This window comes from Rathayibacter sp. Leaf185 (assembly GCF_001423885.1).
In the GTDB taxonomy this organism is placed as follows: Bacteria; Actinomycetota; Actinomycetes; order Actinomycetales; family Microbacteriaceae; genus Rathayibacter.
The window spans coordinates 1,458,361-1,513,301 of the sequence record NZ_LMPP01000001.1 but is presented as its reverse complement, the minus strand read 5'-3'; the positions used below and the strand labels follow the sequence as shown (position 1 = coordinate 1,513,301).

The window sequence follows — 54,941 nt, the reverse complement described above, 5'->3', positions numbered from 1 at the left end:
GCGGGATGCGCGGTACTAGCGCAGGGCGCGGGGTCGCGGTGCGGCCTGCAGAGGTGTGTGCGATCTGCAGAGGTGTGTGATCTGCAGAGGTGTGCTATCTGCAGGACGAAGGGCGGAATACGGGGATCTCGACTTGATCGCGGACCGTTCCGGCCCTGATCGCCTGCAGACCGCACCATCTCCTGCAAATCGCACGCGAGCCTCCTGCAGACCGCACCATCACCTCCGGATCGCGCCTCGAGCACCCCGGGAGGTGCGCCAGCATCAGGCGACAGGGCCCTCGACCAGGGTGACCTGCGCCGAGTGCGAGGCGCCGGTGGTGTCGATCCAGGTGAGAGTCACCGACTCGCCGGGCTCGCGCTGCGCGAGATCGGCCGAGAGCTCGTCGGAGGAGGCGACGACCGTGCCATTGACGGAGGTGATGGTGTCACCGGCCGCGAGGCCCGCCTCCGCAGCGGGTCCGTCGGTGACGACTCCGGAGACCACTGCACCCTCGGTGGCCGAGACCGCCGAGCGGTAGGGCGAGGCCGACGCGGTCGACGAGAGCGCGACTCCGAGGAACGCCGGGTAGCCGATCTCGACGGTGGCGGTGTCGGCTCCGGCCTCGATCGTCGCGACGATGTCGAGAGCCGTCGAGATCGGGATGGCGAAACCGGTGATGTCGGCGGATCCGCTCGAGGCTGCCGTGTCGATCCCGACGACCTGTCCGTCGGAGTCGAGGAGGGGCCCGCCGGAGTCGCCCGAGACGATGTCGGCGTCGACCTGGATGAGGCCCGAGAGGGTCTCCCCCGAAATGCCGGTCTCGGACTGGGTCGTGATGCTCTGCGCGAGCGCCGTCACGGAACCGGACGCGGCGACGAGGTTCCCTGTCCCCTCCGCGTTGCCGACGGCGGTGACGGCATCGCCCGCGGCGACCCCGTCGGTGTCGAGCGTCGCGGGGGTCAGGCCCGAGGCGTTCTCGAGCTGGAGGACGGCGATGTCGTTCGTCTTGTCGGTTCCGACGACGCGGGCGGTGTAGGTCTCGCCGGTCGACTCGACCGTGACCTGGATGCTCGTCGCGCCCTCGACGACGTGGTTGTTGGTCAGGATCATGCCGTCGGAGGTGAGGATGATGCCGGTCCCGGCCGAGGTGGCGCTCTCGTAGGTGAGGTCGGAGGTGATCGTGACGACGCCCGCGGTCTGCGCGGCACTCGCGGCGACGGCGTCGGTCGCGGTGCTCGTCGAGGAGCTACCGGAGGAGGAGCCGTAGCCCGAGCCGCCGGGGTAGGGCGAGAGCGTGATGCCACCGGAGTAGGGCGAGACGGTGGTGCCGCCTCCGAATCCGCCGCGTGAGCCGCCGGGGTAGACGATGGTGCTCGCGCTCGAGCCGCCGGACGACGCGGCGACCTCGGTGCGGCCGGCGGAGGAGATGCCTCCCGCGGCGAGCCCGATCAGGACGGCGAGGCCGGCGCCGCCGGCCAGGAGGGCGCGACGGCGACGGCGGCGGTCGTCGGTGCGCAGGGCCAGGCGCTGGTCGGCGGTGGTCGGCTCGGCGGTGGTGGGCTCGGCGGTGGTGGGCTCGTCGCCCTGGGATGCGTGCTGCTCGTTCATGGTGTCGTCCTCGTGGCCGGGGCCGCCCCGTATCGGCGACCGGAGTCCATTCGACGACCGTGCGCATCGCGGCGGCTGGACGAATCCTATGGACGGCTTATGAAGGCAAAGTTCATCGGCGCAAGGAAATACTTGTGGCTACAACTGAGTTGGCTCTAGCGTGAAAGAGATGAACGCCACTGCCCCCGATCTGCTCGCGCCCGACACGACGATGGGCGCGGTCACCCTGCGCGTCGCCGACCTCGACGGGATGATCGCCTACTACCGCGACGCCGTCACCCTCGACCTGCTCTCGCACGACGGACCGGTCGCGGTGCTCGGCCGCGGCGGTGTCGCCTCCGTGATCCTGCAGCACGCGCCCGAGCTGCGGCACGCGGGGCCGCGCAGCGCGGGGCTGTTCCACACGGCGATCCTCTTCGAGTCGGAGGCGGCGCTCGCCGCGGCGGTCTACAGCGTCGCGACCCGGCACCCCGGCTCGTTCACCGGCAGCTCCGACCACCTCGTGAGCAAGGCCTTCTACTTCGACGACCCCGAGCACAACGGAGTCGAGCTCTACTGGGACCGCGACCGGACCGAGTGGTCGTGGACGCACGGGCGGATCGAGATGTCGACGCTGTTCCTCGACCCGAACACCTTCCTCCAGGAGCACCTGACCGACGAGGCGATCGCGCAGCCTCGACTGGGCGGCGCCACCGTCGGCCACGTCCACCTGAGCGTGGGCGACGTCGCGACCGCGAAGGAGTTCTACGTCGACCGGCTCGGCTTCGAGACGACGATCGCGTACGGCGGGCAGGCGCTCTTCGTGTCGGCCGGCGGGTATCACCACCACATGGCGATGAACACGTGGAACTCGCTCGGCGCCGGGCGGCGCCAGCTCGCACTCGGGCTCGGCCAGGTCGAGATCGTGGTTCCGGGAGCGGACGACGTCGGCGCGCTCGGCGAGCGCCTCCGCCACGCGCGGGTCACGACCGCGGACGACGGGCGGACGCTGGCGTTCGAGGACCCGTGGTCGAACGCGATCAGGGTGACGCCGGCGGGCGACTGAGCCCGCTCCGCCGGATTGCGGGCCGGGTACGATGGGGGCGCGGAATTCGCACTCCCCCGAGACTCCGGAGTACACGGTGCCCACGATCGTCGTTGAAGTCATGCCCAAGGCCGAGCTGCTCGATCCGCAGGGGAAGGCCGTCGCCGGGGCGCTCTCGCGACTCGGCCACTCGACGGTGAGGGGCGTGCGCGTGGGCAAGCGCTTCGAGATCACCGTCGACGAGGTCACCGACGAGGTGCGCGCGAGCGTCGAGGCGATCGCCGACGACATGCTGTCGAACTCGGTGATCGAGGACGTCGTCGGCATCCACTACCCCGAGACCGCCTGATGCGCATCGGAGTCATCACCTTCCCGGGGTCCCTCGACGACCGCGACGCCCAGCGCGCCGTGCGCCGCGCCGGTGCCGAGGCCGTCGCGCTCTGGCACGGCGACCACGACCTCGACGACGTCGACGCGATCGTGCTGCCCGGTGGCTTCTCCTACGGCGACTACCTGCGCTGCGGAGCCATCGCCTCGCACTCCCCGATCATGCGCGAGGTCATCGCCGCGGCGAACGCGGGCACCCCTGTGCTCGGCATCTGCAACGGCTTCCAGATGCTGACCGAGGCGCACCTGCTGCCCGGCGGACTGATCCGCAACGACATCGGCTCGTTCGTCTGCCGCGACCAGCGACTCCTCGTCGCGAACACGTCGTCGGTCTGGACGCGCGAGTTCGAGCCCGGCCAGGAGATCACGATCCCGCTGAAGAACGGTGAGGGCGGCTACATCGCCTCGACGGAGACGCTCGCGGAACTCGAGGGCGAGGGCCGCGTCGTGGTCCGCTACCTCGGCGAGAACCCGAACGGCTCGATGAACGACATCGCCGGCATCAGCAACGCGCGCGGCAACGTCGTCGGCCTGATGCCGCACCCCGAGCACGCGATCGAGCCCGGCTTCGGCCCCGACACCCCCGCCGCGATGCGGTCGGGCATCGACGGCCTCGCGTTCTTCACGTCCGCGATGAGGGCGCTGGTCGCCTCCGTCTGACGGGCGACGCCGTCCTGCTGCGGGAGCTCCGCGGCAGGACGGCGTCGTTCGGTCGGGTCGCTCTGCGCTAGTGGCCGTAGACGCGCAGCTCTCCGACGAAGAGCGGGCCGAAGTCGCCCGCGGCGTTCGCGACCTTGGTGATCTTCACGTACCGCCAGGTCCCCGTGCCGAGCACGGGGCACTCGAGCGGCTCCCGCTTGCCGAGGGTGTTCTTGCCGACCGAGCACACGAGCGTCTTGGCCGGATCTCCGGGAGTGTTGAAGACCTCGACCACGAAGGAACGGCGCGTGGCGTCCTGATCGTTGTCTCCCGCTCGGGTGACCATCCGGATGTCGCTCAGGCTGTACTGCGCTCCGAGGTCGACCCGGAGGTAGGCGCCCGGGTCGTCGACCGTGGATGCCCAGCCGCCGACGTTCACTCCGTCGACCGCCGCGGCGGCGGGATTGGTCGACGCATCCTTCAGGGAGGAGACGACGACCGCCTTGCCCTGGGCGAGATTGCCGTCGGTGACGACGTCGGGGCGAGGAGTGAGGAGCACCGCGTTGTCCTTGATCGCTTGAGCCGCAGCCGGCAGCGGAGCGGTCACGTTGAAGTGGTTGTTCGTGACCACGTTCGTCGGTTCGGCAGGGACGGTGTGGACATCGGGGCCGCCGACCCAGTTCTCGGTCGCCGTGTTGTGGTTCGTCAGCTGGAAGGCCGTGTCACCCGAGCCGGTCTGCATGCCGAGCCACGAGACGTTGGAGCCGGTGACGAGGTTGTTCGCCACGGTCCAGTAGCTGGATCCGGCATCGAGGTAGAGGGCGTGCGCCTGCTGCCCCCCCACCCGGCTGACGTGGTTGTTCGAGATCACCGAAGAGGTCTCGGCCGATGCACCCGGCGCGTTGGCACCGTTGACGTAGATGCCTCCGCCGTCCCTGAGGGAGGAGGTCATCACGTCGTGCACGTAGTTGTAGGTGATGCGGTTGTTCGCCTGGCCCTTGTCCGGACGTCCGAATCCCCACCCGAGCTCGATGCCGATGTACGGGCTGTGGCCGACCTCGTTGTGCCTGACCGTCATGTCCTTGACGTAGCCGAGGTTGATCCCGGCCGCACTCGTCCAGCGGTTGCCGAAGTCGTAGACCAGGTTGTCCTCGATCGTGTGCGCCTGATCGAGGTAGGAGACCAAGTTGGGGACCTTCGAGGTTTCGTTACGTCCGTGGGCGGTCTGGCCGACGGCGATGCCGTCACCGGCGACATCGGTCACCGTGTTCCGCAGGATCATCGAGTTGGCGGAGCCCTTGTCGAAGTTGATGCCGTTTCCTCCGACATGCCGCACGGTGTTGCCGGTCAACTCGATCTGACCGCCGGCGTGCACCTCGACCGCGGCGTCGGGGCGGCGGACGAGGAACGGAGGAACGTCCGGCCCGCTGAGCGGGTTCTTCGAGAGAAGGTTGTTGGTCTGCTGCGTGACGACCCCCTCGCTCTCCGACGGATTCCAACCGGCGTGCTCGAAGGTGATGCCCTCGATCGAGAGGAACTTGGCGCGGTCGTGACCGTTCGTGGCGACCGGCAGACCGGCCGTCCCGGGATAGCCGCTGATCTCGAGCAGAGTCGTCTGCACAGGAGCCACCACCGAGGCGGTGGACAGATCCTCGCCCGGGCGGGGGATGTAGTAGATCCTCCCGCTGGTCGCCGTCGCCGTCGGGTCGATGTAGAACTGCCCGGCGGTCTTCAGCAGCTCGCGCGCGTTCTCGACGAAGGTCGGCTTGCTGACCGTGATCTGCGCCCTCTGATCTCGAGCCACCTCGAAGCACGACTCCGTCATCGTCATCCCGGCCGAGGTGACGGAATCGACGTCGCAGGTCACGTCGGTGAAGTAGCTCACCGGGGAGCCGGGGTTGTCCCCGCCGCCGATCCACCCGAGCCGCATCCCCGCAGCGTCGGGCCAGGACGATGCGGGAGAACCGGCGTTCTCGAAGGCGTAGCCGGTGGGGTTGTCGTCGACATCGACCTTGACCGTGCCGAGATTCAGGACGGCCGCCGCCTGCCGAGCGAGCTGCGCGACCTGCCCGTCGACCCAGATCTGACGGGAGGTGAAGTCCCGCGGGACCGTCGTCGAGTACACCTGCGCGCCACCGTCGGGCGTGACCGCTCCCGACGTGTCCACCGTCCAACCGGTCAGCGGCATGCCCCCGTCGAAGACCGGAGTGGCGCCCGCTGCGTTCTTGTAGATCACCCGCTTGTCGGCGCCCGCACCCTGGTCACTGCGATCGAGCGACAGGATCGGGGTCCCGTCGACCGGGCTCGGCGACCGGTAGGTGCCGCCGGCGAGCTCCACGGTCACGCTGCCCGTCAGGCCGGCCGCGACGAGCGTGCGCACCTGTCCCTGAGCGACGGGCAGGCTGCAGGGCGCTGCCGCTGTGGAGCAGTCGCCGACTCCGTTCGGTGAGGCGTGCAGGACGAGGTCGGCCGCCTCCGCCGGCGAGGCGACCAGCACCGACATCAGCACCGCCCCTGCGGCCACCCCTGAGATTCGAGTCCGCCATCGGCGGCCATCGTGATTGTTCATCAGCCCTCTCCTTCGAGACGCGGGTTCGGGGCCGCGCAGCTGCGGCCGATCGGTCACCCGTCCCGAGCAATATCGCTGATGGCCTCGCGACGGACCGAAGCTGGCGCGAGGCCGTCGAGCATCGTCGCGCCGTCAATACAGGTGTGGTTGCGGCATGGACAGCTCCTCGGCGTGCAGTGATCGCTCTCGAGCAACTGCGGATAGCGCTCCTCCCCCTGTCCGTGGCTCGCGACGAACCGGGTGGGATCCCACCATGAGGATGATTCACATCCCTCGAGAAAGCTGAGACAGCATGGCTCCCCACACCTTCCCTGCGCCCGAGAACGAGAACATCCAGCGGCGGACGATCGTCGCGGGTGCCGCCTGGACGATCCCCGTCATCGCCACCGCCCTCGCCGCGCCAAGCGCTGCCGCCTCACCCAACGCCCCGACGCTGGCATTCACGCAGTCGAGCTACACGGCGACCGGCTGCGGCACGCTCACCGGCGTGCAGGTGCGGCGGACGACGGACGGGTCGACCGCGGATGCCGGCGAGAGCGTGACGGTCACGCTGCCCGCCGGCTACACGATCAACGGGTCGTCCACCTACACCGGCACGACCGATGCGGCCGGGCTGATCACGCTCCCGCCGATCTCGGTACCCGCGACGGGCGGAACCGCCACCTTCACCGCGAGCTCCGATGCGCTGAACGCGAGCGCCTCTGTCACCTCCACCGTCGCCGACGGCCTGGCGTTCCAGACGAGCTCGGCGAACGGCTACGTCGTCGGAGCGAGCGGAGTGCCCTCGGGGTCGACCCCCATCGGCTGGAACTCGTACCTCACCTCGAACGGCGAGGTCTGGATCAACGGTGCCAAGCGCTCCGGCAACGGAGTCGTGACGCAGGCCGTCGGCGAGCTCGACGGCGGGAACACCTACGTCGGCTACGTCAACTCCACCGGCAACACCGTCAAGGTCTCCTCGGCGAACGGCTACGCACTCACCGGCGGCGGTGCCCCCGTCGGCTCGACCGCGCTCGGCTGGAACGCGTTCCTCTCTCCCGCAGGCGAGGTGTGGATCAACGGCACGAAGGTCTCGGGCAGCCACGTCGTGTCCCAGGCCGTCGCAGAGACCGACGGCGGCAACACCTACGTCTCGTGGGTCGACACCGATGGCAAAGCGTTCGGGACGAACTCTGCGAACGGCTACGTCATCGGCGCGAGCGGCGTCCCCGACGGCTCGACCGCGATCGGCTGGAACGCCTATCTCACCTCGGACGGCGAGGTCTGGATCAACGGCGCCAAGCGCTCCGGCGCCGGAGTCGTCACCCAGGCCGTCGGCGAGCTGGACGGCGGCAACACCTACGTCAGCTACGTCAACTCCACCGGCGACACCGTCAAGGTCACCTCGGCGAACGGCTACGCGCTCACCGGCGGCGGTGCCCCCGTCGGCTCCACCGCGCTCGGCTGGAACGCCTTCCTCTCTCTCGCAGGCGAGGTGTGGGTCAACGGCACCAAGGTCTCGGGGAACCACGTCGTCTCCCAGGCCGTCGCGGAGACCGACGGCGGCAACACCTACGTCTCGTGGGTCGACGTCGCCGACTGCGACTGACGGCTCGGCGGTGGCGTCGCGCGATCCTGCGCGACGCCACCGCGACGGCGGGGCCTCAGGCCGAGCGGCTCCGCTGCTGCCGCGCGAGCGCGTCGGACAGCGCCCTCGCGCTGGAGAAGCCGGACATCGTCGCGATCTCGGCCCTCGTCCTCCGCGGCGAACCGGTCGCCGCGAGGTGCCGCTGCGCGATCGCCAGACGGGCCTGCTCGATCGCCTCCGAGGGGCGGGAGCCGTGCGCGGCGAAGACCTTGCGCAGGTACCCGCTCGAGAGATTGACCGCCTCGGCGAGCTCGGCCACGCCGAAGCGCTGATCCCGAGCGCGCCCGAGGATGACACCGAGCGCCCTCGAGTACGACTCCGGCGCCCGGGCGGGCTCCTTCCGCGAGCGCGCTGAGACGGCATCGACCAGCAGTCCTGAGACCAGTGAGGCGACGGCGGAGGACAGCGGCCCTGCCGCGGTGGCGTGATCCGCGTCCGAGTTCAGGACGGTGTTCGTGAGCGCCATGATCATCGCGCGGCACGGGGACGCGTCGGGATGCAGCGCGACGCCCTCTCCGATCCCCCGCAGGACGCCCGCCGGGACCTCGAGAACGGAGACGTCGATCTCGTAGCGGGCGACCGCCTCGAGCGCCCGGTACTCGCCGCTGGCGGGACCGACGACGACGAAGGAGTCACCGGGGCCGACGTCCGCTGCGGCACGCGCGTCCGACGCAGCGATCCGCGCATCGCCCTCGACGACGAGGACGACCCGGACGATCCCGGGCGGAATCCTGACGCGGGCGTGGAGCGGGGAGTGCCGGAGCCGGGCGAGACGAAAGGCTCCGAACCGGATCTCGTCGCCGAAGATCCGCAGGTCGTCGGCCGACTGCGGCTCCTGCCCGCGTTCGCGCAGCCACTCCGCGGCAGCGTCGCCGCGGAGCGCCACGGTGCGACCCGCGTGCGCCGCGATCTGGTCGCTCATGTTCGACCCGCCTCCCCGGTGCTGCGCCGTGCGCGAGAGCCTGGCGAGAACGACGCCCGCCTCGACCGGCAGCGGCAGCGTAACCGTCCGCGGAAAGGTCGAGGCGCGACTGTCGCGTGGTCGCCCTGCGCAGGCACGATAGAAAGCGCGACGCTCTCAGGGCGCGACGCCGAGGGCGCTGGACGCACCTCCGCTCGCCAGGGGACGGGAGACGCGTCAGGGTCCGGTGAGCACCTCGGGCTCGGGGGTCATCGAGATCGTGGGGATGGAGGCGGTGATCACCGTGCCGTCGGAGCGGCGGGTCCCCTCGATGTCGGACGTGGTCGGTGCGCCGATCAGGCGCGGACCCTGGTGGCCGAGCCCGACGCGCACGGGGTTGCCCGCCTCGACGTGCACCCGCTCGTCGCGGACCGAGATCGCGGCGGCGTCGCCGGTCTCGATGGTGAGGAGCACCGACTCCTGCGTCACCTCGACCCGGACCCGGGTGCCGTGCAGGGTGATCCGGAAGGTCAGACGGTCCCAGCCGTCGGGGAGGCGGGGGTCGAGCGTGATGCGCCCGCCGTGGTCGCGCATCCCGCCGAAGCCGTAGACCAGGGCGCTCCACACGCCGCCGGTCGACGCGACGTGGATGCCGTCGGCCGTGTTGCGGTGCAGATCGGCGAGGTCGACGAACAGCGCCGACAGGAAGTAGTCGCGGGACAGCTCGTGGTAGCCCACCTCGGCCGCGATGATCGACTGCACGACGGCCGAGAGCGTCGAGTCGCCGGTGGTCAGCGCGTCGTAGTACTCGAAGTCGGCGCGCTTCTGCTCGGCGGTGAACTCGTTGCCCTGCAGCAGCAGCGCGAGCACGACGTCGGCCTGCTTCAGCACCTGGAAGCGGTAGATCACCAGCGGGTGGAAGTGCAGCAGCAGAGGGCGCTTGCTCGCGGGCGTGTTCTCGAGGTCCCACAGCTCCTTCTCGAGGAACGCGGCGTCCTGCGGGTGGATTCCGGCCCGCTGGTCGAAGGGGATGTGCATCTTGTCGGCCGCGCGGGCCCACTCGATGACCTCGTCCTCGACGACGTGGAGGCGCGCGACCATCCGCTCGTAGGCGGCCGGCTCGACGGCCTTCAGCAGCTCGACGGCCCGAGCCGCGGCTCGGAGGTTCGAGCGCGCCATGACGTTCGTGTACAGGTTGTCGTTGACGACGGTCGTGTACTCATCGGGTCCGGTCACTCCGTGGATGTGGAAGTGGTCGTCGCCGTTGCTGCGCCAGAAGCCCAGGTCGGCCCACATCCGCGCGGTCTCGACGAGGATGTCGATCGCGCCGCGGGCGAGGAAGTCGTCGTCGCCGGTCGCACCGACGTACTGCATCAGCGCGTACGAGATGTCGGCGTCGATGTGGTACTGAGCGGTGCCGGCGGCGTAGTACGCCGACGACTCCTGACCGTTGATCGTGCGCCAGGGGAACAGCGCGCCGCGCTGGTTGAGCTCGGTGGCGCGGGCGCGAGCAGCCTCGAGCATGTTCTGGCGGAAGCGCAGCGCGTTCCGTGCGACCAGCGGCGCGGTGTAGCTGAGGAAGGGGAGGACGTAGACCTCGGTGTCCCAGAAGTAGTGGCCGCCGTATCCGGAGCCCGACACGCCCTTGGCCGCGACGCCGCCGCCGTCGGTGCGGGCGGTCGACTGCGCCAGCTGGAAGAGGTTCCAGCGCGTGGCCTGCTGGATCGCGGGCTGGCCGTCGATCTGGACGTCGGAGCGCTGCCAGAAGTCGTCGAGCCACTCGCGCTGCTTGGTGAACTGCTCTTCGACCGGCGTCTCGCGGGCACGATCGAGGGTGCGGTCGCAGCGGTCGGCGAGCTCGCGCACGGGCACGCCGCGGGAGGTGTGGTAGGTCAGCGTCTTGACGAGGCGGACCGGAACGCCCGCCTTCGCCTTCACCCGGTAGACGTGCTTGGCGAGGTCGTCGTCGATCTGCGAGGTCTGGTCCCACTCGTTCTCGGTCTCGAGCACGTGCTCGGCGCCGCAGGCGATGGTCATCCCGGAGTTGGTGGTGCGGTAGCCGAGCAGGTAACGGGTGCCGTTGACCCGCTTGAGGCGCGGCTGGAGCACGCGGTCCTCGAAGGACTCCGCCTTGCGCGGGTCGAAGGCGGCACCCTCGCTTCCCGAGGGCGCGTGGTACTCGTCGATGCCGTCCTGGCGGTTCAGGATCTGACTCGAGATGAGCACGGAGGCGTCGGCGTCGATCATCTCGACCTCGTAGTCGAGGATCGCGAGATGCCGATCGGTGAACGACACGAGACGGCGGGCGCGGATGAGGACGCCCTTGCCCGACGGGGTGCGCCACTCGATCTCGCGGGTGAGCACGCCGTTGGCGAAGTCGAGGCGGCGCGTGTAGGCGAGGACGTCGGCCTCGCTCAGCACGAACGGCTCGTCGTCGACGTAGAGGCGGATGATCTTGGCGTCGGGGACGTTGACGATGGTCTGTCCCACGCGGGCGAAGCCGAACGCCTCCTCGGCGTGCCGGATCGGCCACGTCTCGTGGAAGCCGTTGATGAAGGTCCCGTAGGCGTATCCGTCGCGGCCCTCCTCGACGTTGCCGCGGAGGCCGAGGTAGCCGTTGCCGGTGGCGAAGAGCGTCTCGGTGCGGCCCTGGAGCTCGGTCGCGAACTCGGTCTCGACGAGGGCCCACTCGTCGACCGGGAAGCGGTTGCGGTCGAGCGGGTCGGAGGTGATGGGGTTCATGCGGCGTCCTCGGGAACGGGGGCTGTGGGGAGGAAGGGGAGCAGCTCGGCGAGATCGTCGACGACGATGTCGGCGCCGTGCTCGAGCAGGGTCTCGGCGCCCACCCCGCGGTCGACTCCGACGACGAGGCCGAACGCGCCCGCTCGGCCGGCGGCGACTCCTGAGTGCGCGTCCTCGACGACGACGCACTCGGCCGCGGTCAGGCCGAGCAGCTCGGCGGCGTAGAGGTAGGTGTCGGGCGCGGGCTTGCCGGCGATGCCGCGGTCGGCGGCGAGCAGTCCGTCGACGACGACCTCGAAGCGGTCGCGGAGACCCGCGGCCTCGAGCACGGGGACGCCGTTGCGGGAGGAGGTGACGACGGCCACCTCTACACCCGCGGCGATCGCGGCGTCGAGGAAGGCCAGCGAACCGGGGTAGGGGGCGACCCCCTCCTCGTCGAGCGTGGCGTTGAAGGCCGCGTTCTTGCGGTTGCCGAGCCCGCAGACCGTCTCGAGCGCGGGATCGTCGGCGGGCGAGCCCTCGGGCAGGGTCAGGCCGCGGGAGGCGAGCAGCGCGCGGACGCCGTCGTAGCGCGGGCGTCCGTCGATGTACCGGAAGTAGTCGGCGTCGGAGTAGCCGCCCTCGATGCCCTTCGACTCGAGGTAGGGCGTGAACAGCCGCGACCAGGCGTGCATGTGCACATCGGCGGTCGGCGTGAGCACCCCGTCGAGGTCGAACAGGAGCGCCCTGAGGTCGCGGAGGGCGGAGGCGTCGGGGCGCGGCGGGGAAGCAGTCACGGCGGGGAGGCTCTCGGATCGGGGCTCGGGTGCGGCGGGATCCGCCGGTGGCGGCCGTCCGCCGAGGACTGGAAGGTATCGTATCGGCCCCGCGGGCGCCTCCTGGAACCGTTTACACGTCGGACATCTACGCGCCGTCGGGAGCGCTGTTCCGCGCCACAGGCCGGGATCACCGAGGGCGAGCTGTCGGCCGCCCCGCCCCGATCGGCCTCTGCCCAGCGGCGGACGCCCGGACCTCCCTCGACGTCGGTTCCGCATCGGAGCCGACGACGGCGGACCCGCGCCCGACGACGGCGGGAGCGGATCGGAGGAGTGCGGCGCCGGCGCCCACGGTCGGGACCGGTGTAGCGGACACCACCTTCGAGAGGAGTGTCGATGTCCGCCCGACACCACGCCCACCCGTCCACCCTCGCCGACGCCGCGTTCGAGAGCGATGTCTTCGAGACCAGCCCGGCGAGCCGCTTCGCCGTGCTCGTCGCGGCCCGCGGAGGCGCGGCCCTCCCCCGGCGCGAGGAGGTGCACGCACGGAGCTCCGCTGTCCGCGAGCTCGTGTTCGTCGGGCGAGGCCTGCTCCGAGGACCGGAGCGCGATGCCGACGAGGACCGTGCGTGCGCGATCGCCGTCGTCGAGAACATCGGCGGAGGCCTCGCCCGGGTCGCGGGCGGAGTCCGCCTCATCTTCCGGACGATCCTCGACGACAGCGGCACGATCGAGCTGCCGCTCCCCATCGAGACCGAGGGGCACTTCGGTGATCTCTTCGACGCTCCGCTCCCGTCGGACAGCGTCGAGGTCAGCCGGCTGTGCATCGTCGCGGACAGCGGCGCGCTCCGCCTGCGGATGCTCGCGGCACTGGTCGCGTTCACCGCCGGCGTGTCCACGGCCGCCGCCGGCGGAGACGCCTACGCGATGCTCGGCGACGAACTGGTCCGGCCGATGCGCCGGTTCCTGCCTCTCGAGGAGCTCAGCCCGGCGCGGATGCTCGAGTACCCGACGCCGAAGGTGCCGGTGCTGATCCGCCGGGCGGTGCTCGCCGACGTCGGTGCGGCGTCCACGGACCCGGTGCTCTACGGGTAGACGCCCCTGCGAGCGGCACGGCCTCGGGCCGCTCGCAGTAGTGCGCCAGGCGCATATATGGACATGATGTACATAAGTGTCCGGAGGTCCGCTGCGACCGCGCGAACGGCGGTGCTCCGACCCCCGGACGGACAGAGAATGAGGAGTCCTCGATGACCGGATCCGACACGGTCCCGGCCGTCGTCCTGCTCGCGATCGTGACCGCGGCGGTCGTCGGGTCGTTCCGGCTGATCAGCCGACGCGGCCGCTACCGAGACCCCGAGTCGCTCGCGCTCGCGAGCAAGCCCGTGCTCGTGCTCGCGGGCGCTCTGGGCCTGCTCGACGCCGCCGTGCCCGCCACGACCGGGGCGGCCGTGTTCTGGCTCGGAGCCGCGTTCGGCATGCTGTGCGGCGCCCTGACGTTCGGGATGTTCCTCCCGATCCGCGATGCGGCCCTGTCTTTCGTCGCGTTCGTCGTCACGGCCGGCATCCTCGTCACGCGGTTCGGCGGCGGCTGGGAGGTCTCGGTGGCGCTCCTCCTGCACCTCGGTGCACTCGCGGCCGGTCTGGCCCTCAGCACCTTCCGGCTGCGACTCCCGCGGGTCGACGGAGCGGCCCTCCTCGGCGGCGTGGCACTGCTCGACTTCCTCCTCTCGCCCTTCGGACTCCCCCTGGGCTCCGCACCGATGAGTCCCGAGGCCGTCGTCGTCGGGACGGCCTGCGCCGGAGCCCTCGGCCTCCTCATCGGCCTCGCGCCGAAGCTGACGGTGTTCCTCGCAACCCTGGCGGTCGCCGTTCTCGCGGTCGCGCTGCCGCTGTTCCTGCAGACGAGCTCGGCCCTCGGTCAGCCGCTGCTCGTGCAACCGGAGTGGGGGCAGGCGATCGGAATGGCCGGCGTGGCGCTGGGCCACCTCGTCGGCCGGGCTCCGTTCGCCATCGCCGACCGAGTGGGGAGGCGCTGAGCGCCCCGGCCCGACCCGGACGACGCGATCACCCGGCGGCGTCGCCGGAGGTGGGGGCGTAGCTCTCGGTCATGCCGTCGACAGCGCTCGCGATCGACCAGGCGGCGAAGGTCCACTCGGCGGAGCCTCCCCCGAGCGCCGGGCCCTCGAAGACGGTCTCGACGATGCCTCGGTCGAGTTCGAACCGCCGGGTGAAGGCGTCGACGATCGAATTGGTCAGGACGGCGATGTGGCGCGGGGTGAACGGCTCCCGGAGCCGGAGCCCGATCAGGCCGAGAACGGTCTCGTAGAACGACGACATCGCCGAGAGGAACGAGGCCTCGATCCGCGTGACGGTCGCGACCGCCGTCTCGCGCGCCGGACCGGGCGCGATGCTCGGCACGGCGGAGGCGAGCGTCCAGTACGAGCGGCGGAACTCCGACGCGGAGGCCGCCCGGAGATTGGCGGAGACGCCGACGCGGACCATCTCCCGCATCAGAGCGCGGCGCTCCTCACTCGTCCCCCGGATCAGCCCGACGTGCTCGCGCAGCACCGCCTCGATCGCGTGGCGCGTGGACGGATCGAATCCGCGGGCGAAGTCGCCGCCCTCGAAGAGGTCCTGGATGAGGTCGGCGACGAAGGCCGCGTGGGACTTCCAGATCCGGTAGACCGAGCTCCGCGGCGCTCCGGCGGCCTTGATGTAGCTCTCGAGCGGGATGTGCTCGAAGCTGAGGGTGATGCCTCCCTCGGCTGCGATGCGCGCCTTGGCCTCGTCGAGGATCAGCCGCTTCGTGGTCTCCGGAGATGTTCGACGCGCGCGGGGCTTCACTCCGCCGGAGGGCTCTGGTTCCATTCGGAACAGCTTACGGCGGACGACGCGCGGCCGATCCGGAATCGTGCGGCGGTGGCGCCGATCGTCCTGGGCGTCGGCCGGCCGGACGCGGCCCGCGGCCGGGTGGGTGAGGGACTCACCGGCCGGAGGACCGCTCGAGAGTCTGACCCGTGGCGTGCGAGAGAGCGTCGGCCACGGCGAGACCGGTCGCGTCGGCCGAGAGCGCGTCCGCGGAGAACTCCGCCTCCCAGTCCAGCGCGGCCTCCCAGGCGGGGTCGACCGCGACTCCGCTGGGGACGATCACCGATGCCGTCGTCGCGCCGAGTCTGGACACCAGTTCGCCCAGGCGCGCCGCGTCGGCATCGCCCACGATGGTGTCGGTGACGGCGATGACCGTGCGGGGGCTCGTCGGCTCGCCGAGCACGTCGACCGCGGTGCGGAACGCCGGCTGGATGGCCGTGCCGTCCGGGACCGGTGCAGAAGAGGTCAGGAGCATCCCGGAGTCGAGCTCGGACACGGGCGTCGGGGGGAGGCGGAGGACGGCGTCCTCGGCGAAGGCGATGATCGTGACGGTGTCGTCGGCGCGGAGATTCTCCGGCGCCCACTCGAAGATCTGGTCGATGGCCGCGGTGCGGACATCGGAGTACCCGCTGAAGCTCCCCGATTCGTCCAGGAGCAGCACGACGTCCAGCGGCACAGGCGCCCTCGGACCGACCAGGGCGACCTCGGCGATCTCGGTCGGGCGGTCGGCGAGCGCCCACGTGAGCAGGGCGGCGCCGATCAGCGGGATCAGCAGGAGTGCGAGCCACCAGGGCGGGCGGCGCGGAGCCCGGAGAGGGACGGGCGACCGGAGGGGCGGCAGCGCCCTGCTCGCGGTGGTCAAGGGAGCGGTCACGGCCCGCACCCTCCCTCGCCGACGCCTGCGACGACGATGTCGACGCGCCTCTCCGCGGCGGCCCTGTCGGGGATCTGCTCACCCGTCGCGGCGTCGATGTCCTCGGCGAGGGGTTCGCTGTCCCCGACTCCCCGCGCCATGACGCGGTCCGCGGGCACACCGGCGGCTTCGAAGAGCCCGGCGACCGCGTCCGCGCGGTCCTCCGAGAGCGTCACGAGGGCCTCCTGCGTCCAGGTCGCGGAGCTGGCCGCGTGACCGGTGATCTGCACAGTGGCACCCGCGGAGTCGACGGCGAGCGCGAGGGGGGCGGCGAGGGCGACGGCCGCGTCCTCGCGAGGGACCGGTGAGTCCTCGCTGAAGGCGAGGTTCGCCGGGACCGTGAACTCGCAGTCACCACCGGGCAGCGCGCTGGTCGCGACGGCGGGGAACCCCGGGAGGGGATCCTCCGGCAGCGACGCGTCCGGAGCCTCGGCGTTGACCGGATCCACGACGATCGCGTCGCACTCCGATGCGTTCCAGGCGGCGCACAGCCGCCGACCGAGATCCCTCAGCCACTCGCGGTCGCCGCTGCGGAGGGCGGTCGAGGTGTTGCCGATGCCCAGCATGTGCAGGGGCGCTCCGCCGAGATCGAGGGAGGCGACAGAGGCGATCCGCCCGCTCGCCTCCTCGACGCTCGACGCCAGCATCCGATCGTCGAGCGCGAAGGCACCCGTCGTCGACACGAGGTCGCTGACGAGCCACATCGTCGCCGACGCGCCGGCCAGCTCCTTCGCCAGCGCGAGAGCGCGGTGGAGGTCGGAGCCCCGCGCCGTGGGAGCCGACTCCCGCGCGATGACATCGGCGATGCAGGACGGCATCGATGCGGCGAGCGAGCCGACGGACGGCCGGTCGCGCTCGCCGGGCGTGCTGAGCGGGGAGTCCTTGAGGAGGATCCGCGGTTCGACATCCTCGCCGTCGACGGCGACGAGAGTGATGGTCCCGCCCTGTCTGCTCGCCTCGCGGATCTGCTCCGAGAGCTCATCGGGCATCGTCGTGAGGACGTGCGATGCGGAGCGGTCGACGACGACGACCGTCTCACCGACCACCGGGCCCTGCGGCTCGCTCTCGACCACCGGGCCCCCGAGCACCTCGGCGCACCCGGCTCTCTGAGCCTCTGCCAGCTCGGTCACGGAGACGGGGCCGGCTCCCTCGTCCCCGGCGGCGCTGGTCGACTCCGCCGACGCCGAGCAGCCGGCGAGGCTCGCGCCGAGGAGGAGGAGGGTGAGGAAGGAGGCGTTGAGCGCCGGCCTGCGGGGGCGGGGAGTGGGCACGACGGCCTTTCCTGGAGTCGGCGGAGCGGAAGGGCGGGAGGTCCGGGGTCAGCGGGCGGCCGACTCGACGAGGTCGTCGCCGTCGGGCTCGATGACGTGGAGGCGCTGAGGTCCCGGGGCTGGTTCGGCAGTGCGGGAGGAGTCGGGCCGGACCATCGACTCGCGGAGCGCACGCCAGGCCTCGGCGGCGGTCGAGGTGTCGGGTATCGCCGACACGGCACGGTAGAGGGCGAAGGCCTGCGCCACGAGGTTGTCGACCGCGACGTCCTGCACGCCCGTGCGGATCCGGCCGCTGGTGTCGATCGCCGCCCGGCCGACACCGATCGACACCTCTGTCACGTCGACGGCCGGTGCCGTCGGCTGCTGCACCCCGGCGAGCGCCTTGGCAGCATCCTCGTCTGCTGCGGCCGACCCGTCGGCGCCGGAGCGCTGGGGAACCGCCGGCTCCCGACCGGGCCCGGCCATGCCGAGGGAGCGGGCGACCGGATCGGAGTCGGCGAGCCCGCTCTCGATCTCGGCCTCGATCACCTCGGACTGCGCGCGCGCGGTGACGTCGGCGATCATGTCGCTCAGCTGTGCGGCGGCGGTGTCGGCCACCGCCAGGAGGCGGCGGCTCCGGGCGAGGTCGCGCTCGTCTCGACGGATGGTGCGGCGCTCGAGCCGGCGCGCCTGCCGAGACCACCGCGCAGCGTGCCGCGCGTGCGCGAACGACGGTGCGGCCGCCACCGTCTCGACGACGAGGACGGCCAGGGGCAGCGCCGTGATGTAGGCAGTCACCGCGCCGGCCGCAGCGCTCGGGCCGGTGCCGCTGATGATGCCCGCCACGCCGCCGGAGAACCGCTCGTGAGCGAGCTGGTAGAGCAGAACGGTCGTCGCGATCAGGAGGACGAGACCGAGCGCCCCGAGTGCCAGCACGAGACGCACGGGGAGCACCTGCTCGCTCCGGCGCGCCTCCGGGAACTCGGCGGGGCGCTTCGCGAGAACACCGCGGAACAGCAGCGCCGCGAAGGCTCGACCCGCGAGATGCGCCGACAGCAGGACGATCGCCGGGACACCGAGGGCCATCGCGTAGGCGAGGACGACGTTCACGTCGGTCGGGAGCCACTGGCTCTCGGAGACGTCGAAGATGGTCCGCATCGTGGTGAGGAGGAAGAGGGGATCGCTGAGGAGCATCGCGGCGGCGATGAGGTAGGCCGCCCAGCCCGGGATCCAGGAGGTGAGGTGCGCGACGGAAGCGTGTCTGCGGTCGGCATCGAGCGCCTGCTCGTACCGGGCGCGGTAGTGCGTGCTGGTGATCCCGGCCCGGAGCGCGGCGACACGCGATCGCCGGTCCTGCTCGGCACGGACGACCGCCCGGGAGCTCTCGGCGAGAGACGTGGCGCGGCGACGGCCGCGGGACCTGGCGGACACGAGCGCCCGGAGCCCCAGAGCGGCCAGCGGGGCCGGCATCGGGCTCGTCGCCCTCGCCTTCGCCCGCAGCAGGTCCTGCGCCAGGGTCGTGGTGGCCTGCCGGGTCTCGTTGATGCGGCTCGGCGAGCCGGTGCGGCTCAGGGGGTTCTTCATCGTTCTCCTCGGCATCGATTCCCTCGGCATCGTGTCCCTCGGGCGGGGCGGGTGGTGCTCGGAGCGGGACTGGTCACGTCGCCGTGAGGGGCGAGGAGAACGGGTCCGGGTGGAGGAGTGGCGAGCACGACGGGGCCCGCCGGTCGGTCACCCCCTCCTGGCCGCCTGGAGAGAGGCGCGGGCGGCCTGCAGGTCTCGTCGGAGCCGATCGAGGGTCGAGGTCGTGCGGCTCCCTGAGGCGCGAGCCGCGCGCTCGGCGTCGGCGAGATCGCGCTCGAGCCTCTGGACCAGCTCGACGGCCTGCAGGACCCGCCTGTCGTCCGGAGTCACCACTGGCTCTGGCATGCCGGGCAGGCCTTCGGCTTCCGGCCGTTCCCCTTGCCGACGAACCCGCAGATTCCGCAGGTCGTCTCCCACTCGCGTTCACCGATGCTGACGTGGCTCATCGCAGACTCCTCTCGGACCCGACCGGAGCGCCGGGTGTATCGAGACACTAATGGACAGCGTGTCTCTCTATCAAGAGGCCGAGCGACGGTTTAGGGCCTGAAATACCCAGGCTAATCAGGCGGCTATCGTGATCTATGGACGGAATGTACCCGAAAGCGTCACATTCCGGGTGAGCTCGGGCGCGCCGCGTCGTCCGCGAGCCGGTGGCGGCCGAGGGGCAGCATCAGCGGCGTGCCCGAGGTCGGGTCGGTGATGATCCGGCTGTCGAGGCCGAAGACGGCGAGCACCGTCTCCTCGGTGAGCACCTGGGCGGGGGTCCCGGAGGCATGCACCGCGCCACCCGCGAGGGCCACCAGGTGGTCGGCATAGCGGGCCGCGAGGTTGAGGTCGTGCAGGACCATCACGACCGTCGTACCGCGGGTGCGATTGAGGTCGACGAGCAGATCGAGCACCTCGATCTGGTGGCTGACGTCGAGGAACGTCGTCGGCTCGTCGAGCAGCAGCAGATCGGTCTCCTGAGCGAGCGCCATCGCGATCCAGACCCGCTGGCGCTGCCCGCCCGAGAGCTCGTCGACCGCGCGATCGGCGAGGGCCGCCGTGTCGGTCGCGTCGAGCGCGGTGGCGACGGCCTCGTCGTCGTGGGCGCTCCACCGGCTGAGCAGGCCCTGATGCGGATGGCGTCCGCGGCCGACGAGATCGGCGACGGTGATTCCCTCCGGTGCGATCGGCGACTGCGGGAGGAGGCCGAGCGTGCGCGCGAGCTGCTTCGCGGGTGTGCGGTGCACGGCCTTCCCGTCGAGCAGGACGGTGCCCGCGCGCGGGGCCAGCAGGCGCGACATCGAGCGGAGGAGGGTGGACTTGCCGCAGGCGTTCGAGCCGACGATCGCGGTGATGCGGCCCGGCGGCACGACGAGATCGAGGCCGGAGACGACGGTGCGGTCGCCGTAGCCGAGGGTCAGATCCTCGACGAGGAGGGTGTGCTCGGCGGTCACAGGGAGCCTCCCGATCGGTTGCTGCGGACGATGAGGTAGATCAGGTACGGGGCGCCGAGGACGCCGGTGACGACTCCGACCGGGTAGCGCAGGCCCAGGGCGTACTGCCCGACGAGATCGGCGACGAGCACGAGCAGCGCGCCGACGAGGGCGGACGGCACCAGCAGGGAGGCTCCGGGGCCGACCAGCCGGGCGGCGATGGGTCCGGAGAGGAAGGCGACGAAGGCGATCGGGCCTGCGGCCGCGGTGGCGAAGGCGATGAGGCCGACGGCGGCGACGATCACGACGAGGCGCGTGCGGTTCACGCGGATGCCGAGGGCCGAGGCGGTGTCGTCGCCGAGCTGCGTGCCCGCGAGGTCCCGCGAGCACAGCAGCAGCACGGGAGCGAGCACGACCACGGCCACCAGGACCGGGACGACCTCGTCCCACCGCGCACCGTTGAGGCTGCCGGTGAGCCAGCGGCTCGCCTCCTGGAAGTCCCAGGCGGCGGCGCGCGAGAGGACGTAGGCGGTGAGGCTGTCGAGCATCGCCGCCACGCCGATCCCGATCAGGATCAGGCGGGTACCCGCGACTCCGCTCCGGTAGGCGAGGGCGTAGACGATCAGGGCGACCGCGAGACCGGCGGCGATGGCGAGGGCGGACACCTGCGTGGACCCGAGCGACAGCGTCACGATGGCGAACGCTGCGGCGGCGGACGCGCCGGCACTGATGCCGATGATGTCGGGGCTCGCGAGCGGGTTGCGCAGCATCGTCTGGAAGCTGACTCCGCCGATGCCGAAGCAGAGGCCGACGAGCACCGCGAGCACGGCGCGCGGGAGGCGGAGGCGCCCGACGGTGAAGCCGGCGCCCGGCACCTGCTCGCCGAGCACGACGCGGAGCACCTCGCCGGGCGTGTAGACGGTCTGGCCGTAGACCAGCGAGAGTCCGAAGGCGACGGCGACCGAGACCGCGAGCACGACGACGATCGCGCGGCGGCGGGCGCCGCGGCGACGACGGCCCGCGGCGACGGCGGCAGCGGTGTCGGAGCGGCTCCGCTCGAGCACGGCGGTCACAGCTCCCGCACCTTCTGACGGCGGACGATCGCGATGAAGACAGGAGCGCCGATGAGCGCGGTGATGATGCCGACGTCGATCTCGCTCGGGCGCGCGACGATGCGACCCACGATGTCGGCGCCGGTGAGGAGGATCGCGCCGGTGACGGCCGAGAAGGGGAGCAGCCAGCGGTGGTCCACTCCGACGATCAGGCGGCACGCGTGCGGGACGACCAGGCCGACGAAGCCGATCGGCCCCGTGATCGCGGTGGTCGCTCCGCACAGGATCACGGCACCCAGGGCCGCTGCTCCGCGGGCCACGGCCACCCGCTCCCCGAGGCCGGCCGCCAGCTCGTCGCCGAGCGCCAGGGTGTTCAGGCTCTTGGCCGAGAGCACGCAGATCACGAGGCCGACGGCGAGGAAGGGCAGCACCTGGCCGATGCTCGCGAAGGCGCCGCCGCCCAGTCCGCCGATCTGCCACGAGCGGATGCCCCCGGAGAGGTCGGCGCGCGGCAGGATGATCGCGCTGATCACCGAGACGAGCGCCGCCGAGGTGGCGGCACCGGCGAGGGCGAGCTTGAGCGGGGTCGCTCCCCCGCGCCCGAGGGAGCCGACGACGTAGACGAAGACCGCCGCGACGGCCGCGCCTGTGATCGCGACCCAGATGTAGCCGGTCGCGGTGCTGAGGCCGAAGAAGACGATGCCGGTGACGACCGCGAGCGAGGCTCCGGTGTTGACACCGAGGATGCCGGGGTCGGCGAGCGGATTGCGGGTGACGCCCTGCATCAGCACGCCGGCCACGCCCAGTGCGGCGCCGGCGATCATCGCGAGCGCGGTGCGCGGGAGGCGCTTGGCCACCGCCGCCTGCTCGAAGCCGTCCGTCGATCCTCCGAGCGCCGCGATCACATCGCTCCAGCCCACATCGCGCGAGCCGATCAGCACCGAGAGGACGCCCACGCCGACCAGCGCCCCGACCGCGGCGAGCAGCCAGAGCGCACGCAGACGCCTCGGGCGCCGCACGGCGGCGACGCCCGAGGCGGCAGGAGGGGCGGTGAGGGTCACGCGGCCTTGTCGGCGGCCTCGGCCAGCAGGGCGAGGTAGTCGTCGAGGACGTACGAGATCGACAGCGGGGTCGGGTTCGCGGCGGTGCCCAAGGGAGTGGAGGGCAGGCGGACGATGGCGTCGTTCGCGACGGCCGGGATCTGCGAGAGCAGCGGGTCGGCCTTCAGGGTGGCGACGAGCTCGTCGTCGCCGTAGGTCACGATGACGTCGACGTCGGTGAAGGCGTCGGCCTGCTCGGCGCTCTGCGTGAGCGAGAACGCGTCCGTGGAGGCGGAGGCGGTCTCGATGCTCCCGGGGGTGGCGAGTCCGAGGTCGGCGAAGAACGCCGGGCGCGTGTCGTGCGTCGTGTAGAAGCTGACCTGGCTGAGGTCGGTCGGGTCGACGTGGGTCAGGAACATCGCGGAGGTGTCGGCCAGCTGCGGGAACGCGGCCGCGGCCTCCTCGATCTCGCCCTCGAGCTCGGTGACGAGCTCCTCGCCCTCGTCGGCCATGCCCATGGCCCGGCTGTTCAGGGTGATGGTGTCGCGCCAGGAGGTGCCCCACGCGGTCTCGGGGTACGCCACGACGGGAGCGATCTCGCTCAGGGTGTCGTAGTCCTCCTGGGTCAGGCCGGAGTAGGCGGCGAGGATGACGTCGGGCCGGGTGTCGGCCACGGCCTCGAAGTCGATGCCGTCGGTCTCGTCGAACAGCACGGGGGTCTCGCCGCCGAGCTCGTCGAGCTTCTCGGTCACCCACGGGAGGAGTCCGTCGCCGTCGTCGTCGCCGAAGTTGGCGGCGGCCATGCCGACCGGGACGACGCCCAGCGCGAGCGGGACCTCGTGGTTGGCCCAGTTGACGGTCGCGACGCGCTCGGGCTGCGCCTCGATGGTCGTCGTGCCGAGCGCGTGCTCGATCGTGATCGGGCTGAAGCCGCTCGACGCGTCCTCCGACCCTGTCGCGGCGGAGGAGCAGCCGGCGAGGCCGGCGGTGAGCAGGGCAGTGGCGAGCAGCGCGAGCGGCTTCGTGGCGCGGGGCATTGTTCCCTTTCGGAGGCGGTCGTGGAGCGCTGTGGCCCTTCGCGGGGCCGAGCACTAAGGACAGCCTAACCAAATAATGTGGGACTTCTCAGCCTCGGGTGCTCAGGCGGTGACGAGCTTCTCGACGGTGCGGAGGTTGCGGGTCGTCGTGCTCGAGCGGTACGCCGCGCGCGCCAGCACCTTCGCGGCGGGGGTGTCGGTCGAGGAGCCGCGGGGGCAGCGCCAGTAGACGACTCCGTCGCCGCGGGCGAGCAGCTCGATCGCCGGGTCGGGCTCGCCGATCGCCGCTTCCAGCGCATCGAGCGCCGCGGGGTCCGAGCCGAACACGATGTACGGATGCGCCTCGTCGTCGATCCGCGGGAACGGGTAGGCGCGCGCGGCCGCGGCGAGCGCCTCCTGCGTCACGAGGACGATCCAGGCGTCGTAGCCGAAGCGCTCGCCGAGGGCCGCCTCGAGGGCGGGCTTCAGGTCGGCGGAGTCGCGGTCGGAGTCGAAGGCGACGTTGCCGCTCGCGAGGACGGTGCGCACCCGCTCCACCCCGAGAGCCGCGACGGTCTCGGCGAGCTCGGCGCTGCGGACGGTGCGGCCGTTGACGTTCACTCCGCGCAGCAGCGCGACGAATCGGGTCATGCGGCCGACGGTAGCGTGGCGGCATGGCGCGCGGAAGCGGACGACGACGGGGCGGCGGGCTCGAGGACGACATCCTGCGCGCGAGCACGCGCGGGCCGGGGGCGCGGACCCGGGCGGAGGTCACGCCTCCGTCGGGCCGGCACCTCGTGCTGCCGCCGCAGTCGGGCACGGTGCTCGCCGTCGATGTCGACGCGCTGATCGGCCTCGCCGCCCGCGCCGATCTGATGATCGCGCTGGAGCGGCGACCCGGCGACTTCGCCGTCGCCGCGACTCCGCTGCTCTCGTGGTGGTCCTCGATCGAGACGATCCCGAGCGAGGAGGAGGAGCGGCGCCTCGACGCGGAGGCGCTCGCGGCCGTCACCCTGGGGCCGGGCCCGGCGGCCGACGTCGACTCGCAGCTGCGCGCGCTGGTGGAGGGCGGAGACCTCGACGCGCTCGCCTCGGCGCTGGCCCTGCTCGCACGGGTGCCGGATCCGCCGGCGGCGTTCCAGGATCCGGACGGCTTCCTCCGCGTGATGACGGCCGAGTCGTCGTTCGAGCGGCGGCTGGCGGCCGTGCCGGTCGAGGCGCTGCCGGTCGAGCGGACGCTGCTGCTGCTGCGCGACTGCGCGTTCACCGCGACGCTGCCCCGGCGGCGCGCGGCGGTGGCGGAGGCGTGCGCGCGGGTGCTCGCGGGGGCTCCGGAGTCGTCGGCGCGGGTGGGCGAGCTGGCGGACGCGGTGGACGCGGCGCTCGAGCGCCGGTGGTCGGCGGTCTGACGGGAGCTTCGGCTCGTGGAATCGCGTTCGGCTCGTATGAATCGGCCGATTCGACGAGCCGAACCGGGTTCCGCGAGCCCGAGGTGCCCGGGCGTGCACGGGATCGGGGCGCGAGACGACGACGGGCGCGCCCGATCAATAGGCTGGACGGATGTCCCTCCCCGGTCTCGACTTCCGACGCTTCCCCGCCGCCCTCTCCGCCGACGGCGGCCCCGACACCGCCACGGCCGCCTGGGGCGTCGCGATCAACGCGGGATTCCACGAGAAGGAGTACACGCCCGAGCAGTGGCGCGACTGGGCCGAGCACATGGTCGCCGACGGCCGCGTGCTGACCGCGGTGCTCGACTCCGCCGCCCCCGAGGGGCTCGACGGAGCGGGCGTGCCCGTCGCGACCTACGCCGGCTTCCCCGGCTCGCTGCAGGTCGGCCGCGGCCGCGAGCTCACCGCGCACCTCGTCTCGCAGGTGACGGTGCGGGCGACGCACCGCCGTCGCGGCATCCTCCGCGCGATGATCACGGAGGATCTGCGCCTCGCCCAGCAGAGCGGCGCCGCCGTCGCCGTGCTCACCGCCAGTGAGGCCTCGATCTACCGCCGCTTCGGCTTCGGCCGCTCGGCGTTCACGCGCTCCGTCCGCGTCGACACCGGTCCGCGGTTCGGCCTCCAGGTCGAGCCGGCCGGCCGCGTCGAGGTCGTCGCGACCACCTGGCTGCAGTCGCGGGTCGAGGAGGTGTTCGCCCTGTTCCAGGCGCGCACGCCCGGATCGCTCACCCGCCAGTCGCGCTACGCCGCGAACGCCGTCGGCACCGAGACGGGCGCGACGGATCCGGGCCGCGACGTCCGCTCGGCGGTGCACCTCGCCGCCGACGGCACGCTCGACGGCTACGTCACCTATCGCGCCACCGGTCCCGACGAGGACGACCGCGTCCTCGAGATCGTGGACTTCGTCGCGGGCAGCGACGACGCCTACCTCGGGCTCTGGGGCTTCCTCGGCGCCGTCGACCTCGCCTCCTCCGTCACCTGGGACATGGCCCCCGGCGACGACCCGCTCGCCTGGGCGCTGCGCGACCCGCGGGTGGTCTCGGTGACCAGCGTGTCCGACCTGATCTGGACCCGGGTGCTCGACGTCGCCGCCGCGTTCGAGGCCCGCCCGTGGACGACCGACGGCACCCTCGTGATCGCCGTGCAGGACGCGCTCGGTCTCGTCGACGGCTCGTACCGGATCACGGCGTCCGGCGGCGAGGGCCGCGTCGAGCGGTCCTCCGATTCACCGACCGTCGAGCTGGACGTCGCCGATCTCGGCTCGCTGCTGCTCGGGTCGGTGCGCCCGTCGACGCTCGCGCGCGCGGGCACGGTCGGCATCGCCGTCGCCGATCGCGAGCGCGTCGACCGCTTCTTCGCGCCGATCGCGGAGCCGTACTGCATCTCGTTCTTCTGAGCCGGGGGGTACGCCCGGGTGCGATGTGCAGGAGTCGGTGCGATCTGCAGGAGATCGCGTGAGGAAAGCGCCTCCCGCAGCGTGTTCGCCGGGCGGAGAGGCCTCATCACCTGCAGATCGCACGATCACCTGCAGATGGCACCAGCACTTGCACACCGCACCAGCACCCGCGACTCGCAGGCTCCTCCGGGCGTCCGCGCATCCGCCGTCGGTCATGCTGGAGGACCCCCGCCCGCCGCGACCGTGAGGAGCACCGCATGGGTGCATCCGTGATCGTCGATGTCATCGTCGTCCTCAGCCTCATCGGCGCGCTCGTCGACGGCCTCCGCCGCGGGCTGCTGCGCACGGTCGGCGGCCTCGCGGGTGTCGTCGCCGGCGCCGTCGCCGCCTCCTTCGCCGTGCCGGCCGTCTCGTCGTGGGCCGCGGGCAGCGAGTGGCGCCTGCTCGCCGTGATCGGCACGGCGATCCTGTGCCTGGGTATCGGCTACGCGATCGGAGCGACGATCGGCGCGGTGTTCGGGCGCGGCGCCGACAAGGTGAAGCTGGGGCTGCTCGACCGCCTGGCCGGAGGCGTCGCCGGCGTCGCCATCACCGGGCTCGTCTGGATCGCGGTCACCTCCGCCGTCTCGCTGCTCGGCGTCCCGCTGGTCACCACGTCCGTCGCCGGCTCCACCGTCATCCGCACCATCGACGACCTGACCCCGGACCCGGTGCGGGCGTTCCTCGCCCAGCTGCAGTCGACCGTCGTCGACCAGGGCACCTCGTGGGTCGTCGACGCCCTCGACGCACCGACCGAGGCGCCGAGCATCCCCGAGGTCTCGACCGACGACCCCGAGGTGGCGACCGCGGCCGACTCCGTGGTGCGCGTCTCCGGGACCGCCTGGGCCTGCGACGTCGGAGTCACGGGCAGCGGCTTCGTCGTGTCCGACGACCGGGTCGTGACCAACGCGCACGTGGTCGCCGGAGTGTCGGAGCCGGTGGTCGAGTCGCCCGGCGAACCGCCGCGCACCGGCCGCGTGGTCTACGTCGACCCGGCCGCCGACCTGGCGGTCATCGCGGTCGACGGCCTCGACGCGACTCCGCTCGCCCTCGACGACACGGTCGCGGCGGGTGACGACGCGGTCGTGGCCGGCTACCCCTTCGGCGGACCGCTGACGCTCGGCTCGGCCGAGATCTCCTCCGACGCCACCGTCTCGCTGATGGTCGACGGCGCACCGACGATGCGGGAGGTGCTGACGCTCGCGGCGGTCGTCAACCAGGGCAACTCCGGCGGCCCGCTGCTCTCGCTCGACGGCACCGTGTCGGGAGTCGTCTTCGGCAAGGCGGCGTCGGTCGACAACGTCGGCTACGCGATCCCGCTCTCGGTGCTCGCGCCGGTCGCGTCGCAGGCCGCTGGGCTGTCGGCGACGGTCGACTCCGGGGCGTGCACGGCGCACTGACCCGTCAGGGAGCGCCGAGCACCAGCGTCAGCCCGTCGAGCTGCACCGTGGCCGGATCGGTCTCGAGGTAGGCCTCGACCTCGGGGACGACGGGGAAGCGCGCCGACCGCTGGATCGCGATCGCGACGATCCCCGGGGCCGCCGGATCGGTCGTGACACGGTCGCCGATGTAGGGCGAGTACCGGCCCGACGACATGCCCTGCACGAGGATCAGCCCCTCGTCGAGCCCGCGCTCGTGCAGCGCCTCCGGCACGCGGGCGATGCCGGTCGGGCGCTCCTGGGCGATCCCGGCCGTCGTGGCCACCGCGACCACGACGGAGGCGGCGAGCAGGAGCGCGCCGAGCGGCCGCGCGAAGGGCACCACGAGCCGGCCGCGCAGCGCCTCCGCGATGCCGACCCCGGCGATCGCGCAGAGCAGCCACGCCCACGCCCCGTAGTAGTGCGGCAGGGCGACCGAGCTGATCAGCACGTGGAACACCAGGAGGAGCGCGGTCGCGCTCCCGAGGTAGAGCACGAGCGCGCGCTGTCGCGGCGCGAACAGGGCCAGGACGCAGCCGATGACGAGGATCGTGACGGCGAACGGCCCCATCCCCGCGGCCGTGAACCACAGGTTCGCCCACCACGGCGGGTACTGGTACGCCCGCCCGGCGACGTCGATCAGGTGACCGCCAGCGTTGTGCTCCGACTGGAACTCGAGCAGGTACCGGATCGCCTCGACGGGGTGCACGGGCAGGTAGAGCAGCAGCGCCGAGACGACGAACGCGGCCGAGAACGCGACGAATCCGCGCAGGGCGCGGCGGCGGCTCCCGACCATGATCAGCGGCAGGAGGAACACGGGCGCCAGCATCGCGGTCGGCAGCTTCGAGGTGACGGAGAGAGCGAAGAGGACGCCGGCGAGGGCGATCAGCCAGCCGCGATCGGGCTCCTCGGAGCGGCCTCGCCGCGCCCAGGCCCACGCCGCGGCCATCGCCGCCACCGCGAACAGCACCATGAAGGGGTCGAGCAGCCCGAGCCGGTCGATGCGCGTGCTGCCGTCCGGCGTGGTCCGCGGGAAGAGCAGGAAGAGCCCGGCCGGCACGAGCGCCAGGACGGCGCCCAGCTCGCGCTTGAGCCAGAACCAGAGGATGACGCCGGTGAGGAACGCGGCCGCCCCGGCCGCGACGCGCCCCGCGACGACTCCTTCGCCGAGGAGGACCTGCGCGAGGCCGATCAGGTACTTGGCCGTTGGCGGGTGCTCGAGGTTCGCGCTCACGTCGCCGTGCAGGTAGTCCCAGCCGGCGGTGAGGTAGACGGGCTCGTCGGAGGAGATGTTCGCCGCACCGAGGCTGCCGAAGCACTGGTAGAGCCCCCAGAGGAAGACCCCGACCAGTGCGACGCCTCGTGCTGCCGTCCCCGCCCGCTTCACGCGCACGAGCCTAAGCCGACGGCCCCCTCAGGCCCGCATCCGGCGGCCGGTAGGATCGTCGCGCATCCCGCCCCCCTCTCCTGGAGCCCTCGAGCCATGGCACACAGCGTCCCCGACACCACCGCGAACGCCGAGGCGACGCCCGAGCGCGAGCAGCCCTACGCCGCCCTGGGCCTGAAGCCCGACGAGTACGCGAGCATCCGCGAGATCCTCGGCCGCCGCCCCACGAGCGGCGAGCTGGCGATGTACTCGGTGATGTGGAGCGAGCACTGCTCGTACAAGTCGTCGAAGATGTACCTCCGCCAGTTCGGGCAGAAGGTGTCGCCCGCCATGAAGAAGAACCTCATGGTCGGCATGGGCGAGAACGCCGGAGTCGTCGACGTCGGCGAGGGCTGGGCCGTCACCTTCAAGATCGAGAGCCACAACCACCCGAGCTACATCGAGCCGTTCCAGGGCGCGGCGACCGGAGTCGGCGGCATCGTCCGCGACATCATCTCGATGGGCGCGCGGCCGGTCGCGATCATGGACGCGCTGCGCTTCGGTGCGATCGACGACCCCGACACCGCCCGCGTCGTGCACGGCGTGGTCGCCGGCATCTCCTTCTACGGCAACTGCCTCGGCCTGCCCAACATCGGTGGCGAGACCTACTTCGACTCCGTCTACCAGGGCAACCCGCTCGTGAACGCGCTCGCGGTCGGGGTCCTCCGCCACGAGGACCTGCACCTCGCGAACGCCCGCGGCGTCGGCAACAAGGTCGTGCTCTTCGGTGCGCGCACGGGAGGCGACGGCATCGGCGGCGCGTCGATCCTCGCCTCCGACACGTTCGCCGACGGCGGCCCGACCAAGCGCCCCGCGGTGCAGGTCGGCGACCCGTTCGCCGAGAAGGTGCTCATCGAGTGCTGCCTCGAGCTGTTCCGCATGGACCTGGTCGAGGGCATCCAGGATCTGGGCGCCGCCGGCATCTCGTGCGCCACCTCCGAGCTCGCCTCGAACGGCGACGGCGGCATGTTCATCGAGCTCGACTCGGTGCTGCTGCGCGACCCCTCGCTCACCGCCGAGGAGATCCTGATGTCGGAGTCGCAGGAGCGGATGATGGCCGTCGTCCGCCCCGACAAGCTCGACGCGTTCCTCGAGGTCGTCGGCAAGTGGGACGTCGAGACCAGCGTGCTGGGCGAGGTCACCGACTCCGGCCGCCTGATCATCAACTGGCACGGCGAGGAGATCGTCAACGTCGACCCGCGCACCGTCGCGGTCGACGGCCCGGTCTACGAGCGCCCGATCGAGTACCCGGCGTGGCTCGACGCGCTGCAGGCCGACTCGTCCTCGCGCCTCCCCCGCTCGAGCGACGGCGACGCGCTCCGCGCCGAGACCCTCGCGCTGCTGGGCTCGGCGAACCTCGCCGACAAGAGCTGGATCACCTCGCAGTACGACCGCTACGTGCTCGGCAACACGGCGCTGAGCTACCCCGACGACGGAGGCATGATCCGCGTCGACGAGGAGTCGGGGCTCGGCTTCGCGGTCGCCACCGACGCCAACGGCCGCTGGTGCCAGCTCGACCCGGCCCAGGGCGCCAGGCTGGCGCTCGCGGAGGCGTTCCGGAACGTCGCCGTGACCGGGGCGACCCCGGTCGCCGTCTCGGACTGCCTCAACTTCGGTAGCCCCGAGAACCCCGAGGTGATGTGGCAGTTCCGCGAGGCCGTCGGCGCCCTGGCCGATGCGTGCCTCGAGCTCGAGATCCCCGTCACCGGCGGCAACGTCTCGTTCTACAACCAGACCGGCGACGTGCCGATCTTCCCGACTCCCGTGGTCGGCGTGCTCGGCGTGATCGACGACGTCGGCCGCCGCATCCCCTCGGGCTGGCAGGACGAGGGTGACAACGTCTACCTGCTCGGCGTCACCCGCGACGAGCTCGACGGCTCGGCATGGGCCGGGACCGTGCACGACCACCTCGGCGGCCTGCCTCCGCGGCTCGACCTCGCCGCCGAGAAGGCTCTGGCCGAGCTGATCGCGGCGGGCTCGCGGGAGTCGCTCCTCGCCTCCGCTCACGACCTCGCCGACGGCGGACTCGTCGTCGCGCTCGCCGAGTCGGCGCTGCGCTTCGGCGTGGGCGTGCGCATCTGGCTCGACGAGCTGATGGAGCGCGACGGCGTCGACGCGACGGCCGCCCTGTTCTCGGAGTCGACCGGCCGCGTGCTCGTGTCGGTGCCGCGCGAGGACGACGTGAAATTCCGCGGACTGTGCGAGGGCCGGGGCTACCCGGTGCTGCGCATCGGCGTGACCGACGCGGAGGCGCCCGTGGTCGAGGTGCAGGGGCTGTTCACACTCCCCCTCGACGAGCTCCGCGCCGTGAACGGCGCCGTGCTGCCCGCCCACTTCGCCTGAGCGGCCGCCTGAGCCGCTCCACCCTCCAGAAGTCGTCGTACTCGACCTCCCAGTACGACAACTTCTGCGGAGTGGACAGTGGCGCCTACCCGACTTCCGTAATTACGGAATGTTTGCAATAGTCGAGGCATGACCGGAGCACCGCGCGACCTCGCCGCCGAGCTCGACGAGCTCCGCGAGAGGCTCGACCTCCTCGAGAGTGCGGGCGGCGTCGCGGCGCCGCGGGACGCCTCCGCCGCCGTCGACCCCTTCTGGGCCCTCACCGCCCTCAAAGAGCGCCTGCCCTCGCCCGGCGGAGTCGTCTTCGCCGGCGCGGTCGGCACCCCGGCCGGCCCGGTCGAGTGGCAGTACGGGCTCACGACCGACGCCTTCTTCGAGCGCGACTGGGGCTCGAGCCCCGGCCCGACCGCGCTCGCGGCGCTCGGCAGCCCGGTGCGCCTGCGCTTCCTGCAGGCGATCGCGGGCGGAGTCGAGACCGTCGCCCAGCTCGCCGAGAGCGAGGGAGCCGGCACGACCGGTCAGATCTACCACCACGTCAACCAGCTCGTCGCGGCCGGATGGCTCGAGGCGCGCGGGCGGGGCCGCTACGGCATCCCTCCCGAGCGCCTCGTGCCGCTGCTCGTGATCCTGCTCGCCTCGGGAGGCCCTCGATGAACCGACTGAAGATCGCCGCCGGAGCCGCGGCCCTCGCCGTCCTGGTCGGCGGCGTGCTGCTCCGCCCCGCCACTCCGGCCCTCTCGGCCGAGCGCACCGGCGACGCCGGGATCGCCGACTGGCTGCACGAGAACGTCGGAGGAGGCGCGCGCGACCAGCTCGTCGCCGCGGTGGTCACCCCCGACGGCGTCCGCTTCGCCGGGCTCGGGGCCGACGAGAGCACCGAGGTCGAGATCGGCTCGGTGACCAAGACCATGACCTCGCTCCTCCTCGCCCAGAGCGCGGCGGACGGCACGGTCGCCCTCGACGATCCGGCGTCCGACCACGCCGAGCTCGGCGACTTCCCCGGCACCCTCGAGGAGCTGGCGAGCCATCGCTCAGGGCTGCCCCGCCTCTCCTCCGACCTGCGCGACACGGCCGTGACGGCGCTCGCCCAGCTGCGGGGCGCGGATCCGTACGCCTCGTTCTCGGAGGACGACGTCCTGCGCCACGCGGCCGCGGCTCCGCTCGGCGACGGCGAGGTCGCGTACTCCAACCTCGGCGCCGCCGTCCTCGGGCAGGCCCTCGCCCGCGCAGAGGGTGTCGAGTACGCCGACCTCCTGCGCGACCGCGTCTTCGCCCCGCTCGGCATGGACGCGAGCTCGATCCCGACCACGGCCGACGCCCTCGCGCCCGGCGCACCGACCGGCTCCTCCGAGTCGGGCCGCGCGGTCGACGCCTGGACGCTCGAGGGCTACGCGCCGGCAGGAGGCGTGCGCTCGACCGCCGCCGACATGGCCCGCTACGCCCAGGCACTCCTGACCGACGACCCCGCGCTCGGTGCTCCGGCCGCCGATGTCCTCGATCCGCGGTTCGACGCGGGTGACGGCGACCGCATCGGGCTCTCCTGGTTCACCTCCGAGGCCGTCGGCGGCGGGTCGGCGACGTGGCACAACGGAGGCACCGCCGGCTACGCGACGATGCTCGCGATGGACAGGGAGCGCGGCGTCGCCGTGTTCGTCAACGGCAACACCGCGAGCACGGTCGACAGCCTCGGGATGCGACTGCTCAGCCACGTCCTGGAGGAGGACTCGTGATCATCGCCACCGTCATCGCCCTGATCGTCGCCGCCTGGACGGCAGTCCGGTTCGCGCTCGGGACCCTCCGGCTCCGCGCGACACTCCTCGACCGCGATCGCCTGCGGGTGCTCACTCGCGGTGTGGAGGCGGTGATCGTCCTGTTCCTCGTGCGATCCTTCGCCGACTGGACGCTGCTGACGATCGTCCCCTGGCTGGTGCTGGTTGCCGTGGTGGCGGCGGGAGCGGCCGGCGCGGTGCTGCGCTGGCCCGCGCTCCCGTGGCTCGAGGATCCGGCGCGGAGCCGCACGCGCGCACTCGGCTTCGCCGGCACCCTCGCCCTGTCCGCCGCGTTCGTCGGCGTCATCGGCCTCTGACCGCGCCACCCGCACGCGGATGAACCGTTCCAGTCCTCAAGAGTTGTCGTAGTCGACGTGCGAGTACGACAACTCTTGAGGACTCGAGGGGGCGCGGGCCGTCAGTCCTGGTCGGGGAGGGTCTCGGGCTCGGGATTCTCGAGCACGCGTCCGTTCTGGGTGCCGACGCTGGTCACGGTCGTGGGACTGAGATTGAGGGTGTCGCCCGCGAAGAGGCTGTCGATCGTGACGCCGTCGCGGCGCACCGAGTTGAGCGCGTCGAGGAACTCCGCGCTGACGCAGAAGCGGTCGGCGATGTTCTCGCTGACGTCGCCCACGGCCACCAGATAGGAGGCGGGGGTCCCGTCGGTCCCCGTCGTCACCTCTCCGGTGGCGCCGGTGCGCGAGCCGCGGTCGCGCACGACCTCGATGTCGAGTCCGCCGACGGTGCCGGCCTCGGCCGCGTCGACGTAGCTGATCTCGCACACCCCCGTCGCGGGCACCGGCTCGGGGCTGGTGACGACCGGCTCGGGGGTGAGGGTGACGCTCGGGACCGGCCGCGGGCCCGTCTCCGCCTCGCCGGTCTCGGCCGGAGCCGTCGCGGCCGGAGCCGCCGCGGCGGACGACTCCGATCCCGCGGGAGTCGTCGCCGAGATCTCGGGTGCCGACGTGCACCCCGCCAGCAGCAGCACCGACGCGAGGGCGATCACGGTGCGCTGGGGGTACGTCCTGGTGGTCACCCCGCGACTCTAGCCCGGGGCGGAGGCGTCGATCGGGAACCCCGCCGCGCCGCCATTCACCTCCACCGCCGCTGAATCCCATCGCGGCTCCGTGTTGGACACCCGGCCCCGGGAGGCGTTGGCTGGGGGTCATGCAGTACACGCACCTCGGCCGCACAGGCCTGTCCGTCTCCCGCGCGATCCTCGGCACCATGAACTTCGGCCCCGAGACCACCGAGCCCGACTCGTTCGCGATCATGGATCGTGCGCACGAGCTCGGCGTCAACTTCTTCGACACGGCGAACGTCTACGGCGGCGAGGGCGCGCGCGGTGCGACCGAGGAGATCGTCGGCCGCTGGTTCGCGCAGGGCGGCGAGCGCCGCGAGCGCACGGTGCTGGCGACCAAGTTCTTCGGCGACATGGAGCAGTACGCGGCGCCCGGATCCGAGCGCGGCCGCGACTCCTGGCCCAACGGCGGCCGCCTCTCGGCACTGAACCTCCGCCGCGCCCTCGATGACAGCCTGCGCCGCCTGCAGACCGACCACATCGACCTGTACCAGTTCCACCACGTCGATCGCACGACCCCGTGGGACGAGATCTGGCAGGCGATGGAGGTCGCCGTGCAGCAGGGCAAGGTGCTCTACGTCGGCTCGAGCAACTTCGCCGGCTGGCACATCGCGCAGGCACAGGAGGCCGCGAAGGCCCGCCACTTCACCGGCCTCGCCTCGGAGCAGTCGATCTACAACCTCACCGTGCGCGACATCGAGCGCGAGGTCCTGCCCGCCGCGCGCCACTACGGCCTGGGCGTCATCCCCTGGTCGCCGCTGCAGGGCGGGCTCCTCGGCGGCGTGCTCGAGAAGACGGAGTCGGGGAGCCGCCGCACCTCGGCCCGCGGTCTCGAGGCGATCGAGAAGCACCGCCCCGCCCTCGAGCAGTACGAGGCCTTCGCCCGCCAGCGCGGTATCGCGCCGGGTGAGCTCGCGCTCGCCTGGCTGCTGCACCAGCCCGGAGTGACGGGCCCGATCACGGGACCCCGGACGATGGAGCAGCTCGAGAGCGCGGTCGCCGCGGTCGACATCACCCTCGACTCCGACGACCTCGCCCGCCTCGACGAGATCTTCCCCGGCCACCGCACGGCGCCGGAGGACTACGCCTGGTGATCGGCGCCGCCTGATCGCCCCACTGACACTCCTCTCACTCCAGACACACGAAGGACCACACCCATGAAGCAGCGCACCATCGGCGACCTCCAGGTCGGCGCCATCGGACTCGGCGGCATGCCGATGTCGATCGAGGGCCGCCCCGACCGCGAGCGAGCGGTCGCCACGATCCACGCCGCCCTCGACGCCGGCGTCACCCTGATCGACACGGCCGACGCCTACCACCTGCCCGTCGAGGGCGACCTCGGCCACAACGAGCTCCTCATCGCCGAGGCGCTCCGCAGCTACGGCGGCGACACCTCCGGCGTCCTCGTCGCGACGAAGGGCGGGCACCTGCGTCCTCCGGGCGAGAACTGGACGCAGGACGGCCGCCCCGAGCACCTGAAGGAGGCGGCCCGCGCCTCCGCCGAGCGCCTCGGCGTCGACGCGATCGGCCTCTACCAGTTCCACCGGCCGGACCCGTCGGTGCCGTACGCCGACTCGATCGGTGCGCTCGTCGAGCTGCTCGACGAGGGCGTCATCGTGCGCGCCGGCATCTCGAACGCCGACCCCGATCAGATCCGCGAGGCGCACGGGATCCTCGGCTCGCGGCTCGTCTCGGTGCAGAACCAGTTCTCGCCGTCGTTCCGCTCGAGCGAGCCGGAGCTCGAGCTGTGCGCCGAGCTGGGGATCGCGTTCCTGCCGTGGAGCCCGCTCGGAGGCATCACCTCCGCCGCCGAGCTCGGCTCGCGCAACGCGGCGTTCGGCACGGTCGCGGAGGCCCACGGAGTCTCGCCCCAGGTGGTCTGCCTGGCCTGGGAGCTGGCGAAGGCGCCGATCGTGCTGCCGATCCCCGGCTCCTCGCGGCCCGAGAGCATCCGCGACTCCGCGACCGCGGCCGACCTGACGCTCACGCCGGAGGAGCTCGCCTCGCTCGGCTGAGCGGGCAGAACATCAGCTGAGGGGACCCGGCCAGGCTGCCTCTCAGCTGATGTTCTGCTCCGACGAGCCCGGCAGCGCCGCCACGAAGGCGCGTGCCGCCGCGCTCGGCCGCTCCGGCACCGCGACCATCGTCCGCCAGACCAGCCGCGGCTCGTCGAGCGGCACCGCCCGGAGCCCCGCGGGCCGCTTCTCGGCGAAGTGCGCCGGCACCACCGCGACGCCCATCCCGTACTCGACGAGGTCGAGCAGCGTGTGCACGTCGTTGACCTCGAGCTCGACCTCGAACGGAACGCCCTGCTCGGCGAACGCCTGCGCCGCCAGGTGCCGCGCGCCCCAGTGCTCCTGCAGCCCCACGATCGTCTCGCCCTCGAGATCCGGGATGCGGCACTCATCGCGGTCGGCGAGCGGATGATCGGGGTGCACGAGCACCGCGAAGCCCTCGCTGGCCAGCGGCCGCGTCCGTACCCCGGTCGGCGTCGAGCCGATGTCGGCGACGAGCGCCAGATCGAGCCGTCCGGCCGCGACGGAGTCGAGCAGCGTCCCCGAGCCGTCGTGCATGAGCCGCAGCGCGATCCCCGGGTGCTGCCGGCGGAAGGTCGCGAGCTCGCGCGGCAGGTGCACGCCACCCAGGCACTCCTCGGTGCCGACCGCGAGGCTGCCGCGCAGCACGCCCTGCACCGCGAGCACGGCGTCGCGGGCGGCGACGGCGCTGGCCACCGAGCGCTCCGACTCCTCGAGCATCGCGCGCCCGGCCGGGGTCAGCTCGACCCGGCGGGTGCTGCGCGTGAAGAGCGGGCTGCCCAGCTCGCTCTCGAGCGCGCGGATCGAGGCCGACAGCCCCGACTGCGAGATCTGCAGGGCGCTCGCCGCGCGCGTGAAGTGCTGCTCCTTCGCCACGGCGAGGAAGTGTTCGAGCTGACGCAGTTCCATGGGTCCATCCTCGTCGCGCGGAGGCGTCGCCGGGGACGCGCCCTTCAGTCCGTCGAGCGCGAGATCGCCAGCACGACCGCGGTGAGGGTGCTCCGGAGGCGCTCGAGCGCCCCCGGGTCGGAGTCGCCCTCGAGGATCGACTGCTTCACCGCGTCGTCGTAGCTCGCGATGAGCAGGCGCACGGCCGTCGTCGGCTCGAGCGCGAACTCGCGCTGCACCTGGCGCAGCGCGTCGTCGACGATCTGCACGAGCGACGCGTCGAAGCCCGCGCGGAAGTCTCGGTACTGCGGTGCGATCGCGGCGTCGCGCAGCGCCAGCAGCTCGAACTCGGACTGCACGACGCACCAGCGCCGATTGTCGTTGAAAGGGCCCTGCAGGAAGTCGAGGATGACCACGGCGAGGGTCTCGGCCGTCAGCGGCCCGTCGGCCACCTTGGGGAGGCTGTGCCCCATCTGCTGGACGAGCGTGGTGATCCGCGCGTCGTTCTCGCGCTCCATCAGTGCGAAGAACAGCTCCTCCTTGCTCGAGAAGTTCGAGTAGAAGGCGCCGCGCGTGAATCCGGCGGCCTCGCTGATCTGCTCGACCGAGGCGGTGTGCACGCCGACGTCGGCGAAGACCTCGTAGGCCGCGTCGAGCAGGCGCTCGCGAGTGCGGCTGCGGCGGGCGGTCTCCGGGACCTCGGACGTCATCCTGTGTCTCCTCCGGGAGCTGTGGAGCTGCATTGAGATACATGACTGTATCGGATACATTCACGTATCGGATACAGAGACGTATCGCCTTCCTCCCCCTCACCGTCAGGAGACCTGCGTGTCGTCGCTGCTGTACCGACTCGGACGCTGGGTGCACCGCGCCCACCGTCTCGTCGCCGTCCTCTGGCTCGCCGTCGTCGTCCTCGCGGGCGGAGGCGCGCTGCTGCTCAACCAGGGCACCGACAATGCCTTCGCGATCCCGGGGACCGAGTCGCAGACGGCTCTCGATCAGCTCGAGCGCACCTTCCCGCAGGTCAGCGGCACGTCCGCCCGCTACGTCGTGGTCACCGCCGACGGCAGCAGCGTCGAGAACGCGGCGATCTCGGGACCGGTCGGCGACGCCGTGACCGAGCTCGAGGGAGTCGACGAGGTCGCCGCCGTGACCGACCCCTACTCCGACACGATCGAGGGCACGATCTCCGAGAAGGGCGACGCCCTCGTCATCACGGTGCAGATGGACGGCTCCGCGACCACCACCTCGACCGAGGCGCGCGACGCCCTGAAGGCCGAGGCGACCACGCTCGAAGATGCGCTGCCCGCGGGCACCACCGTCTCGCTCGGCGGCGACCTCTTCTCGCAGAGCCTGCCCGGAGTCACGATCACCGAGGCGATCGGCCTCGTCGTCGCCCTCGTGGTCCTCGTGCTCACGTTCGGATCGTTCCTCGCGGCCGGCATGCCGCTGGTCACCGCGCTGCTCGGCGTCGCGCTCTCGATGTCGGCCATCTTCATCGCCACGCGCTTCGCCTCGATCTCGTCGACGACTCCGCTGCTCGCCCTGATGCTCGGCCTCGCGGTCGGCATCGACTACGCCCTCTTCATCATCAGCCGCCACCAGGACCAGCTGCGGCAGGGCATGGACCCCGAGGAGTCGACGGCCCGCGCCACGGCGACCGCCGGCTCCGCCGTCGTGTTCGCCGGCCTGACCGTGATCATCGCCCTCGTCGGCCTGTCGGTCGCGGGCATCCCGTTCCTCACCACGATGGGCATCGCCGCGGCGGGCGGAGTCGCGATCGCGGTGGTCATCGCGCTGACGCTCACGCCGGCGCTGCTCGGGTTCGCCGGCGAGCGCCTCCGGCCCAAGCCGCGCAGGAAGAAGAAGGCCGCCGCCGCGCAGAAGGCCGCCAAGGGCGCCCACACCGACCCCGAGGCGGCCGTCGACGCCGACCCGCACGCCCCCGCCGAGGTCCCCGCCGGCTTCTTCCGCGGCTGGGTCCGCGTCGTCACCCGGTTCCCGCTCGTCACGATCATCGCCGTCGTCGGCGTCCTCGGAGTCGCGACCATCCCGACGATGAGCCTGCGCCTCGCGCTGCCCGACGCGGGCTACCAGGCCGAGGGCACGCCCGCGCGCGACACCTACGACCTCCTCGCCGAGAACTTCGGCCCCGGCTACAACGGCCCCCTCATCGTCACCGGCACGATCATCGGCTCGACCGATCCGCTCGGGCTGATGGCCGATCTCAAGAGCGAGATCGAGGGGCTCGACGGCGTCGCCTCCGTGCCGCTCGCCACCCCGAACGAGAACGCCGACACCGGCATCATCCAGGTGATCCCCGAGGGCAGCCCCGATTCGGAGGCGACCAAGGCGCTCGTCGCCGAGATCCGCGACAAGCACGACTACTTTCAGGAGCAGTACGGCGTCGACCTCGCGGTGACCGGGCAGTCGGCGGTCGGCATCGACATCTCCGACCGTCTCGCCCAGGCGCTGATCCCCTTCGGACTGCTCGTCGTCGGCCTCTCGCTGGTGCTGCTGACGATGGTCTTCCGCTCGCTCTGGGTCCCGCTCAAGGCGACTCTCGGCTACCTGCTCTCGGTCGGTGCCTCCTTCGGCGCCGTCGCGGCGGTCTTCGAGTGGGGATGGTTCGCCGACGCCCTGCACGTCGACAAGACCGGCCCGATCATCAGCTTCATGCCGATCATCCTGATGGGCGTGCTGTTCGGGCTCGCGATGGACTACGAGGTGTTCCTCGTCTCGCGGATGCGCGAGGACTACGTCCACGGGCGCTCGGCGCGCGCGGCGGTGGAGTCGGGCTTCGTCGGCTCGGCGAAGGTGGTCACCGCGGCCGCGATCATCATGTTCTCGGTCTTCGCCGCGTTCGTCCCGGAGGGTGACACCAGCATCAAGCCGATCGCCCTCGGTCTCGCGGTGGGGGTGTTCGTCGACGCGTTCATTGTGCGGATGACCCTCGTGCCGGCGGTGCTGCACCTGCTCGGCGACCGCGCCTGGCACATGCCGCGCTGGCTCGACAGGATCCTGCCGTCGTTCGACGTCGAGGGCGAGGGGCTCACCAAGGAGCTCGCGCTCCGCGACTGGCCGGAGCCCGGCGCGACCGACGCGATCGCGGCCGACGGCCTCACGCTCGGCGGCCCCGACGGCCCCCTCTACAGCGACGTCGCCGTGCGCGTCCCCGCCGGTGGAGCGCTCGTCGTGCACGGGCCGCACCGCTCGGGCCGCACCGCCCTGCTGCTCACGCTCGCGGGCCGGCTGGCTCCCGACTCCGGCCGCCTCAAGGTCGACGGGCTCGTCGTGCCGATCCGCTCCTCCGCCGTACGGGGCCGAGTGGGGCTCGTGCGGCTCGCGGGAGCCGCCGACCCGGTCGGCGAGGTCCGCTCAGCGCTGCTCACCGCGCCGCCGATCCTGGTGCTCGACGACCTCGACACGGTCACCGATCCGCTGCTGCGCACGCAGATCAGGCGCGAGCTCGACTCGATGCGCGAGCACGCGCTCCGAGACGGACGCACCTTCACGGTGATCGCCTCCTCCGTCGACGCCGACGCGCTCGACGATCTCCTCCCCTCCGATCACTCGGTGCTCTCCCCCGCGGCCGAGCGCCGCGACGTCGCAAAGGTCCTCTGACATGGCTCTGCTCTCCCTCGAACGCCCCCGCGGCGTCAAGAAGGTGTCGTGGCTGACCCTTCTCGGCATCGTGATGGTGCCCCTCGCCATCGGCGGCCTGCTGGTCTGGGCGCTCTGGAACCCGACCGACCGCCTCGACACGATCACGGCCGCCGTCGTGAACGAGGACACCCCCGTCGAGATCAACGGCCAGACCGTTCCCCTCGGCCGCCAGCTCGCGGCTGGTCTCGTGACCGGAGGCACCGAGAGCACGGCCACGCCGTCGCCGACGCCGGTGCCGAACGTCTCGGGCTCCGACTCGACCGGCAACTTCACCTGGGTCCTCACCGACAAGGACGACGCCGCGCAGGGCCTCGCCGACGGCACCTACGCGACCGTCGTCACGATCCCCTCCGAGTTCTCGGCCGCCGCCACCTCCTACTCCGGAGACGCCGCCGACGCCACCAAGGCGACGATCGACATCGCGACGAGCGACAAGGCGAAGCTCGTCGACGACGCGATCTCGGCGACCGTGACCAGCACGGCCACGTCGCTCCTGAACACCCAGCTCACGACCGCGTACCTCGAGAACGTCTACGTCGGCTTCAACACGCTGAACGACCAGATCGGCCAGGCGGCCGACGGCGCCGGCAGCCTCGCCGACGGCGCCGACCAGCTCGGCACCGGAGCGTCCTCGCTCGCCGACGGCACGTCCTCGCTCGCCGACGGCATCGACGAGCTGGCGACGGGCGCGTCCTCCCTCTCGAGCGGAGTCGCGCAGGTCGGCACCGGCACCTCGTCACTCGCCGACGGAGTCGCCGCGCTCGGAACGGGCGCGTCCGACCTCTCGGGCGGAGTCTCGCAGCTCGCGACCGGCGCGCAGCAGTCCGCGACCGGCGCGACCGGCCTCGCGACGGGCGCGTCGTCGCTCGCCGACGGTCTCGACGGCCTCGCGAGCGGAGTCGCGGCACTCGGCGGCACCGCGCAGACGGCCGCGGGCCTCGCCTCGCAGTCGGCGACCACCACCGGCACCTCCCTCGGCACCATCGCCGCACTCGCGCAGTCGTGCGCCGCGACCGACCCCGTCTGCGCGCAGATCCTCGCCGAGGCCGGAACCCAGCTCGACACGACGAACCAGGCGGGCGCGCTCTACCAGGCGGGCGCGACCGCGCAGTACGCCGCAGGCATCTCCTCCGGGATCAACGACGGAGCGGACGGGCAGCCCTCGCTCGTCGCGGGGACCGCGCAGTCGGCCGCCGGAGCACGCGGCATCGCCGACGGCGCGGGAGCGCTGGCCGGCGGTCTGACGCAGCTCGCGACCGGAGCCGCCTCCGCGGCCGACGGCGCCACGCAGCTCGCCACAGGAGCCACGTCCGCGGCTGACGGCGCCCGCCAGCTCGCGACCGGAGCCACCTCCGCGGCCGACGGCGCCGCGCAGCTCGCCACAGGAGCCTCCTCGGCCGCCGACGGAGCCGACCAGCTGGCCGACGGCGCGAGCGGCGTCTCGGACGGCGCCGTGCAGCTCGCCGACGGCGCCCGCACGCTCGCCACCGGACTCGACGCGGCCGTTGCGCAACTGCCGACCTACACCGACGCCGAGTCGACGAACCTCGCCGACGTCGTCGCCGACCCGGTCGAGAACGCCAGCGACTCGACAGCTCTGTTCGGAGCCTCGAGCGTGCCGTTCTTCACGACGATCGCCCTCTGGCTCGGGGCGCTCGCGAGCTTCCTCGTGCTCGCCGCGTTCTCGCACCGCGCTCTCTCGTCGACGCGCTCCTCCGCGGCGCTCGCCCTCTCCTCCTACGTTCCCGCGCTGGTGATCGGGGTCGTGCAGGGGCTCGCGGTGGCCATCGTCATGCAGTTCGTCGCCGACCTCGAGCCGTGGACCTTCGTCGGCTTCGCCCTGCTGTCGATGCTCGTCGGCGCCTCGTTCGCCGCCGTCAACCAGGGCCTCGTGGCGCTGCTCGGAGGCACGGGACGCTTCATCGCGATGCTCGCCGCGGTCATCGGCCTCGGCGCCGGCATCATCTCGACCGTGCCGGGCGTCTTCGACGACGCCCTCGGGTTCCTGCCGCTGTCGGCCGCGCAGACCGCGCTGTCGGGAGTCGTCGAGGGCTCCGGAGGCGTCGGCGGCTCGGTCGTCGGCCTCGTGCTCTGGCTCGTCTTCGGCCTGCTGCTGACCGTCGCCGCCATCGCCCGCCGCCGCGTCACCACGGTCCGCGCCCTGCGCCGCCCCGTCGAGGCGTAGCCGCCACAAGTAAGGCTGGACGCCGCGGATCCGCGAGAAATCGCGAGATCCGGGCATCCAGCCTTACTTGTGCGGGTCGGGCGCCGACGAGCGGGTCAGTCGGCCGCGCCGCTCGCGATCTGCTCGTGGTGGTGGATGACCTCCGCGACGATGAAGCCGAGGAACTTCTCGGCGAACGCGGGGTCGAGGTGCGACTCCTCCGCGAGCGCGCGCAGGCGGGCGATCTGGCGCCCCTCCCGCTCGAGGTCGGCGGCCGGCAGACCGTGCGCCGCCTTCAGCCGCCCCACCTTCTGGGTGAACTTGAACCGCTCGGCGAGCAGGTGGATCAGGGCCGCATCGATGTTGTCGATGCTCTGCCGGATCTGCTCCAGCTCGGCCCGGGCCTCGGCCTCGTCGCGCGCCACGTCGTCGATCATGCCTCGACCCTAACCGACGACGAAGGCCCCCTCCCGGCGACGAGAGGGGGCCTTCGTGAGAGTCGCGTCAGTCGACGATGCTGAGCTCGACCGGGATGTTGCCGCGCGTCGCGTTCGAGTAGGGGCACAGCGTGTGCGCCTTCTCGGCGACCGCGTGCGCCTCCTCGGCACTGGCCTTCGGCACGTAGATGTCGAGCTCGACGGCGAGGCCGAAGCCGCCGTCGTCGTTCTTGCCGATCGAGACGCTCGCCGACACGGCCGCGTCGGTGGTGTCGATCTTCAGCTCGCGACCGGCTCCGTGCAGGGCCCCGAGGAAGCAGGCCGAGTACCCGGCGGCGAAGAGCTGCTCGGGGTTGGTGCCGTCCCCGGAACCGCCGAGCTCCTTCGGCGGACGGGTGTCGAGATCGAGGCGGTCGTCCTCGGTGCGGACGTGGCCGTCGCGTCCTCCACCGGAGGCGTGGGCGATTGCGGTGTAGAGAGCATCCATGCCCCCATCCCACCACCTCCCACCCGAGTGCCAGGTGAACGCCGGGTGCACGCACGCTCGGAGCCGTGCGTCCGCTCGGAAAGAACCGCGCGGAGTCGTCAAGCCCCTCCCACCGCGACCGCGCACGGTGTGGCGTAGAGGCATGCGCCCGGTGATCAGCCGGGCAGAACGGAGCAGGCAATGCGCGCACTCACCTGGCAGGGCATCGAGAAGGTCTCGGTCGAGACGGTTCCCGACCCCCGCATCCAGCAGCCCACGGACGCGATCATCCGGATCACCTCGACGGCGATCTGCGGCTCGGATCTGCACCTCTACCGCCTCCTCGGCCCCTACCTCGACAAGGGCGACGTGCTCGGCCACGAGCCGATGGGCATCGTCGAGGAGGTCGGCAGCGCTATCACGAAGCTCAAGGTCGGCGACCGCGTCGTCGTCCCCTTCAACATCTCCTGCGGCGAGTGCTTCATGTGCCGCCGCGGACTGCAGTCGCAGTGCGAGACCACGCAGGTCACCGAGTACGGCTCGGGAGCCTCGCTGTTCGGCTACACCAAGATGTACGGCCAGGTCCCCGGCGGTCAGGCGGAGCTCCTCCGAGTGCCGCTCGCCGACTACAACTCGGTCGTCGTCGGCACCGACCTCCCCGACGAGCGCTACCTGTTCCTCAGCGACATCGTGCCCACCGCGTGGCAGGGCGTCGACTACGCGCAGGTGCCCGACGGAGGCTCGCTCGTCGTCTTCGGGCTCGGCCCGGTCGGCCAGTTCGCGTCGCGCATCGGCGTGCACAAGGGCTACCGCGTCCTCGCGGTCGACCCCGTCGCCGAGCGCCGCGCCATGGCGGCGCGCCACGGTGTCGAGGTCTTCGACCTCTCGGACGACATCGCCGACCAGCTGCGCGACCTGACCGACGGACGCGGGCCCGACTCCGTCGTCGACGCGGTCGGCATGGAGGCTCACGGCTCGCCGATGGGGTCCTTCGCGCAGACGATGGCGGGGCTGCTGCCCGACCCGATCGCGCGCAAGGCGATGGACACGGTCGGAGTCGACCGGCTCGCCGCGGTCACCGCATCGCTCGACCTCGTCCGTCGCGGCGGCTCCGTCTCGCTCAGCGGCGTCTACGGCGGCGAGGCCGATCCGCTGCCGCTGAAGTCGATGTTCGACAAGCAGGTCACGGTGAAGATGGGCCAGTGCAACGTCAAGCGCTGGATCGACGAGCTGCTTCCGCTCGTCGAGGACTCGAGCGACCCGCTGGGTGTCATGGACCTCGTCACCCACCGCGCCCCGCTCGAGGACGCCCCGGGCCTCTACGAGACCTTCCAGAAGAAGGAGGACGGCTGCATCAAGGTCGTCCTGCAGCCGTAGCCGGCTGAGGGAACGACGAAGGCGGCGCCCCCGTGGGGACGCCGCCTTCGTCGTGAGGGGAGACCTACTTGAAGACGTCCTTGATGTCCTCGCCGGTCTTCTTGGCCGACGCTGCGGCCTGGTCCTTCTGGCCTTCGGCCTTCAGGCTGTCGTCGTTCTTGTGGTCGCCCAGGGCTTCCTTCGCCTTGCCGGCGATGTCCTGAGCGGCGTTCTTGATCTTGTCATCGAGCCCCATAGTGAAGCCTCCTTCGTGATCGGTCGTGCGCGGTACGTACTGAGGACCGTAGGAGCGCAGGCTGCTCGTCCCCTGAATACGGGGAGGGGCTTGATCGGGGATCACCGCAGTGCCACGATTCGCGCCCGGATCTCAGGTGGCGGGAGTCGCCGTCTCGGACGGCACCGTCTGCGACGGCTCGTTGGTCGGCGTCTGGCTCGACCCGTCATCGGCGCTGGTCGGCACGACGACCCCCGACTGCACCGGCGTCTGCGCGTCCCCCGTGCAGCCCGCGAGCAGTCCGACCAGCAGAGCGGAGGCGCCGAGCGCCCCCAGTACGCGCACCCCGCGGCCGAGGGTGCGGGCGGGAGGCGTGGCCGGGTCGAGACGGAGGGGAGTCATGCTGGCGACGCTAGGCGCGACTCCCCGCCGACAGCAGGGGCTTGACTTCTCCGACCCCCGCGCGTGGCGGTGGCGTCGCCGAGGCGCGCGATGGTAGCCCCGGACGAGGGTCGAGCGCTACGGCCTTGGCGCGCATTCGGGGGCCTCGCAGACTGGCGACGCCGGCACGCATCCATCCCCACTCGATCCTGGAAGGGAACGACGATGTCCACCATCGATCCCGCTTCACCCCCCTTCGGAGACGGCGCCGCAAACTTCGCCGCGACCGACACGACCTCCGACGACACCACCACTGCCACCTCGCACTCCACGTCGGGCTCCGGCTCGTCGAGCACCGTCGACGCCGCGAAGGAGCAGGCAGGCGCTGCCAAGGAGCAGGCCGCCTCCGTCGCCGGCGACGCCAAGCAGGCCGCGGGCGACGTCGTCGCCACCGGCAAGGAAGAGGCGGCCACCGTCGCTCAGGAGGCCAAGACCCAGGTCAAGGACCTTCTCGACCAGAGCCGCAGCCAGCTCACCGAGCAGGCCCACGCGCAGAAGGAGAACGCCGCCAAGGGCGCTCGCGCCTTCAGCGACGACCTCACCTCGCTCGCGAACGGGGAGGGCGGCCAGGACAACATGGCCGCGAACCTCGTCTCGAACCTCGCCGGCCGCGCCCAGGGCGTCGCCACCTGGCTCGAGGACCGCGAGCCCGCCGAGCTGCTGGAGGACGTCAAGTCGTTCGCCCGCCGCCGTCCGGGAGCGTTCATCCTGATCGCCGCCGCGACCGGCCTCGTCGCCGGCCGCCTCGTGCGCGCCCTCACCGCCGAGGCGAAGGACGAGAAGGAGACCGCGAGCGACACCTCCGGTCCCGAGTTCGCCGCCCCCGATGCGGCGAGCTACGGCACGACGAACACCGATCATCTCCCCACCGAGCCGATCGCCGACCCGCTGAGCGTGCCGCCGACCTCGGCCGGCTACGACTCCTTCCCGACGGGAACGCGACCGTGACCGACTCCACCGGAGCGCATCGCGCCGGGATCGGCGAGCCGACACCCGACCAGCGTGCGGGCAGCACGTCGCTCGGCGACCTGCTCGGCGAGGTCTCGCGCGATCTCTCGACCCTGATCCGCCAGGAGATGGCGCTCGCGAAGGCCGAGCTCAAGGAGTCCGCCGGCAAGGCGGGCAAGGGCGCGGGCCTCCTCGGCGGCGCCGGCTACGCGGCGATCATGGCCGTGCTGTTCCTCTCGATCGCCCTCTGGTGGGCGCTCGGCACTCTGATCGGCAACGGCTGGTCCGGAGTCGTCGTCGCCGTCCTCTGGGGCATCGTCGCCGCGATCCTCTACTCCGTCGGGCGCAAGAGCCTGAAGACCGTGGACGGAGCACCCGAGACGGTCGACTCCCTCAAGAAGATTCCCGAAACCCTCAAGCCGAACGGGGCAGGACGATGACGTACGACTCTGCAAGCACCGACTACTCGAACAAGACGCCGGAGGAGATCCGCGCCGAGATCGAGCGCACCCGCCTCGAGCTCGGCGGCGACGTCGACGCCCTCGCCGAGAAGGTCAGCCCCAGCGCCATCGCGCAGCGGCAGACCGACAAGGTGAAGTCGGCCGTCGGCTCGGTCCGCGACCGCGTGATGGGCGCCGCGCACGACGCCGGCGACTCCGTCTCGGGCGGTGCCGGCTCCGTCAAGGGCAAGGCCGAGGGCAACCCGCTCGCGGTCGGCCTGATCGCGCTGGGCGCCGGCATGCTCATCGCCTCGCTGATCCCGGCCTCGACCGCCGAGAAGCAGGCCGCCTCGAAGGTCAAGGAGACGGCCCAGCCGGTCGTCGACAAGGTCACCGAGGCCGCGAAGGATGTCGCGGGCGAGCTCCGCGAGCCCGCCCAGCAGGCCTTCGCCTCGGTCAAGGAGACCGCGACCGACGCCGCGCAGAACGTCAAGGAGGCGGGCGCCTCCGCCACCGACGACGTCAAGGACTCGGCCCGCGAGGCCAAGCACGCGGTGCAGGAGAACGGACAGGCCTAGCCTCTGCTCGATCGACGGGCGGTGGACCTCCGGGTCCGCCGCCCGTCGTCGTCTCCCGGGAATACCTCCGGGCCGGACGCTCTTGCCACCCGTATGAGATCGATCGTCTACTCCTCCACCGGCGCCTCCTCCGTCCTCTCGCTCGTCGACCGCGAGCCGGCCGATCCAGGGGCCGGTGAGGTGCGCGTGCGCGTGGTCGCCTCCGGCGTGAACCCGACCGACTGGAAGGCCCGCGCGGGAGGCGACCTCGCGTTCGCCGAGGTCGTCCCGAACCAGGACGGCGCCGGAGTCGTCGACGCGCTCGGCGACGGCGTCGAGGGCCTGGCCGTCGGCGACCGGGTCTGGCTGCATCTGGCCGCGCACCGCCGCCCGACCGGCACTGCGCAGGAGTCGACCGTCCTGCCCGCGAACCGCGTCGTCCGCCTGCCCGACGGCGTGGGCTTCGACCTCGGCGCGAGCCTCGGAGTGCCGGCGATGACGGCGCACCGGGCGCTGACCGTGCACGAGCACGGGCCCACGCGTCTGTCCCGCGGGGCGCTCGCGGGCCGCACCGTCCTGGTGCAGGGCGGTGCAGGAGCCGTCGGTCACGCCGCGATCCAGCTCGCGGTCTGGGCCGGAGCGACGGTGATCGCGACCGTGAGCAGCGACGGCAAGGCCGCCCTCGCGACCGCGGCGGGAGCGCACCACGTGCTGCAGTACCCCGATGACGCGCTGGCCTCGAGGATCCTCGAGATCGCGCCCGACGGGGTCGAGCAGATCGTCGAGGTCGCCCCCGCGCAGAACGCGGTTCTCGACGTCGAGGTGCTCGCCAACCACGGCAGCATCGGCTACTACGCGAACAACAACGGAGACGACTTCTCGGTCCCGATCGTCGCGAGCTTCGCGAAGAACGCGCGCTGGCAGGGGCTGCTGCTCTACACCGTCGGTGACGAGGCCCTGCAGGCCGCCGCGGAGGACATCACCGCCGCACTCGAGGACGGCGCCCTGCCCGTCGGCGAGTCCGCGGGCCTGCCGCTCACCTGGTTCCCCCTCGAGGAGACCGCGGCCGCCCACGACGCCGTCGAGCACGGCGCGACCGGCAAGGTCCTGATCCGCGTGAGCGACGAGGCCTGAGGACTCGGGGCCCTGCCCGCTGCGGCCCTCAGCCGCGCAGCGGCGGTGAGCCGGCGACCGTCGCGCGGTCACCCAGGCCGGCGACCAGCTCGCGCAGTGCCTCCTCGGCGGTGACGGTCGGCTCCCAGCCGAGCACCGTGCGCGCCCGCTCGGTCGACATCACCGGGATGTTGCCCGCGATGTCGAGCCAGCCGGCGTCGGTGCGCTGGAGGCGCAGGTGCCAGGTGGCGGTCACGATCGAGCGAAGGAGCCCGAAGGGCACCGTCACCAGGCGCGCGCCGAACGCGTCGGCGAGACGCTGCGGAGTGAGCACCGGCTCCGCCGCGATGTTGAACGCGCCCCCGGCCCGCTGGTCGAGCACCCGCCAGAACGCGTCGGCGACGTCGTCGGCGTGCACCCCCTGGAAGATCAGCGTGCGCGGCAGCGGCAGCACCGGCGGCTTCACCGCCTTCAGCCAGCGCGTCGGGTACCGCGGCCCGGCGAACAGGCCCGCGATCTCGGTCGCCGCCCCGCGCTGGAACACGAGGCCCGGGCGCAGCCGGGTGACGACCACCTCCGGATGCGCCGCCTCGAACGCGTCGAGCGCGCGCTCGTTCGCCGCCTTGTGCCGGCTGTAGGTCGAGGTGTGCAGCCCGCCCGTGGGCCAGCTCTCGTCGACCCGGATCGACTTCGGTGCGGAGCTGTAGGCCCCGACGGAGGAGGCGACGGCCACCTGGGCCACGCCCGCCGCGGCGGCCGCCTCCAGCACCGCGGCGGTGCCTCCGACGTCGACCAGCCGCTGGAACGGCTCGTCGTGGCTCGGCTGCAGCGCCCACGCGAGGTGCACGACCGCGTCCATCCCCGTGAACGCCTCGCGGAGCAGCCGCGGCGCCTCGCTCGACGCGACATCCACCTCGACCCACCGCACGCCTCGGTACTCGGGCGACTCCGGCCGGGCGGCGCGGCGCGCCACCCCGACGATCTCCTCCACCGACGGCTCGCCCTGCAGCCGCCGCAGCAGCGCCGTGCCCAGATTGCCCGTCGCCCCGACGATCGCGATGCGCATGTGATGGTCCCTCCGCGGGCGGCGCGAGTGCCACCGTCCTCCGAGGCTAGGCACGCCCCGCGGGCAGCGGAGGCGGTTGACAGCGGGCCCTAGCCCACGCGCCCACCGCGGCGCATCCCCGCGCGCCCGCGCCCGGCGGCTGCCTACCCTGGGCCCATGCCCCTCCGCCGACGCGATCCCTCCGTGCGCCACGTGTTCGACGGGATCGAGCTCCGCTCCTACGCCACCGGCCGCGCCGACGCCGCACGCACCTTCGTGCTGGTCCACGGGATCGGGATGTCCCACCACACGTTCTCGCAGCTCGCCGTCCACCTCCGCGAGCACGGGCGGGTGATCGCCGTCGATCTGGCCGGCTTCGGCTCCAACCGCGCACCGGAGCAGCGCGTCGGCATCGCCGATCACGCCCGCCTCGTCGGTCGCGTGCTGGCCGACCGCGGCGTCTCGAGCGCGGTCGTCGTCGGCCACTCGATGGGCAGCCAGGTCGCGGTCGAGCTCGCCGCCCGCTCTCCCGAGCTCGTCGACGGAGTCGTCCTGATCGGCCCGGTCGTCGATCCCCAGCGCCCCACCGCACTGCAGCAGGCCCTCGCGCTCGGCCGCGACACCCTCGGCGAGCCGCTTCCCGTCGATCTGCTGGTCCTCACCGACTACCTGCGCGGAGGAGTCCGCTGGTACCTCCGGCAGCTCCCCGAGATGCTGCACTACCCGATCCAGCGGAGGCTCGCCGCGGTCACCCGGCCCGTCCTCGTCGTCCGCGGCGTCGACGACCCGGTCGGCGCCCGCGACTGGTGCGAGCGGCTCGTCGCCCACGCCTCCGACGGCCGGCTGCTCGAGATGCGCTCCTCCCGCCATGTCGTGCCGCGGACCGAGGCGGAGCCGCTGGCCCGCGCCCTCGCGCGCTTCGCCGACGACCTCGAGCCGGTGGCCCGGTGAGAGCGGTGCGCCTGAGGACTCTGCTGCGCGACGCCGTCTGGTGGGCGCAGGACTACGCCTACGCCGTCGCCTGGCAGGTGCGCGGGTTCGTCTCGCGCCGCGCGCCCGACGACTACCTCACCGGAGACCTGCGGCCGATCCTGGTGCTCCCCGGGATCTGGGAGACGTGGTCCTTCCTCCGCCCGATCATCGACCCGCTGCACGAGCACGGCCACCCGCTGCACGTGCTGACGAGCCTCGGCCGCAACGGCCGGCCGGTGGTGCGGACCGCCGAGGACGTCGCCGCCTATCTGGCCGAGCACGACCTCCGCGGAGTCGTCGTCGTCGCGCACAGCAAGGGCGGGCTGATCGGCAAGTACGTGATGACCGAGCTCGATCCCGAGGGTCGCGTCGACCGGATGGTCGCGGTCTCGACCCCGTTCGGCGGCTCGCGGTACGCCGCCTACCTGCCGCTGAAGAGCCTCCGCTCGTTCTCGCCGCGCGACGCGACGACTCTGCTGCTGTCGAGCCGCCCCGAGGCGAACGCCCGCATCACCTCGGTCTACGGACTCTTCGACCCGCACATCCCCGAGGGCAGCAGGCTCGAGGGAGCGGCCAACGTGCGGATCGAGACCGGTGGGCACTTCCGCATCCTCGGCGACCCGGGGACGCTGAAGGCCGTCGTGAAGGCGGTGTCGGCCTAGCCCTCCGCCGGCGGCGGCGTGATCACGGTCGCGTCGTCCGGGCACTCGATGGTGCCGACGGTGCCGTCGCCGGAGTCGTCGCTCGCGACCGGCCCGGCGGCCGAGAAGTACACCTCGAAGCAGAACGCGTCGGCCCCCGCGTCGGGGAACGCCGTCGCATCGACCGGCGTCCGGAACGACAGCGTGCCGAACGCGCCCTCGGGCGTCTCGGCGTCGTAGGAGGCGATGCCGATCAGGTCGACGCCCTCCGCCCCCGCGTCGCTCGCCTCGCGCGCGAACGCGAAGGTGTCGACCTGGGGACCGGTGAGCGACTCGACGAGGGCCGTCACTCTGTCGCGCGACTCCTCGCGCGCCGCGGCCGACGAATCAGCGGTCTCCTCCGGAGCCGGAGCCGTGCAGCCGGCGAGCGCCAGCACCGTCAGGAGGACAGCGGCCGCTCGCGTCTGCTTCACGCCCCCGACCCTAGCGTGACCCTGCGCTCGGCCACCGCGATCCTCCGAGGCATCTCCGGCTCGCAGAATCCCGTTCGGCTCGCAGGAATCGCGGATTCTCACGAGCCCGACGCGATTTCACGAGCCGAAAGCCCTCCGCAGGGGACTGCCGATCAGTGAGCGACGTCGGCGACCGCGAACGCGACTCCCGGAGTGATGAGGATCGACGTCTCGCGCGGCTCCCCCTCGCCCTGGTTGACCGAGAGCCACCGCGACGCCGAGCCGTCGAGCGCCTTCTCGACGCTCTCTCGCACCTCGGCGGCCGTGGTGTCGTGCAGGCTGTACGGCTGGCCGCCGTAGGTGATCTCGACCCGCTTCACAGCACGCCCTCCTCGGTCGGGCGGCTCGCGCCGCGGGGCTCCTCGCTGATGCGGAGCCCGTGAGCGGTGTGCGAGTCCGAGATCAGCTGCCTGATCCACTCGGCGTTGATCGCGGGTGCGCGACCGCCGTGGTATTTGAACCGCAGCGGGATCGCCGGGTGCAGCCAGATCGACGTGCGTCCGTCGCCGACGGCCTGCGAGTCCTTCCACGAGAAGTAGAAGGACTCGTTGCGGGCGAGCTTCGAGCCGATGACGATCTGGAGGTGCGCGAGCAGGCGGTCGTCGAAGTCGGCCTCGAGGGTCGAGTCGTAGATCAGTCGGCCCATCAGAGAGGTGTCCTTTCGAGTTCGCGCCACTGCGACGGAGTCATGGTCGATGGCGGCGTCGCGAGTGTACCGGGCGTGCTGAGGATGCTCAGCGGGCGCCCTCGTCGTCGTGGAAGTGCGGGATGTCGAAGTCGGGCACGTGCATCGCGCCCTCGTCCGAGTCGGTCTCGGTGATCGGACGCGACACTCCGAGCCCGTCGGCCTCGCGTGTCAGCCGTGCCACCAGCTCGTCGTCGACGATCTCGTCGCCGCCGCCCTCCTCCGACTCCGAGAACAGCTGACTGGCCGGCCCGATGAGCAGGGATGCACGGCCGTCACCCCCGGAGGCGCGGCGCACCGGGATCTCGACGGTCATCGAACCCTTCCGCAGGGCGAGAGCCTCGGCGTACCGCACGAGGGCTCGAGCGATCGCCGTGCCGGTGAGCACCGAGCTGCCCGCGTAGTGGATGCGTTCCATACGTCCTTGATACTCCTCGGGTCCGACACGGGCATCCCCGTTGCGCGGCCACCCCGCCCTTGCTAGGTCGCGCCGATCCTGATCGCGCGCCCTCCGAGGCTCTACTGCAGCGCGTCGATGCGCCGGTCGAGCGCATCGCGCACCGCGGGCCACTCCTCCACCAGGATCGAGTGCACCGCGGTGTCGCGCCATGAGCCGTCGGCCCGGCGCTGGTCGTGGCGCAGGACGCCCTCGAGCACCGCCCCCAGACGGAGGATCGCGGCGCGCGACCGCGCGTTGGCGGCGTCGGCCTGCAGCTTCACCCGGGAATAGCCGCTGTCGAACGCGAGCCCGAGCAGGAGCCGCTTCGCGTCCGGGTTGACCGCGGTCGACCAGACCTCCGGGGCGTAGGCGGTCCAGCCGAGGTGCGCCGCCTCCTTCCTCTCGTCGAAGTCGGCGAGGGAGGTGGTTCCGACCACGCGGCCGCCGAGCAGCACCGCGTAGGGGTTCCCGGTCGCCCATGGGTAGTAGCGGCGGACGAACCCGCCGAAATCCTCGAGCGACTCCGGCAGACCGGCAGGTCCGCCTCCGTACCCGCCGGCGAAGACCTCGGGGCGCGCGATCGCGCGGAAGAGAGGCTCGACGTGCTCGTCGGCCAGCGGCTCGAGGACGACGACGCGCCCGGTCAGCGCGGCGGGGACGGGACGGTGGATGCTCACCCGGCCATTCTGGGGTCCCTCGGCGGGAGCGGAGGAGTCCAGACCGCGTGCCAGCATGTGGTCCATGGACAGTGCCGCGATGTTCGAGAGCTCCGCCACCGCGTTCCTCCGCCTGCTCGAGCAGATCGAGGACGACCAGTGGACGCGCCCCGGACTCGGCGACTGGGACGTGCGGGGGCTCGCCGGTCACACGGCGCGCGCGATCCTCACCGTCGAGACCTACCTCCTCGCCGACGACCCCGGGCGCAGCACGATCGACGACGCCCCCGCCTACTACCGTGCGCTCGCCGGCACCGTCGCCGACCCGGGAGAGGTCGCGCGGCGCGGAGTCGAGGCGGGAGTGCGGCTCGGCGACGCGCCGGGACAGGTGGTCGCCGAGGCGATCCTCCGCGCGACGACCCTCGTCGCCGAGCAGCGCCGCGACCGCCTCGTCTCGATCGGCGGCCACGGCATCGGGCTCGGCGAGTACCTCCGCACCCGTGTGCTCGAGCTGGTCGTGCACACGATCGACCTGTCACGGGCGACCGGGATCCCGCACGCACTGCCTGCCGCAGCGGTGGAGGCGTGCTGCGCGCTCACCGGCGCTCTGGCCGCTCGTTCCGGGCGGGCGGAGGAGCTCCTGATGGCCCTCAGCGGCCGCGAGCGGCTCGCCGAGGGCTTCTCGGTGGTCTGACGCTGGAGGCCCGGGACTCAGGCGACGGCGAGGGCCGCGACCGGAGTCACGCGGGTCGCCCGGCGCGCGGGCAGGACCGCCGAGACGACGGTGATCACCGTGCCGACGACGACCACGGCGGCGAGCACGGGCACGGGGATGGCCGGCGCCAGCAGGCCGACGCCGCTCAGCGAGCCGAACACCGCGATCGCGCCGCTCCATCCGTAGGCGATGCCGAGGACGAGACCGAGGAGGGTCGCCGCGACGATCATCTGC

The 54,941-nt window shown here is 72.1% G+C and carries 55 protein-coding genes (1 of these 55 running past the window's edge); 25 read left to right on the top strand and 30 right to left on the bottom strand.

The window, feature by feature from the left end; all coding sequences use genetic code 11:
- Positions 1-264 precede the first annotated feature (264 nt).
- The gene (locus tag ASG06_RS07230; RefSeq protein WP_082498997.1) at positions 265-1,590 is read right to left on the bottom strand and encodes a S1C family serine protease; all 1,326 of its coding nucleotides are present in this window, start codon (positions 1,588-1,590) and stop codon (positions 265-267) included.
- Positions 1,591-1,759: 169 nt separating this feature from the next.
- On the opposite strand from ASG06_RS07230, the gene ASG06_RS07225 reads away from it, so the two are divergent.
- The 3 genes from ASG06_RS07225 to purQ all read left to right on the top strand — a co-directional run bounded on the left by ASG06_RS07225 (position 1,760) and on the right by purQ (position 3,661).
- Positions 1,760-2,635, top strand: coding sequence for a VOC family protein (locus ASG06_RS07225; protein ID WP_056040588.1), 876 nt, complete (start codon positions 1,760-1,762; stop codon positions 2,633-2,635).
- Positions 2,636-2,711: 76 nt separating this feature from the next.
- Positions 2,712-2,963, top strand: coding sequence for a phosphoribosylformylglycinamidine synthase subunit PurS (purS, locus tag ASG06_RS07220; RefSeq protein ID WP_056040586.1), 252 nt, complete (start codon positions 2,712-2,714; stop codon positions 2,961-2,963).
- Positions 2,963-3,661, top strand: coding sequence for a phosphoribosylformylglycinamidine synthase subunit PurQ (purQ, locus tag ASG06_RS07215; RefSeq protein WP_056040260.1), 699 nt, complete (start codon positions 2,963-2,965; stop codon positions 3,659-3,661). The genes purS and purQ overlap by 1 nt, the downstream gene beginning before the upstream one ends.
- A 67-nt stretch (positions 3,662-3,728) precedes the next feature.
- Here purQ and ASG06_RS07210 read toward each other — a convergent pair whose 3' ends face one another.
- Complete coding sequence (locus ASG06_RS07210) at positions 3,729-6,164, bottom strand: right-handed parallel beta-helix repeat-containing protein (RefSeq protein WP_056040258.1); 2,436 nt, start codon at positions 6,162-6,164, stop codon at positions 3,729-3,731.
- 337 nt (positions 6,165-6,501) lie between these two features.
- On the opposite strand from ASG06_RS07210, the gene ASG06_RS07205 reads away from it, so the two are divergent.
- Complete coding sequence (locus ASG06_RS07205; protein WP_056040256.1) at positions 6,502-7,797, top strand: hypothetical protein; 1,296 nt, start codon at positions 6,502-6,504, stop codon at positions 7,795-7,797.
- Between the two features lie 55 nt (positions 7,798-7,852).
- Here the strand turns inward: ASG06_RS07205 and ASG06_RS07200 are convergent, their stop codons facing one another.
- The 3 genes from ASG06_RS07200 to ASG06_RS07190 form a co-directional block, all read right to left on the bottom strand.
- A complete protein-coding gene (locus ASG06_RS07200; RefSeq protein ID WP_056040255.1) occupies positions 7,853-8,758 on the bottom strand; it encodes a helix-turn-helix domain-containing protein in 906 nt (301 codons plus the stop codon).
- 216 nt (positions 8,759-8,974) lie between these two features.
- Entirely contained in the window at positions 8,975-11,479 is a 2,505-nt protein-coding gene (locus ASG06_RS07195; protein WP_056040253.1) for a glycoside hydrolase family 65 protein, read from the bottom strand.
- Positions 11,476-12,255, bottom strand: coding sequence for an HAD family hydrolase (locus ASG06_RS07190; protein WP_056040251.1), 780 nt, complete (start codon positions 12,253-12,255; stop codon positions 11,476-11,478). Before ASG06_RS07190 ends, ASG06_RS07195 begins: the two co-directional genes overlap by 4 nt.
- A 375-nt stretch (positions 12,256-12,630) precedes the next feature.
- Between ASG06_RS07190 and ASG06_RS07185 the strand changes: the two genes are divergently transcribed.
- Complete coding sequence (locus ASG06_RS07185) at positions 12,631-13,329, top strand: hypothetical protein (RefSeq protein WP_056040248.1); 699 nt, start codon at positions 12,631-12,633, stop codon at positions 13,327-13,329.
- A 152-nt stretch (positions 13,330-13,481) separates the two neighbouring features.
- Positions 13,482-14,270, top strand: a complete 789-nt coding sequence (locus ASG06_RS07180) for a hypothetical protein (protein ID WP_056040245.1) — start codon at positions 13,482-13,484, stop codon at positions 14,268-14,270.
- 28 nt (positions 14,271-14,298) lie between these two features.
- Here ASG06_RS07180 and ASG06_RS07175 read toward each other — a convergent pair whose 3' ends face one another.
- The 10 genes from ASG06_RS07175 to ASG06_RS07130 form a co-directional block, all read right to left on the bottom strand.
- Positions 14,299-15,102: a TetR/AcrR family transcriptional regulator gene (locus ASG06_RS07175; RefSeq protein WP_156465894.1), complete on the bottom strand. Its 804-nt coding sequence runs from the start codon at positions 15,100-15,102 to the stop codon at positions 14,299-14,301.
- Between the two features lie 115 nt (positions 15,103-15,217).
- Complete coding sequence (locus ASG06_RS07170) at positions 15,218-15,976, bottom strand: VWA domain-containing protein (protein WP_162239012.1); 759 nt, start codon at positions 15,974-15,976, stop codon at positions 15,218-15,220.
- Entirely contained in the window at positions 15,973-17,286 is a 1,314-nt protein-coding gene (locus ASG06_RS07165; RefSeq protein WP_056040239.1) for an OmpA family protein, read from the bottom strand. The genes ASG06_RS07170 and ASG06_RS07165 overlap by 4 nt, the downstream gene beginning before the upstream one ends.
- Positions 17,287-17,334: 48 nt before the next feature.
- On the bottom strand, positions 17,335-18,849 hold the full coding sequence (locus ASG06_RS07160) for a hypothetical protein (protein WP_056040237.1): 1,515 nt from the start codon (positions 18,847-18,849) through the stop codon (positions 17,335-17,337).
- 147 nt (positions 18,850-18,996) lie between these two features.
- Positions 18,997-19,194 (bottom strand): hypothetical protein, encoded by a 198-nt coding sequence (locus ASG06_RS07155; RefSeq protein ID WP_156465893.1) that lies wholly within the window; start codon positions 19,192-19,194, stop codon positions 18,997-18,999.
- A gap of 260 nt (positions 19,195-19,454) precedes the next feature.
- The gene (locus tag ASG06_RS07150; protein WP_056040232.1) at positions 19,455-20,288 is read right to left on the bottom strand and encodes an ABC transporter ATP-binding protein; all 834 of its coding nucleotides are present in this window, start codon (positions 20,286-20,288) and stop codon (positions 19,455-19,457) included.
- Positions 20,285-21,340: a FecCD family ABC transporter permease gene (locus ASG06_RS07145; protein WP_082498994.1), complete on the bottom strand. Its 1,056-nt coding sequence runs from the start codon at positions 21,338-21,340 to the stop codon at positions 20,285-20,287. Before ASG06_RS07145 ends, ASG06_RS07150 begins: the two co-directional genes overlap by 4 nt.
- Entirely contained in the window at positions 21,337-22,380 is a 1,044-nt protein-coding gene (locus ASG06_RS07140) for a FecCD family ABC transporter permease (RefSeq protein ID WP_056040230.1), read from the bottom strand. The genes ASG06_RS07145 and ASG06_RS07140 overlap by 4 nt, the downstream gene beginning before the upstream one ends.
- Positions 22,377-23,396 (bottom strand): iron-siderophore ABC transporter substrate-binding protein, encoded by a 1,020-nt coding sequence (locus tag ASG06_RS07135; protein WP_056040228.1) that lies wholly within the window; start codon positions 23,394-23,396, stop codon positions 22,377-22,379. The genes ASG06_RS07140 and ASG06_RS07135 overlap by 4 nt, the downstream gene beginning before the upstream one ends.
- Positions 23,397-23,498: 102 nt before the next feature.
- Positions 23,499-24,026: a DUF1697 domain-containing protein gene (locus ASG06_RS07130; RefSeq protein ID WP_056040226.1), complete on the bottom strand. Its 528-nt coding sequence runs from the start codon at positions 24,024-24,026 to the stop codon at positions 23,499-23,501.
- A 23-nt stretch (positions 24,027-24,049) separates the two neighbouring features.
- Here ASG06_RS07130 and ASG06_RS07125 point away from each other — a divergent pair, with 23 nt between their 5' ends.
- From ASG06_RS07125 to ASG06_RS07115, 3 genes are all read left to right on the top strand, one after another.
- Complete coding sequence (locus tag ASG06_RS07125) at positions 24,050-24,784, top strand: DUF2254 family protein (RefSeq protein WP_056040224.1); 735 nt, start codon at positions 24,050-24,052, stop codon at positions 24,782-24,784.
- 151 nt (positions 24,785-24,935) lie between these two features.
- Positions 24,936-26,219: a GNAT family N-acetyltransferase gene (locus tag ASG06_RS07120; RefSeq protein ID WP_056040223.1), complete on the top strand. Its 1,284-nt coding sequence runs from the start codon at positions 24,936-24,938 to the stop codon at positions 26,217-26,219.
- 257 nt (positions 26,220-26,476) lie between these two features.
- Complete coding sequence (locus tag ASG06_RS07115; protein ID WP_056040221.1) at positions 26,477-27,658, top strand: MarP family serine protease; 1,182 nt, start codon at positions 26,477-26,479, stop codon at positions 27,656-27,658.
- A 4-nt stretch (positions 27,659-27,662) separates the two neighbouring features.
- Here the strand turns inward: ASG06_RS07115 and ASG06_RS07110 are convergent, their stop codons facing one another.
- On the bottom strand, positions 27,663-29,063 hold the full coding sequence (locus tag ASG06_RS07110) for a glycosyltransferase family 39 protein (RefSeq protein ID WP_162239011.1): 1,401 nt from the start codon (positions 29,061-29,063) through the stop codon (positions 27,663-27,665).
- A gap of 96 nt (positions 29,064-29,159) precedes the next feature.
- Between ASG06_RS07110 and purL the strand changes: the two genes are divergently transcribed.
- The 4 genes from purL (at position 29,160) to ASG06_RS07090 (ending at position 33,531) form a co-directional block, all read left to right on the top strand.
- Positions 29,160-31,445: a phosphoribosylformylglycinamidine synthase subunit PurL gene (purL, locus tag ASG06_RS07105; RefSeq protein WP_056040217.1), complete on the top strand. Its 2,286-nt coding sequence runs from the start codon at positions 29,160-29,162 to the stop codon at positions 31,443-31,445.
- 129 nt (positions 31,446-31,574) lie between these two features.
- Positions 31,575-32,099 (top strand): winged helix-turn-helix domain-containing protein, encoded by a 525-nt coding sequence (locus ASG06_RS07100; protein WP_056040214.1) that lies wholly within the window; start codon positions 31,575-31,577, stop codon positions 32,097-32,099.
- On the top strand, positions 32,096-33,175 hold the full coding sequence (locus ASG06_RS07095) for a serine hydrolase domain-containing protein (protein WP_056040212.1): 1,080 nt from the start codon (positions 32,096-32,098) through the stop codon (positions 33,173-33,175). The genes ASG06_RS07100 and ASG06_RS07095 overlap by 4 nt, the downstream gene beginning before the upstream one ends.
- Positions 33,172-33,531 carry a hypothetical protein gene (locus ASG06_RS07090; RefSeq protein WP_056040210.1) on the top strand — a complete coding sequence of 120 codons (360 nt, stop codon included), beginning with the start codon at positions 33,172-33,174 and terminating at the stop codon, positions 33,529-33,531. The genes ASG06_RS07095 and ASG06_RS07090 overlap by 4 nt, the downstream gene beginning before the upstream one ends.
- Before the next feature lie 101 nt (positions 33,532-33,632).
- Here ASG06_RS07090 and ASG06_RS07085 read toward each other — a convergent pair whose 3' ends face one another.
- Positions 33,633-34,250 (bottom strand): hypothetical protein, encoded by a 618-nt coding sequence (locus ASG06_RS07085; RefSeq protein WP_056040208.1) that lies wholly within the window; start codon positions 34,248-34,250, stop codon positions 33,633-33,635.
- Between the two features lie 131 nt (positions 34,251-34,381).
- Between ASG06_RS07085 and ASG06_RS07080 the strand changes: the two genes are divergently transcribed.
- Positions 34,382-35,389 (top strand): aldo/keto reductase, encoded by a 1,008-nt coding sequence (locus tag ASG06_RS07080; protein WP_056040205.1) that lies wholly within the window; start codon positions 34,382-34,384, stop codon positions 35,387-35,389.
- A gap of 63 nt (positions 35,390-35,452) precedes the next feature.
- On the top strand, positions 35,453-36,310 hold the full coding sequence (locus ASG06_RS07075) for an aldo/keto reductase (RefSeq protein WP_056040203.1): 858 nt from the start codon (positions 35,453-35,455) through the stop codon (positions 36,308-36,310).
- A 42-nt stretch (positions 36,311-36,352) separates the two neighbouring features.
- Here ASG06_RS07075 and ASG06_RS07070 read toward each other — a convergent pair whose 3' ends face one another.
- Together ASG06_RS07070 and ASG06_RS07065 are read right to left on the bottom strand one after the other, a co-directional pair.
- Positions 36,353-37,240 carry a LysR family transcriptional regulator gene (locus tag ASG06_RS07070; RefSeq protein ID WP_056040201.1) on the bottom strand — a complete coding sequence of 296 codons (888 nt, stop codon included), beginning with the start codon at positions 37,238-37,240 and terminating at the stop codon, positions 36,353-36,355.
- Positions 37,241-37,284: 44 nt separating this feature from the next.
- Positions 37,285-37,929 (bottom strand): TetR/AcrR family transcriptional regulator, encoded by a 645-nt coding sequence (locus ASG06_RS07065; protein ID WP_056040199.1) that lies wholly within the window; start codon positions 37,927-37,929, stop codon positions 37,285-37,287.
- Between the two features lie 118 nt (positions 37,930-38,047).
- Between ASG06_RS07065 and ASG06_RS07060 the strand changes: the two genes are divergently transcribed.
- Positions 38,048-40,843, top strand: coding sequence for an efflux RND transporter permease subunit (locus tag ASG06_RS07060; protein WP_056040197.1), 2,796 nt, complete (start codon positions 38,048-38,050; stop codon positions 40,841-40,843).
- A 1-nt stretch (position 40,844) separates the two neighbouring features.
- Positions 40,845-43,070, top strand: coding sequence for a YhgE/Pip domain-containing protein (locus tag ASG06_RS07055; RefSeq protein WP_056040195.1), 2,226 nt, complete (start codon positions 40,845-40,847; stop codon positions 43,068-43,070).
- A gap of 95 nt (positions 43,071-43,165) precedes the next feature.
- Here ASG06_RS07055 and ASG06_RS07050 read toward each other — a convergent pair whose 3' ends face one another.
- Together ASG06_RS07050 and ASG06_RS07045 are read right to left on the bottom strand one after the other, a co-directional pair.
- The gene (locus ASG06_RS07050; RefSeq protein WP_056040193.1) at positions 43,166-43,486 is read right to left on the bottom strand and encodes a chorismate mutase; all 321 of its coding nucleotides are present in this window, start codon (positions 43,484-43,486) and stop codon (positions 43,166-43,168) included.
- A 67-nt stretch (positions 43,487-43,553) separates the two neighbouring features.
- Positions 43,554-43,973 carry an organic hydroperoxide resistance protein gene (locus tag ASG06_RS07045; RefSeq protein WP_056040191.1) on the bottom strand — a complete coding sequence of 140 codons (420 nt, stop codon included), beginning with the start codon at positions 43,971-43,973 and terminating at the stop codon, positions 43,554-43,556.
- A gap of 180 nt (positions 43,974-44,153) precedes the next feature.
- On the opposite strand from ASG06_RS07045, the gene ASG06_RS07040 reads away from it, so the two are divergent.
- On the top strand, positions 44,154-45,329 hold the full coding sequence (locus tag ASG06_RS07040; protein WP_056040189.1) for a zinc-dependent alcohol dehydrogenase: 1,176 nt from the start codon (positions 44,154-44,156) through the stop codon (positions 45,327-45,329).
- A gap of 64 nt (positions 45,330-45,393) precedes the next feature.
- Here ASG06_RS07040 and ASG06_RS07035 read toward each other — a convergent pair whose 3' ends face one another.
- Together ASG06_RS07035 and ASG06_RS07030 are read right to left on the bottom strand one after the other, a co-directional pair.
- Positions 45,394-45,564: a CsbD family protein gene (locus tag ASG06_RS07035; protein ID WP_056040187.1), complete on the bottom strand. Its 171-nt coding sequence runs from the start codon at positions 45,562-45,564 to the stop codon at positions 45,394-45,396.
- A gap of 132 nt (positions 45,565-45,696) precedes the next feature.
- A complete protein-coding gene (locus tag ASG06_RS07030) occupies positions 45,697-45,945 on the bottom strand; it encodes a hypothetical protein (protein ID WP_056040186.1) in 249 nt (82 codons plus the stop codon).
- A 204-nt stretch (positions 45,946-46,149) separates the two neighbouring features.
- Here ASG06_RS07030 and ASG06_RS07025 point away from each other — a divergent pair, with 204 nt between their 5' ends.
- The 4 genes from ASG06_RS07025 to ASG06_RS07010 all read left to right on the top strand — a co-directional run bounded on the left by ASG06_RS07025 (position 46,150) and on the right by ASG06_RS07010 (position 49,063).
- The gene (locus tag ASG06_RS07025; protein WP_056040183.1) at positions 46,150-46,932 is read left to right on the top strand and encodes a hypothetical protein; all 783 of its coding nucleotides are present in this window, start codon (positions 46,150-46,152) and stop codon (positions 46,930-46,932) included.
- Complete coding sequence (locus ASG06_RS07020) at positions 46,929-47,372, top strand: phage holin family protein (RefSeq protein ID WP_231727634.1); 444 nt, start codon at positions 46,929-46,931, stop codon at positions 47,370-47,372. Before ASG06_RS07025 ends, ASG06_RS07020 begins: the two co-directional genes overlap by 4 nt.
- Positions 47,369-47,950, top strand: coding sequence for a DUF3618 domain-containing protein (locus ASG06_RS07015; protein ID WP_056040181.1), 582 nt, complete (start codon positions 47,369-47,371; stop codon positions 47,948-47,950). Before ASG06_RS07020 ends, ASG06_RS07015 begins: the two co-directional genes overlap by 4 nt.
- A 93-nt stretch (positions 47,951-48,043) precedes the next feature.
- Positions 48,044-49,063 carry an NADPH:quinone reductase gene (locus ASG06_RS07010; RefSeq protein WP_056040180.1) on the top strand — a complete coding sequence of 340 codons (1,020 nt, stop codon included), beginning with the start codon at positions 48,044-48,046 and terminating at the stop codon, positions 49,061-49,063.
- Positions 49,064-49,091: 28 nt separating this feature from the next.
- Here ASG06_RS07010 and ASG06_RS07005 read toward each other — a convergent pair whose 3' ends face one another.
- Complete coding sequence (locus tag ASG06_RS07005) at positions 49,092-50,108, bottom strand: NAD-dependent epimerase/dehydratase family protein (protein ID WP_056040178.1); 1,017 nt, start codon at positions 50,106-50,108, stop codon at positions 49,092-49,094.
- 156 nt (positions 50,109-50,264) lie between these two features.
- Between ASG06_RS07005 and ASG06_RS07000 the strand changes: the two genes are divergently transcribed.
- Both ASG06_RS07000 and ASG06_RS06995 read left to right on the top strand, forming a co-directional pair.
- Positions 50,265-51,038, top strand: coding sequence for an alpha/beta fold hydrolase (locus ASG06_RS07000; protein ID WP_082498991.1), 774 nt, complete (start codon positions 50,265-50,267; stop codon positions 51,036-51,038).
- A gap of 5 nt (positions 51,039-51,043) precedes the next feature.
- Positions 51,044-51,721, top strand: a complete 678-nt coding sequence (locus tag ASG06_RS06995; protein WP_327205484.1) for an esterase/lipase family protein — start codon at positions 51,044-51,046, stop codon at positions 51,719-51,721.
- On the opposite strand, the gene ASG06_RS06990 is transcribed toward ASG06_RS06995, so the two are convergent.
- The 5 genes from ASG06_RS06990 to ASG06_RS06970 form a co-directional block, all read right to left on the bottom strand.
- The gene (locus tag ASG06_RS06990) at positions 51,718-52,173 is read right to left on the bottom strand and encodes a hypothetical protein (protein WP_056040173.1); all 456 of its coding nucleotides are present in this window, start codon (positions 52,171-52,173) and stop codon (positions 51,718-51,720) included. The two genes, ASG06_RS06995 and ASG06_RS06990, sit on opposite strands and share 4 nt — an antisense overlap.
- 152 nt (positions 52,174-52,325) lie before the next feature.
- The gene (locus ASG06_RS06985) at positions 52,326-52,532 is read right to left on the bottom strand and encodes a hypothetical protein (RefSeq protein ID WP_056040171.1); all 207 of its coding nucleotides are present in this window, start codon (positions 52,530-52,532) and stop codon (positions 52,326-52,328) included.
- Positions 52,529-52,858: a DUF7882 family protein gene (locus ASG06_RS06980; protein ID WP_056040169.1), complete on the bottom strand. Its 330-nt coding sequence runs from the start codon at positions 52,856-52,858 to the stop codon at positions 52,529-52,531. The genes ASG06_RS06985 and ASG06_RS06980 overlap by 4 nt, the downstream gene beginning before the upstream one ends.
- Before the next feature lie 88 nt (positions 52,859-52,946).
- Positions 52,947-53,315: a hypothetical protein gene (locus tag ASG06_RS06975; protein ID WP_056040167.1), complete on the bottom strand. Its 369-nt coding sequence runs from the start codon at positions 53,313-53,315 to the stop codon at positions 52,947-52,949.
- Positions 53,316-53,416: 101 nt separating this feature from the next.
- Positions 53,417-54,013, bottom strand: coding sequence for a GNAT family N-acetyltransferase (locus ASG06_RS06970; protein ID WP_056040576.1), 597 nt, complete (start codon positions 54,011-54,013; stop codon positions 53,417-53,419).
- Between the two features lie 64 nt (positions 54,014-54,077).
- On the opposite strand from ASG06_RS06970, the gene ASG06_RS06965 reads away from it, so the two are divergent.
- The gene (locus ASG06_RS06965; protein WP_162239010.1) at positions 54,078-54,686 is read left to right on the top strand and encodes a maleylpyruvate isomerase family mycothiol-dependent enzyme; all 609 of its coding nucleotides are present in this window, start codon (positions 54,078-54,080) and stop codon (positions 54,684-54,686) included.
- A gap of 17 nt (positions 54,687-54,703) precedes the next feature.
- On the opposite strand, the gene ASG06_RS06960 is transcribed toward ASG06_RS06965, so the two are convergent.
- Positions 54,704-54,941: the final stretch of an ABC transporter permease gene (locus ASG06_RS06960; RefSeq protein WP_056040163.1), read on the bottom strand. 1,166 nt of this gene lie beyond the right edge of the window; 238 of the gene's 1,404 nt are visible here — the last part of the coding sequence; its start codon lies off the right edge, out of view — the gene reads right to left on this strand; it ends in the stop codon at positions 54,704-54,706.

Excerpts from the sequence above, each read along its gene's own strand:
- ASG06_RS07040 (WP_056040189.1), top strand. The coding sequence starts at position 44,154 with ATGCGCGCACTCACCTGGCAGGGCATCGAGAAGGTCTCGGTCGAGACG.
- ASG06_RS07000 (WP_082498991.1), top strand. The coding sequence starts at position 50,265 with ATGCCCCTCCGCCGACGCGATCCCTCCGTGCGCCACGTGTTCGACGGG.
- ASG06_RS07205 (WP_056040256.1), top strand. The coding sequence starts at position 6,502 with ATGGCTCCCCACACCTTCCCTGCGCCCGAGAACGAGAACATCCAGCGG.
- ASG06_RS07010 (WP_056040180.1), top strand. The coding sequence starts at position 48,044 with ATGAGATCGATCGTCTACTCCTCCACCGGCGCCTCCTCCGTCCTCTCG.
- ASG06_RS07080 (WP_056040205.1), top strand. The coding sequence starts at position 34,382 with ATGCAGTACACGCACCTCGGCCGCACAGGCCTGTCCGTCTCCCGCGCG.
- ASG06_RS07130 (WP_056040226.1), bottom strand. The coding sequence starts at position 24,026 with ATGACCCGATTCGTCGCGCTGCTGCGCGGAGTGAACGTCAACGGCCGC.
- ASG06_RS07070 (WP_056040201.1), bottom strand. The coding sequence starts at position 37,240 with ATGGAACTGCGTCAGCTCGAACACTTCCTCGCCGTGGCGAAGGAGCAG.
- purL (WP_056040217.1), top strand. The coding sequence starts at position 29,160 with ATGGCACACAGCGTCCCCGACACCACCGCGAACGCCGAGGCGACGCCC.
- ASG06_RS07230 (WP_082498997.1), bottom strand. The coding sequence starts at position 1,590 with ATGAACGAGCAGCACGCATCCCAGGGCGACGAGCCCACCACCGCCGAG.
- ASG06_RS07035 (WP_056040187.1), bottom strand. The coding sequence starts at position 45,564 with ATGGGGCTCGATGACAAGATCAAGAACGCCGCTCAGGACATCGCCGGC.
- ASG06_RS07200 (WP_056040255.1), bottom strand. The coding sequence starts at position 8,758 with ATGAGCGACCAGATCGCGGCGCACGCGGGTCGCACCGTGGCGCTCCGC.
- ASG06_RS07120 (WP_056040223.1), top strand. The coding sequence starts at position 24,936 with ATGTCCCTCCCCGGTCTCGACTTCCGACGCTTCCCCGCCGCCCTCTCC.
- ASG06_RS07160 (WP_056040237.1), bottom strand. The coding sequence starts at position 18,849 with ATGAAGAACCCCCTGAGCCGCACCGGCTCGCCGAGCCGCATCAACGAG.
- ASG06_RS07135 (WP_056040228.1), bottom strand. The coding sequence starts at position 23,396 with ATGCCCCGCGCCACGAAGCCGCTCGCGCTGCTCGCCACTGCCCTGCTC.
- purQ (WP_056040260.1), top strand. The coding sequence starts at position 2,963 with ATGCGCATCGGAGTCATCACCTTCCCGGGGTCCCTCGACGACCGCGAC.
- ASG06_RS07055 (WP_056040195.1), top strand. The coding sequence starts at position 40,845 with ATGGCTCTGCTCTCCCTCGAACGCCCCCGCGGCGTCAAGAAGGTGTCG.
- ASG06_RS06980 (WP_056040169.1), bottom strand. The coding sequence starts at position 52,858 with ATGGGCCGACTGATCTACGACTCGACCCTCGAGGCCGACTTCGACGAC.
- ASG06_RS07005 (WP_056040178.1), bottom strand. The coding sequence starts at position 50,108 with ATGCGCATCGCGATCGTCGGGGCGACGGGCAATCTGGGCACGGCGCTG.
- ASG06_RS07030 (WP_056040186.1), bottom strand. The coding sequence starts at position 45,945 with ATGACTCCCCTCCGTCTCGACCCGGCCACGCCTCCCGCCCGCACCCTC.
- ASG06_RS07100 (WP_056040214.1), top strand. The coding sequence starts at position 31,575 with ATGACCGGAGCACCGCGCGACCTCGCCGCCGAGCTCGACGAGCTCCGC.
- ASG06_RS07065 (WP_056040199.1), bottom strand. The coding sequence starts at position 37,929 with ATGACGTCCGAGGTCCCGGAGACCGCCCGCCGCAGCCGCACTCGCGAG.
- ASG06_RS07125 (WP_056040224.1), top strand. The coding sequence starts at position 24,050 with ATGGCGCGCGGAAGCGGACGACGACGGGGCGGCGGGCTCGAGGACGAC.
- ASG06_RS06965 (WP_162239010.1), top strand. The coding sequence starts at position 54,078 with ATGGACAGTGCCGCGATGTTCGAGAGCTCCGCCACCGCGTTCCTCCGC.
- ASG06_RS07175 (WP_156465894.1), bottom strand. The coding sequence starts at position 15,102 with ATGGAACCAGAGCCCTCCGGCGGAGTGAAGCCCCGCGCGCGTCGAACA.
- ASG06_RS07180 (WP_056040245.1), top strand. The coding sequence starts at position 13,482 with ATGACCGGATCCGACACGGTCCCGGCCGTCGTCCTGCTCGCGATCGTG.
- ASG06_RS07025 (WP_056040183.1), top strand. The coding sequence starts at position 46,150 with ATGTCCACCATCGATCCCGCTTCACCCCCCTTCGGAGACGGCGCCGCA.
- ASG06_RS07015 (WP_056040181.1), top strand. The coding sequence starts at position 47,369 with ATGACGTACGACTCTGCAAGCACCGACTACTCGAACAAGACGCCGGAG.
- ASG06_RS06975 (WP_056040167.1), bottom strand. The coding sequence starts at position 53,315 with ATGGAACGCATCCACTACGCGGGCAGCTCGGTGCTCACCGGCACGGCG.
- ASG06_RS07075 (WP_056040203.1), top strand. The coding sequence starts at position 35,453 with ATGAAGCAGCGCACCATCGGCGACCTCCAGGTCGGCGCCATCGGACTC.
- ASG06_RS07185 (WP_056040248.1), top strand. The coding sequence starts at position 12,631 with ATGTCCGCCCGACACCACGCCCACCCGTCCACCCTCGCCGACGCCGCG.
- ASG06_RS07095 (WP_056040212.1), top strand. The coding sequence starts at position 32,096 with ATGAACCGACTGAAGATCGCCGCCGGAGCCGCGGCCCTCGCCGTCCTG.
- ASG06_RS07155 (WP_156465893.1), bottom strand. The coding sequence starts at position 19,194 with ATGCCAGAGCCAGTGGTGACTCCGGACGACAGGCGGGTCCTGCAGGCC.
- ASG06_RS07115 (WP_056040221.1), top strand. The coding sequence starts at position 26,477 with ATGGGTGCATCCGTGATCGTCGATGTCATCGTCGTCCTCAGCCTCATC.
- ASG06_RS07050 (WP_056040193.1), bottom strand. The coding sequence starts at position 43,486 with ATGATCGACGACGTGGCGCGCGACGAGGCCGAGGCCCGGGCCGAGCTG.
- ASG06_RS07225 (WP_056040588.1), top strand. The coding sequence starts at position 1,760 with ATGAACGCCACTGCCCCCGATCTGCTCGCGCCCGACACGACGATGGGC.
- ASG06_RS07195 (WP_056040253.1), bottom strand. The coding sequence starts at position 11,479 with ATGAACCCCATCACCTCCGACCCGCTCGACCGCAACCGCTTCCCGGTC.
- ASG06_RS07045 (WP_056040191.1), bottom strand. The coding sequence starts at position 43,973 with ATGGATGCTCTCTACACCGCAATCGCCCACGCCTCCGGTGGAGGACGC.